Source organism: Methanoculleus sp., from assembly GCF_036677455.1.
Lineage (GTDB): Archaea > Halobacteriota > Methanomicrobia > Methanomicrobiales > Methanoculleaceae > Methanoculleus.
On the sequence record NZ_JAVBWL010000038.1, the window covers coordinates 1 to 48425 of the forward strand.

Sequence of the window (48425 nt, forward strand, 5' to 3'; positions counted from 1 at the left end):
AGGTAGCCGCCGTCGCCGGCGGTCCCGGTCGTCACGGGGTGCGGTCCCCAGGCGAGCGGGAGGGTGGATTCGAACCTCACCGTTGCGTTCGGGACCGGCCGACCGTCGGCGTCCCGCACCGTCCCGAGCACATAGATCCACGGTGGCGGGGGGATCTCGACGTTGACGTAGACGTGCAGCGTCGCCTCTGAGGTCTCCCCCCGGTTGTCGATCAGGGTCACGGTGATCGTCTCGTTTCCTTCAGCGACCGGGACGGTGCAGGAGAAATTGGTCGCGTTCCCGCACGAGACCTTCCCGACGCTACTCTCGACCACGACGTCCCGTATCCCGCTCGAAGCCTCGACCCTGCCGACGACCGTGGCCTCGCGCGGGAGAAGGTCGCTCCACACCGTCTCGTACTGCTTCGGGGAGGTGACGGAGAGGAACGTCGAGGTCTCGACCGGCTCCTCCCCGGCGCTCGCCGGGGCTGCGACTGATATCAGCACGAGGATACAGAGGATCATCCAGAGGTTTCGTCTCATTCTTCGGCTCCTTGAATGAGCGGTTGGGAGGGGCCATTTATATCCTTTCTGTGCCGTCCGTCTCCGCGTACACAACCCTCTCCGCCAGGCCGATCTCCCGGGGAGGAAAGATGACCAGCGCCCGGGGGTCCTCATCGATGGCGGTCGGCGTCCGGTCTTCGTCCGGCGGGTCCCTCGGGTAGATCTCGATGGTGTTCCAGACCTCGGGGGTGGCAAAGGAGATGAACTCCAGCGGGCGGAGGGTGCCGTTCTCGATTGCGTAGATGTTTCTGTAGGTGTCGTTGTAGGTCCGGTTCTGCTCGTGGTAGAAGACCTTCAGGCTCATCCCCTTCTTACCGTAAGAGATCTTGTCGAACGGGGTATCGTCGACGGCGGCGAGGACCCCGAGCGGGTGGGCGTGGGGAGGACGGTGATCGAGCCGCTGGGACGAGAGGTAGGTGCTCCCGTTCTGGAGGACGAAGGCGGAGTGGACCCAGGGCTCCCCCCCCATATCGGCAAAGAACGCGAATTGGATGTAGGTGAACGAACCGTTCGCATCGAAGTCCATGACGAGCATCGGCGACTTCGCTGTCCGGTTATCGAACGGGATCTCGGTCTCCATCGCCTCCCAGATCTCGATGAACGGGGGGTTGTACCGCTCCACCGGGAGGACGGGGACGGTCTCGTAGTGTATCGTCTCGTAGCCGGGCGGGACGTAGAAAGCACGCCAGAAGACGAAGACCAGCACGATGGCGATGCCGAGCGCCAGCCACCGGTCCTTCATGCGGCGACGCTCCCGGCGACGAGGTAGCCGCCGTCCGCCGTACCGATGGACCGGAGCGAGTGGAGGTCAAGCGGCTGCTCCTGCCGCCAGACCTCGCTGTCCGCGGCATCCCTGCCGACGAGCGTGACGCCCTTATCGGCGGCGGTGGCCGAGAGGTAACCGTTCTGCGACGGAACCACGACACCGCTGCTCTCCTCGAGGGTATGGCAATCCGTCACCTCGCCGTCGTCGTCGAGCGTAGCGAGGTAGCCATGGCTGACCCGTTCGACACCGCTCCAGAAGTACTCGGAGAAGGTCATCGACCGATAGAGAACCGCGAACCGTCCCGGCGCCGCCTCCCGGGCACCCAGGAGTTCGTTGAACCCCCCGCTCCCGAAGTCCCGTGTCCAGAGGACGGTGCCGTTCTCGTCCAGGCGGACAGCCTGCGGGTAGGTCTCGACATGGCCGCCGGCCGAGGCGTTCTGCCCCTCTACAAAGACGAGCGCCCCACCCCCGGGGGCCTGATAGACCGGGTGGTAGTTGATGCCGCCTGCAGCCTCGATCGAGGTCTGCCAGAGCCGGGTGCCGTTGTCGTCGAAGCAGGCGACCTTATCCTCCCAGGCCGCGACGTACCGGCCGTCTTGAGCAAGCAGCGAGACGGGCGCCATCCCCTGGCTTTCGGCGACGAAGGACCGCTCCCAGACCACCTCGCCCCCGGCATCGACGCGGACGATCCCGGGCATCCCCGTGGTCGCGAGGAACCCGCCGCCGTCCGCCGGGACGAGCGCGCTCACGCGGGCGAACCCGATCTCGAAGGCAATCCGGTCCCAGGCATTCCCCCGTTCGTCGCAGGTGAGAATGTGCACCGTATTACCCTCCCGGCCGTACTCCGTGACCGCGAGAGCGTAACCGTCCCGGCATTCGACCAGGGCGCCGGGCTGGTCGTAGGCACCGATGTCGGCCCGCATCTCCCACTCGATATCGCCTGTGGCGGAGACCTTGAGGACCAGGATGTCGGTCTCCGGTGCGGGCGGACCGCCGGAGTAGGGCGTGGGGGGAATGACGCCCACGACGATTCCGGCCATCGCAAGGAGCGGCGGGGCGGTGATGAACGCGACCGTGACCACCGCAACCGGGAGAAGGTCCCGGTACGGCCGCTCCGGATCGAGGAACGACCCGACCAGGCCCCCGAGCCCGGCGACCAGCATCGCGCCGCCGACGAGGAGGAGAACCTGCCCGCGGGTCGCGATGAGCGAGTGGATGAGGTAGCCGGTGTCGCCCACGAAGAGGAGCGTCCGGGCGGTGATTCCGGCGACCGCGCCGGCAAGGACGGCGGAGAGGATCTGGGTGCGCCGGGCGGCGGTGCCGTTCGCGTACGCCGCGAAGAACCCCGCAAAAAAGACGACCAGCAGGATCGAGACGAATTCGTGCGTGATCCCGATCCCGGCAAGGCTCCGGGTGTAGCCGAACAGTCCGATCCAGCAGCGCGAGAGCGCCTCCACCACCCCGAGGAAGGCTGCCCCGCCAAGGAGTCCGATACCGACCGCGGCGCCGACGATGCGACCCCGGCCCATTCCAGGCGCCTTTTCCTCTATCATAGTGGGAACTGGGACGCGAGATTATATACGGTTTCTGTGCCGTTCGTCTACCCGTTTCCCTGCAATCGGTCGGGAATGTCCGCCGGCAAAACGCAAAGGTCAAGGTGCTGGAGTCCAACCCCTGTAGCATGCGACGCTGGCTGGCCGTCCTGCTTCTTCTTCTGGTCGCTCTTCCTGCCTGTGCTGCCGCAGGTTATACGGTCAGCCCGGTCGGCGACGACTACATACCCGACCGCCCGCCCCAGGACCTGACACCTCTCGAGTGGTGGCAGGTCCCGCCCCAGATCCTGATCTCCAGTTATCTCATCGGAACCTCTCCCGAACTTCTGGTCGTCGTCAATCTCCTGTTCCTGTTGAACGTCTGGCTCTTCTTCGGCTACCGCCGGATCACAAAACGCGCTGCACTCGAGCACGAGACCCGGACAGCGATCTACGACCACATCTGCGCCCACCCTGGCATCCGCCTCGGTACCCTCATCCAGGACCTCGGGGCGAACCGGGGAACCGTGAGGTACCACCTGGGGAGACTGCAGGAGTTCGGGATGATCGCTACCGCCGTGGTCGAGGGACAGACGGGATACTTTGAGAACCGGCAGAAGTACTCGGCGCTCGAGGCGAAGGTGCTCATCCATCTCCGGAACCCCACCACGCAGGAGATCCTCGCCATCCTGTTGGAGAGCCCGGCGATATCAAGACGGGAACTTGCACAACGTCTCGGGATCACCGCCTCGTCGGTCTCGTGGCATCTCCAGCGGCTGAAGGCCGACGGGATCGTCCTCCAGGAGAAGATGAGGGGAGACGTCCGGTATTCTCTCTCGGAAGAGTCTGCGATGGTCATCAGGGAACGGGCCGCTGGTGGGCTCCAGGGAACGCCGCGACCGGGTGAGCGTGCAGGCATCGAGGGGTAAGGCCCCGGCATAGAACCCGCTCCGCAATCAATAAGAACCGCCGCCGTAGATGATCGTAATATGGCTGTGACTACCATGAAACCCACCCGCATCCGGACCGAGCACCTGGATCTGGTCCCGGCAACGCTTGAGATCCTCGAGGCCGACCGTAACGACCGCGAGAACCTTGGATGCCTCCTCGATGCCGAGATCCCGGGGTCGTGGCCGCCACCGCTCCTCGACGACGAGACGCTCGTGGCGTTCATCCAGATGCTGGGCGAAGGCGGCGACCCGCTCTTCGCTGCCTGGTACTGGGTGCTTGACGACCCGGCAGCGGGCGGACGGGTCCTCATCGGCACCGGGGGGACGGCCACGCCCCCGACGCTCGAGGAGACGGAGGACCGGGTGCTGATCGGCTACTCGGTCCTCGACGAGTTCCAGGGCAAGGGGTATGCAACGGAGGCGGTCCGCCACCTCATCCCCGCACTCTTCGCCATCCCGGGCATCCGGCAGATCGAGGCGGCAATCTACCCGGACCTCGCCGCATCCATCCAGGTGCTGGAGAAGAACGGGTTCGTCCGTGCCGGCGAGGGATTCGAGGAGGGGACGGTCGCCTACGTCTTGAAGAAGCCCGACGCATCGGTCTGACGACCACCCCCTCTTTTTTGACCCGCTCTTTCTCACGCCCCGTAGAGGTACCTCCCGCTGATATCGAGGATGTAGTCCCCCCGGTAGAACGGGTACTTCCCGACCAGGTGCTCTTTCAGGGTCGGGACGTCATTGCTCGCCGCGAGCGCGGTCTCTGCCGTCTCCAGGTACCCGATCATATCCACAAGCGCCTGCATGTTCGCCGGCAGCCCGTGGCCCGGAAGGACGAAGTCGTACTCCTTCTCCAGGTAGCGGCGGAGGTGGGCGAGCCAGGGGCCCATCTCTTTCTGCTGCAGGAAGACGTGGACCCGGTTATAGACCATGTCCTGCGCGAGGAGCACCCGGCTCTCCGGGAGTTCGATGACGAGGTTGACACCGGCCTCAGCCCCCTCGGCCTTCTCGTAGGTGAGCGCGACACCGTCGATCGTCTCGGTTCCCGGCCGGATGATATGCTCCGGCGCCGTCACCGTCTCCGTGATCGCGTCGGAAAAGATCGGGGCATAGCCCTGGATCATCGCCTCCCCGCCGCCCACGATCCCGTCTGCGACCTCCGCAAGGGCGTGGATGGGGACGTCCCGGAAGTATTCGGAGCCGAACCAGTGGTCCGGGTGGCTGTGCGTGATGATGACGCGGTCGATCGGTTTGGCGAGACTCTCGGCGTACCTGCGAAACTCCTCCGCGTGGGGACGGAGGAGCTGCGTGTCGACGACGATCAGGCCATTCTCCGTCTCAAGGATGTGCGAGTTGACATAGACCGCCATCTCCGGGGCCTCGTAGGTGTGGATCCTCAGGTTCTCCCGGGGGATGACGGTCACGACGCCGGCAGCTGGCAGCACGACCGCCGTCTTCCGGGCCGTTTCTTCTGCGGTCAGAGGGGTCATGGCACCCGACTGGAGACTCACCCTATATCAACCCATGGGCGGGGGGCCCGGCCCAACAGATATACCCGTCCCCGATCCACCGGGGGACATGCCCGGAACCGGGGGAGAGACCCGGCTCAAGCGTAGCCTGACCCTATCCGATGCGGTCGCCGTAGGGCTCGGTTCGATGATCGGCGCGAGGATCTTCACCGCCCTTGCGCCCGCTGCAGCCGCCGCGGGGGCCGGGCTCGTCGTCGGCGCGGTCCTGGTCGCAACGGTGCTCCCGGTCGACCTCCGCCCGGCGATCGGCTTCAGCTCGTTCTGCGTGCTCCTCTACTACGCGGTGACGAACCTTGCCGCTTGCAGGCTGAAGCCGGGCGAGCGGCTCTACAGCCGGGTCCTGCCCGCCGTCGGCCTCCCGGGGTGCGTGGTGCTCGCGTTCACGCTGCCTCTCGAGTCGGTCATCGCCGGGAGCCTGGTGATACTCGCGGGTCTCGTCCTCCTCCGCCTACACCGTCGCCCCGCAGAGGAACCTATATAATCCTGTTCATACTCTCTGACCCTGCCTGAATGAGAGGCAGGAGAAGTAGATCATGGCATGGAGAGGGCCACCACGCGGGCTCCGGGCTGAGTTCGACGAGATGCTCGGGGAGATGCAGAAGCAGTTCAGCGATCTGATGGGACGGATATCGGGAGGCTCCTCGATGGGCGCCGCCGGAACGATGCTCGACGTCAGAGAGGACGAGACGGAGGTCATGGTCGTCGCCGACCTCCCCGGGGTGGATACGGAGAAGATATCGGTCCGGCTTCTCGACCCGAGAACGCTGCGGATCACCGCCCGGCGGGAGGAGGCAACCGAGACGGAGCAGGCCGGATACTTCGTGCGGGAGCGGAGAGTCGGCACCATCTCCCGGACGGCCACCCTGCCCGTCGACGTCGAGGGAGAGGGGGCGCGTGCCACCTTCAAGAACGGTGTCCTGGAGGTGCGGCTGAAGAAGGTAGCCCAGGAGATCGGAAGAGAGATCCCGCTCCACAGCGAGGAGGGCCAGTCCCTCGGGGAGGAGCACCGGGAGCAGGTCGAGAGGGAGTACCGGGAGGACCGGGAGAAGATGAGACCGTCCGGGTACCTGAGTTCCCGGGAACTGGAGGAGGCGGCAGAGAAGATCACGATCCCCGAGACGGGGAGTGCCGAAGAGCAGAAGAACGCTGCAGAACTCCGGGAGCAGAAGAAGAGGCTGTACGAGGAGGGAAAGAAGAAACTCGCGGGGTAACGCCCGTCACGAGACCAGGTCCCTGATGGACCTAAACCCCGACTCGATCCGGTCCAGGTAGCGCCGGTTGCGCCAGCCCGGGTAGGGCAGGCAGAGGAGGCGGTTCTCCTCAAAGAGTGCCTCCCCCGGGATCGTCGTGACCGTTTGGGCACCACAAAGAGCGGTCGCGTAGGGCTCGATCTCCCGGAGCCCGGAAAGCGCCGTGTTCCCGAGGGAGACGACGTACTCCGGTCCAAGGGCGGCGATCTCCGGTGCGAGGACCTCCCGGGCGCTCAACCTGACGAGGTCGTTCGGGATGGACGCCTTCCGGTTCTTCCGGAAGACACACTTGACCGTGTCGACGAGGAAGAGGCCCTGGCCGGCGAAGAGGTCGAGGTTCTCCCGGCGTGACGGACCGTCAAGCCCGAGCAGGAAAAAGAGGTTCTCCGCGAGCCCGAGGGAGAGCGGCGAGGTCCCCCGGCGGTATGCCGCCCGGTCGTAGCGGTCGTTCCAGAAGTAGGGGTAGTCGGGACGCAGGCAGTCGGGAGGTCCGGCGACATCGTGCCGTCCGGCGGCCCAGGGCGGGGACTCGGCGACGAAGAGGACCTTCACGCGGCCGGGCCTCCGCTCTGCGGCACCGCAGGCGTCGTGCGGCAGGAGGTCGGGCAGGAGAACCCCCCGGAGGTCGGGACGGCCGGCGGCGTAGGTCCGGTAGACCTCCGCAGTACTCACCGGGAGAGGATCCATACCGGTAGGTGTGCCTCCAGAACGGATATGTGTTGCAGAACAGGTCGGGGATGCGACATATAAAGAGGTATCAGCACCAAGAGATGAACGAATGGAGAACAATATCACCTTCAAGGATTTCAATATCTCAGAGAAGATGCTTCGGGCGATAGAAGATATGGGCTTTGAGGAGCCGACGCCCATTCAGACCCGCACCATACCCGTGCTGCTCGAAGGGCGCGACGTGACCGGCCAGGCCCAGACGGGGACCGGAAAGACGGCAGCGTTCGGTGTCCCGGCGATCGAGCGGGTCGACCCCGACAGCCGGGCGACCCAGGTCCTCGTCCTCTCCCCCACCCGGGAACTCGCCATCCAGATCGCCGAGGAGTTCGCCCGCCTGGCGAAGTACCACCGGGGCATCAACATCCTCCCGATCTACGGCGGCCAGCCGATCGACCGGCAGTTCCGGGGGCTGCAGCGCGGCGTCCAGATCGTCGTCGGGACGCCCGGACGGGTGCTCGACCACCTCGACCGGGGGACCCTCTCGTTTGACGGGGTGCACCTGGTCGTCCTCGATGAAGCGGACCAGATGCTGGATATGGGGTTCCGCGAGGACATCGAGAAGATCCTCGACGAGACCCCGGAGGACCGCCAGACGGTCCTCTTCTCGGCCACCCTCCCAAAACCCATCCTGGAGATCTCAAAGCGGTTCCAGAAGAACCCCGAGTTCATCTCGGTCGCACGCCGGGAAGTGACCGTGCCGCAGATCGAGCAGCTCTACCTGGAGGTGCGGAGCAGGGATAAACTCGAGGTCCTCTCCCGGCTGCTCGACCTCTACGACCCCGAACTGACCCTGATCTTCTCGAACACCAAGAAGGGCGTCGACGAACTGACCACCCACCTCCAGGCCCGGGGCTACTTCGCCGAGGGTCTCCACGGCGACATGAAGCAGGTCCTCCGGGACCGGGTGATGGCGAAGTTCCGCGCCGGGAACATCGATATGCTCGTGGCAACCGATGTCGCCGCACGGGGTATCGACGTCGAGGACGTCGACCTGGTCATCAACTACGACGTTCCCCAGGACATCGAGTACTACATCCACCGGATAGGCCGGACGGCACGGGCCGGGCGGGCCGGGCGGGCCGTCACGTTCGTGGGCCCGAAGGAGTACTTCAAACTCCGGACGATCCAGGACTACACCAAGATCAAGATCGCCCGCATCCCGCTCCCGACGCAGGGCGACGTCGAGGAGAGCCGGACGCGGAAACTGATCGAGCGGGTGCAGCACGTCATCGACGACGGCAACCTCGACCACTACGAGAACCTGGTCGACCGCATCATAACCGAGGACTACACGGCGCTCGAGGTTGCCGCCGCCCTCCTGAAACTGGAACTCGGCGGGGGCGAGAGGGGCCAGGGTCTGCCGCAGGACATCAAGCCGGCCCAGGGGCTCGCCCTCCTCAGGATCCCGGTCGGAAGAGAGCACCAGATCCGGCCGAAGGACATCGTCGGAGCGCTCGCGGGCGAGACCGGGATCCCGGGTAACGTCATCGGCGCGATCAACATCTACGACCGCTACTCCACCGTCGACGTCCCGATCGAACTCGCCGAGCAGGTCATCGAGGGGATGAAAGGAAAGACCATCGCACGGGTCAGGCTGACCCAGCCGATCGAGATCGTCGGAGCGCCGGGCGAGCGATAACGGCCTGCAGGCCGGCTCCGGAGCCGGAAATTTCCCGGCTCCAGAGCCGGACCGCGGAACCATATGCGGCGCTCATCCAGAACCGTTTACCCTGCACGGCGACCTCCATCTTTTTTCCCCGGCACGGGTGCCTCACGGCAACCCGGGAACGCGGGGGGTTCTTCATGAGTGCAGCACCCGGTAGCGGTCCGGCGAAACAACTATATACCCGGGTGCGTATTCTGTCATCGTCGGGGGGTGGTTACGTCAGCCGGTACAGGTATCATTCTTGATCTTCCGGAGTCTCATCGCCATTGATATAAACATCCATAAAAATCTGCCCCGTGACCCAATGACAATATCATAGAAAAAGGTGTGCTGCGAACTCCTGCCCGGGTTTAGCCGGTCATCTGTGCCATCCGCCCTGCATTGGGGGGACGCGAAGGGGAAGTCGGACCCGGCGCGTTCTCCCCCCTCCGGAACAAGCCGGGTGCCCGGACTCATGCGCTCGTCCGGGCACCCCGGGGGGAAGGAGATCTTCCCCGCCTGCAGGGCGACCGAGGTCATCCACTCTTTTTGTCGGTCAGGTGTTGTGGGTGAGCAGTTCCGCGGTCAGCATATCCAGGTAATCCGAGAGGAGGCGGGTGATCAGGAAGTGCTGCCGGACATGCTCCTTCCCGGCCCGGCCGAGCCGCTCCCCGAGTTCGGGATTCTCCAGGACCTGCCGGATCCTCCAGGCGAAGCCGTCCGTGTCGGTCGGTTCGAGGAGGAACCCGGTCTCGCCGTCCTCGATCTGGAGCGGTATCCCGCCGACGCGGGATGCGATGACCGGCCGCCCCTTCCAGAGCCCCTCGGTGACGGTCAGGCCGAAGCCCTCTCTGAGCGACTTCTGGAGGATGACGCATGAGACCTGCTGCAGGGCGTTGACCAGCAGGTGGTCTTCAGCAGTGATCAGGATGACGTCGCCGGCATCGATGTATTTCCGCGCCTTCTCCTCGACCCGCCGGTAGATCTCCCAGCCTTCGGGGTCGTCGGGGGCCATGCTCCCGCAGAGGACCAGCCGGCAGTCGACGTGCTCGCGCACCCGGGCGAAGACGTCGACGACGCCTTCGGGGTCCTTCCACTTGTCGAACCGCGAGATCTGGGTGATCAGCGGTTTGTCGACCGGCACGTTGTACTTCGCAAGGAGGCCCTCGATCTCGGCATCGGAGAGGTCGCGGTTCTTCTCCGAGAGCGGGTCGATCGCCGGCCGGCAGATCCACTGCTCCATCGGCATCCCGCACCGCCGGTACTGGTCGTGGGAGATGACCATCCGGTCGTAGTCGAGGACAAAGCCCCTGAGGAACTCCCAGAGAGCGGGGTCAGGGTTCGAGAGGTCGACGTGGCACCGCCAGACCCAGGGCTGGGTCTTCTCGTAGAACCGGATCAGCGGCAGGGGCTGCGGGTCGTGGATGACGACGAGGTCCTGATCGATCGTCATCTGCCCGGAGAAGGACTCGTTCGTCCGGAGGTAGAGGCCTTTCTCCTCGTCCGAGAACGCGATCGGCTGCCCCTGGAGCGCGTTATGGAAGTTCTTGGTGATCGTGAAGAAGTCGCCTTCGCCGTTCAGGATGTTCCACTGTGTCCTGACCCCGACGTCGTTCATGAGCGGAACCAGCGAGAGGATCATCTCCGCAACGCCGCCGCTCTGGTAGGTCGAGTTCACGTGAAGGACCCGTTTCCCCTGGAGCGCCGCCGCCTTGCGGTAGATCCCGGAGATGACATCGTCGCCGACGATGGGCCGGTGGTCCTCAAGCGTCCGGCCGTTGTCGCAGATACAGGTTATTCCGTCCATGTAGGCCATTGCAGATCTCCCCTTGAAAAGATGGGTGTGGAGGCGTACTACGATACAGTATCGGCGTGCCAGGATTATAAATATATCGATAATAATATATTAATTTTAATCGATTATTAGACCCAGAGAAGGGTTTATATGAGACATAAAGGGAAAAACGTCATGCGCATATCAGAGGGGCAATACAAAAAGAGTTAATAATATGGCATGAATCGGGGCCTCCCGGGTGGCCCCCGCCGGGAGAGCGCGGGGGCTCCGTTGGGGCAGAGGGCGATTGCGGCAGTCGGGAGGAACGCCCATATATCCCGGGGCCCTAACGTTAGAGAGTGTACCAGGACGACGCATCTTCGGTCACCACGCACGACGGCGTGACTTTCAGGAGGATGCCCGACGGGGCCGACGCCGTCTACATCGTCGGCGAGTACCACTTCGACGACATCCGGCCGGACGATGTCGTCCTCGATATCGGGGCGAACATCGGCGCCTTCTGCATCCGTGCCGCCTGGCGGTCACGGCACGTCCTGGCCGTCGAACCCGTCCTCGCGGAGGCGCTCCGGGAGAACGTCCGGGCAAATAATGCCGGCGTCACGGTGGTCGACGGGGCGCTCGGCGACGGAGAGGCGGCGCGGATCACCTGGGGGTGCGAGACCCGCACCGTGGCGACCCATACCCTCGGGGATCTCGCCGCCATGGCGGGAGGATGCGACTTCCTGAAGTGCGACTGCGAAGGGGCGGAATGGTGTATCCGGCCCGGAGATCTCGACGGGGTGCGCCGCATCGAGATGGAACTCCACATGCCCCCGATCGGCGGGCCGATGAACCGGGCGCTCCTCGACTACATCGGAGAACACTACGATTTTGTGATCGACCGGACGCCCGGGTACGATGTCATGGGCGTGATGGGGGTCCTGCACGCCGTCCGGAAGAACGGCAGGTGACGGGCCGATCCGGGAGATCTCTCCCGTGGACCGGTGTTCCAGGCTCGTCCGGCACGCATAAATAGGAGCCCGGGATCACCACCCCGCCGGTGAGAGCATGGCACAGGCAAAAGAAGGCGATACCGTCAGGGTACACTACACCGGAAAACTGGAAGACGGCACGGTATTCGACACCTCAGGCGAGGGAACGCCGATTGAGTTCACCATCGGCGACGGAGAGATCATCCCGGGGTTCGAGAAGGCCGTGGTCGGGATGGAGCCGGGCGAGACAAAGACTGCCCGGCTCTCGCCTGAAGAGGCATACGGCCCACGTCGAGAGGATATGACGCTCACGGTCGACCGGGCGCAGTTCCCCGAGGAGATCGACCCCGAGCCGGGCCAGCAACTCCAGGTCCAGCAGCCGGACGGGAGGGCGGCCGTCGTCGTCGTCAGCGAGGTCTCGGAGTCGACCGTGACGCTGGACGCCAATCACCCGCTGGCCGGGCAACCCCTGACGTTCGAGATCCAGCTCGTCGAGGTCGTCGGGGCTGTGCCGGAGCAGGCAGCCGGGTGACCGGCGACCCTCCCTTACGACCGCAGGGATCGCCGTAACTCCGCAAGCGGGCGGGTGTTGATGATATCGTCGGGAGAGAGCCACCCCCGCCGGGCGGTCGCGACCCCGAACTCCATGGAACGAAGGTTCTCCCGGCTGTGCGCATCCGAGCCGAGCGAGAAGGAGACGCCGTGATCGCGGGCAGACCGGGCGTTGACGTCGGAGAGGTCCAGCCTCCCGGGGAAGGCGTTGATCTCCATCGAGACGCCGAGGGATGCCGCGGCATCGAAGACCGCGGCGAGGTCGATACGGTAGGGCTCCCGGGAGAGGAGGATCCGGCCCGTCGGGTGGCCGATGATGTCAACGTACTCGTTCTGCATCGCCGCGATGACCCGTTCGGTCATCTCTTCCCCGGTCTGTTTGAACCCCGAGTGGACGCTCGCGACGACCACGTCGAGGTCGGCGAGGGTGCGGTCCGAAAGGTCGATCGTCCCGTCCATCCCGATGTTGCACTCGGTCCCGGAGAGGAGGGTGAACCCGTCCTCGGCCGCCCGGTTGATCCGCTCGATCTCGCGGACCTGGTCGGCCAGGCGTTCGGGGGAGAGGCCGCGGGCGATATGGAGGCTCTCGGCATGGTCGCAGATGGCGATGTACTCGTAGCCGAGCGCCCGCGCTGCCTCCGCCATCTCCTCGATGGAATGATGGCCCTCGCTCCAGGTGGTGTGGACGTGGAGGTCGCCCCTGATTGCGTCGTAGCCGACGAGGTCGGGGAGCGTCCCGGCCCGTGCGGCCTCGACCTCGCCGCGGTCCTCGCGGAGTTCCGGCTCGATCCAGGCGAGACCGAGGGCCCGGTAGACTCCCGCCTCGTCCTCGCCCGCGATCGTGCGGCCGCTTGCAAGGTCGAGGAGGCCGTACTCGTTCAGCCGCCAGTTCCTCGCGATGGCAAGTTTGCGCAACGCGATGTTGTGCTCTTTTGAACCCGTGAAGTACTGGAGGGCGGCCCCGAAGTGGTCCTCTTCCACCACCCGGAGGTCGACCTGGATGCCGGTCGAAAGCACCACCGAGGTCTTCGTCGTCCCCCGGGCGAGGACCCGCGAGACCCCGGGGAGCGTGGAGAAGACCTCCATCACCTCTTCGGGGAGGGTGGAGGCCACGAGAATGTCGACATCCCCGATCGTCTCCTTCCTGCGGCGTATCGAGCCGGCGAGGCTGACCTGCCGGACCGAATCGAGCGATGCGAGCCGCCGCTCGATATCCCGGGCGATGGGCAGGATCTCTCCGAGGAGGCGGCGCTCCCGGGCGGTCTTGCTCACCCGGATGCTCACGAGGATGTTCGCTTCGGTCTTCTCCCCGAACCCGGGGAGGTCGCGAAGCCGGCCGGCCGCTGCCGCCGCCTCCAGGTCGTCGACGGTCCGGATACCGAAGTCCCGGGAGAGGGCGATCGCCTTCTTCGGCCCGATCCCCTCGAGTTGGGTCAGGTGCTGGACGCCCTCGGGGAGCTCCTCGCGGAGCGACGTCAGGTGTGCAAGGCTGCTGGTCTCGACGATCTCGTTGATGCTCGCAGCGATGCCCTTCCCGACCCCGGGAATCTCGTTGAGGCGCCCTTCCCGGGCGACGGTGGCGATATCAGCCGGCAGGGTCTCGATCGCCTGTGCCGCCCGCCGGTAGGCCTGCGGTTTGAACCGGACACCCTTGATCTCCAGGAGGTCGGCGACCTCGTAGAAGATCGCCGCGACCTCGAGGTTGGTCGTCCGGGAGAGACGTTCCACGGTCACACCCCCCGCTGGCGACGGAAGATGGCCGCGACCTCGGCGGTCGTCGTCGCCTGCTCGGGGCTCTTCTCGTCCCGCCACCGGACGAACCGCGGGAACCGGAGGGCGAGGCCGCGCCGCCGCGCCGGGTCCCAGTTGCAGGTGTGGACCGGGCTCTCGGTGATCTCGAGGCCCAGCACCTCCACCACCAGGGCCGGCGTGAACCAGAACTCGGGTGCCGCCTGCGGGTTCACCATCGTCCGCGCCGGTTGCCGGTCCACCCTTACCCCGGCGAGCCGGCGGGGAAGGTCCGCGAGATCAGCATCCGAGAACCCCGACCCCATGCCGCAGACCGTCTGGAAGGTATCCTCCTCGTGGTTATAGGCGGCGCAGAGGACCGAGCCGTAGGTCCCGGCCCGCCTCCCCCGCCCTGCGTTGGCGCCGATGACGGCCAGGTCGAGCGTATCGGTGAGCCCGGGGGCGTAGTCGCTCTTCCACTTGATCCACTGCCATTCACGCGCCCCCGCCCGGTAGACCGAGTCCTCTGCGCAGGACTTGCAGACGATCCCTTCGAGCCCGCGCTCGATGCAGGAGGTGTAGAATGTCGTGATCCCGTCGGTATCCCCCGTCACGATCCGGCCTGCCGGGGATATCTCCCGGGCCCCGGGGAGGACCTCCTCGAGCCGCGCCCGCCGCTCGGGGTAACTCCGGCCGAGAGAGGGCTCGCCGTCGACGTAGAGGAGATCGAACGCCCGGTAGGTCGCCGGGACCTCCCTTGCGACCTCCCGGACCCGGTGCTTCCGGCGCCGCCGCATCAGGATCTGGAAGGGGAGGTAGGCCCCGGTCGCATGGTCGAACGCGACCGCCTCGCCGTCGAGGATCGCCGTATCGGCCGCGACGTGCTCCCTGACACTCCCGACGATATCGGGGTACTGGCCGGTGACGTCGGTCAGCCGCCGCGAGAAGAGGGTGACGTCATCGCCGTCTTTGTGCGCCTGAATCCGCTCGCCGTCGTACTTCTCCTCGACAGCGATGACGGACGAGCCGATCCGCTCCAGGATCTCCGATAGCCTCGCAACCCGCTGGGTGAGCATCGGCCGGATCGGCCGGTGGAGGGTGACGGTGATCGCCTGCACCCCTGCGATTCCCTCCGTACGAAGCGTCCGGGCCACGAGCCCGATATCGGAGGAGAGGTTGTAGGCGTGTTCAAGAGCCGGGCGCTCCGCCTTTGACCCGAGAAATGCCTCTGCCAGGGCGTCGAGGAGGGTCATCTCCCCTGCGCCAAGGCGCATCTGGCCGGCGGCAAGCCTGGCGAGGTAACGCCGCTCGCGGTCCGACCCGGCCGTAAAGAGGGCTGTAAGGCCTTCCGTCTTCTGCTCGACCGAGCCCGGCCCGGACGTCCGGGCGATCGCGACAAGAGCACGGTGGACGTCCGCGACCGCGAGAGAACCACCGGCCGGCAGACCGATGAGCCGGGACGCAGCATCCCCGTAATCGCCGAGGTCGCGGGCCGCCGCATCGACCGCGGCAAGATCGGTCCCGGCCGCGAGGGCGATCGCCGCCGCCGTCGTCCGGTCCCCGATCCCGAGGGCGCAATCGCTGTAGCCGGGGCCGATTGTGCCCAGCACGAAGTAACAGACGGTCTCGATCTCGTCAGGCGACGCCGCGGAGAGTAACCGCGCAAGAAGCGCAGTCATCTCGTTCCGGGACATGGTCGCCTCGAGACGCTCAAAGCAGGAGGCGAGGGTTGCGAACTTCACGTTAGAGGATCAGTCGCCGGGGGCTACTTGAACGTTGCGGTATGCGAAGGGCTGGCCGCCATGCGAGGGGTTGATATCCCGGGCCGGGTTACAGGGGTTCCAGAGAGGGTTGTTGGTATGCAGGAGTCAGTCACCTACGTCTCGCTCGAGTCCGACGAGAGTTTTCACGGCGAGTATGAGGCCGCTCTGCTCGCTATCGAGCAGGAGTTCGGGAAGCGCCACCCGATGTACATCGGCTCCCGGGAGGTCACGAGCCGGGAGGAGTTCGAGGCGCGGTCCCCCATAGACCGGTCCATCCTGCTCGGGACGTTTGCTGCGGGGGGAGGAGAGCATGCCCGGGAAGCGGTCGCCGCAGCAGACGAGGCATTTTTGGGGTGGAGCCGGAGGGGCTGGCGCGAACGGGTCGGGATCATCAGGAAGACGGCCGATGCGATCGAGAGCCGGCTCTTTTTGCTCGCGGCGCTGCTGACCTACGAGGCGGGGAAGACCCGCTACGAGGCGCTGGCGGAGGTCGGCGAGGCGGTCGCCATGCTCCGCTACTACTGCGGGGTCTACGAGCAGAAGAACGGCTACATCGTCCCCCTGCACTCCCCGGCACCCGGGGAGGAGTGCCGGAGCGTCATGCGGCCCTACGGCGCCTGGGCGGTCATATCCCCGTTCAACTTCCCGATAGCGCTTGCCGCGGGCATGATCGCCGGGGCGCTCCTCACCGGGAACACGGTCGTCTTCAAACCCACGAGCAAGACGCCGCTCTCGGGGGTGAACCTCTACCGGCTCTTCATCGCGGGCGGGGTCTCTCCCGGCGCACTCAACCTGGTGACCGGTCCCGGGGGCCCCTTCGGCGAGGTCGTGGCGGCGCACCCGGACGTTGCCGGGATCGCGTTCACCGGGTCGCGGGCCGTGGGGACGTGGCTCGAGCGGCAGGCTGCCGCGGCACAGCCCTATCAGAAACCGTTCGTGGCGGAGATGGGGAGCAAGAACCCGGTTATCGTCACGGCGAGCGTCGATATCGAGAAGGCGGTCGAGGGTGTGGTTCGGGCGGCTTTCGGGTTTGCCGGGCAGAAGTGCAGCGCCGCCTCACGGGTCTATGTCCACTCATCAGTTGCAGAACGGTTCTCGACGGCGCTCCGCGACCGGGTGGAGCGGATGGAGGTCGGCGATCCCCGGCGGCGGGAGGTCGCCTGCGGCCCCCTGATCGACGACGATGCCCGGATGACCTTCCAGAGGGCACTCAAGGAGGCGGTCCGCGACGGAGGGAAGATTCTTGCCGGCGGGGAGGGGGTCGGGGACGGGCTCTGCGTCCGACCCACGGTCATCACCGGCCTTCCCCACGACCACCGCCTCTATGCCGAAGAACTCTTCGTCCCGGTCCTCCTCGCCAGCACCTTCGAGACTCTTGATGAGGCGCTCAGGCTTGCAAACGCGACTGACTACGGCCTGACCGCCGGGATATTCTCGGAGGACCCTGAAGAGATCGGGTACTTCTTTGATGCGATCCGGTTCGGGGTCGTCTACGCCAATCGGCGCGGAGGGGCGACGACCGGGGCATGGCCCGGCGCCCAGCCCTTCGGGGGCTGGAAGGCGAGCGGGACGACCGGCCGGGGTGCCGGGGGGCCCTACTACCTCCTCTCGTTCGTCCGCGAACAGGCAGAGACCCGGGTGACGGAGCCGACGGTAACTCCATAAGGGGAGAGCGCCCTTTGATCGCGTATGGGACAAAAGAAGGAGTCGATCGCGGGCATCCTGGTATCACGGATAGGCGGGTTCATCGTCTTCCTGATCCTGCTCGGCATCTTGAACCTCCTTGCCGGCGCCTACGTCCAGGCCCCGGTCTTCGTCCAGATCGTCGCGTTCTTGAACGCCAACCTCGGACCGCTCCTTCTGATCACGGCGCTCTTCCTGATCGGCGACCTCTTCGGCGCCCTCCTCTTCCCCCTGAACCTGCCGGGCCCGGTCTTCGGCGCCGCCGGTGCCGTCTTCCTGGTGATGTTCCTCTTCCGGCTCTTCGTTCTCGTGGGCGAGATCACCGATGTCGAGGCCTTTGCCCTCTTCGAGAGGGCGTTTGCCGTTCCGGTCTACGTGATCGTCTTCATCATCGCGCTCATCGGCGGGTATATCTCGCTCTTCGTCGGCCCCGGGGACTCACGCTGAGCGCGAACCCCGGCTACTCGAACCCCTCCATCTCCTCGAACGTCTTCACCTCGTAGTCCTGCAGCCTGCCGGTCTCGGAATCCATATGGACCATCACGAAGAGCTCGTGCTCGCGGTTCTCCCAGAGGGCAAGGGCGGGTTTGTCCTCCTTCGCCACGAACCCAAGACTCGCGAGACTCTCCCGGATCCTCTCGTAGGTGGTCTCCACGGTGACCATCTCACGGACCCGGGCTTTCAGGGCCTCCTGCTCCTCCCGGTCGATCGATACCTGTCTCTTCATGCGAGGACCATACCCCATACGACCAGATAAACCTGACCCGGGGACTCGGGTTGGGGGAAAAGAGACCTTACCGGGCGTTGTAGCCGGCAGAAGTCCCCTCCCGGCGTTCTATCTCCTCGTAAGCGGCCACCTTATACCCTGCATACCCGCCCCCGAGATTCATCCTGAGCAGGACGAAGATCCTGAGGTCCGGCTGCACCCATATCGCGAAATCGGTCTCATCCTGCTCCGGGATGAATTCCAGCGACTGGAGTGCCTCCCGGATCTCGGCGTAGTCGGGCGTCGACTGGATCATCTCCTCGATCCTCACCATCACCGTCCGTTGCTGCAGGGTCTCGATATCTTCGAGCATGGCCCTCTCTGATCGGTCCTCCCGTATAAACATGATCCGGGGCGGGATCCGGGAAAAACCGTGGATTCTGCGGCGCTGACCCCCGGCGGGGCCCCGGCGATTATGGTCGGTATCCCCATCTCGGTGCGGAGGATTGCCCGGTGAAGTGCACAACCTTCTTCAGAGGTCTCGCGAAACCATACAACAAGGCCGACCGGAGGACCTATGACCAACGACGACGACTCAAGGACGCTGATCTTCGATAGAGATACCGACAACCTGCAGGAGCTCTCCGAATACCTGGACGTGCTGAGCAGCAGCACACGCTTGAAGATCCTGAAGGTCATCGAGCGAAGCCCCAAGGATGTCCGGCAGATCTCGGCCGCGATCGAGACGAGTTACGAGAACACGAAGAAACACCTCGACAAACTCCTGAGCATAGGCGTCGTCAAGAAGGAGGCCGGCCTCTCCCGCCCGACCGCAAAAGGGATTCACCCGGTCTGGAAATACTCGCTCGTGCCCGGGGGGCTCGAGGCGATCACGAGGAGCCTCGGGCTCTTCTCGAACCTGCAACTGACACTCACCGATGCCGTGCTCGCGAAGCGGCTTGCCGGGGTCCGGGAGGCGTTCTCGGGAGAGTTCTCCGGGCAACCCCCGGTCGCCATCCTCCTCGGCGGGCCCGAAGACGGCAGGGCCTTCCCACTCGGGCACGACGCCATCGCCATAGGCCGGGCGGACCCGGACGCACCCGGTCGAGCCGGACAGAATATCGTCCTCGGCGAGGAGTACGCGGCGGTCACCCGCGTCTCACGACCGCACGCCCGGCTCACCCGGAGCCGGGACGGTGCCTGGCTCATCGAGGACTGCGGCAGTACGGGCGGCACCTTCGTGAACGGCACGCCGCTCGACCGGTCCATGCGCCGGGAGCTCCACGACGGGGACCTCGTCGAGCTCGCAAAGGGTGCGGCGGGGGCAACCCTCGTCCTCGTTCTTCCCGGGGGGGCTCCGGTGCGAGATGCTGCCTGAACGGACGGTCGTCCTGCTCCTCCTCGCGGCCCTGCTCCTCTCGGCCGCCTGTCCCGCCGTACTGGGCGCCGGGGGGCCACCGGAGCATTCCAGCGCCGACGCTGCCGCCATCGAGGCCGGTGGAAAGACACCGGGCGATGATACGGGCACCGCCCCCGAAAAGAACGGGGCAGCCCCCGGCCAGAACAAGGATAAGGATGCCAGGGATACACCGGAACCGACACCGACCGCCCTGCCGTCACCCGAAGCGACCCGGGGAACGGAACCGACGGCGACCGGGACAGCCGGCCCGACGATCGCCGACCCGTTCCCCTGGGCCGGGATGGCGCTGGCCCTCATCCTGCTCGGCGGTGCCTCCGTGCTCGGTGCCGGGTACCTGAAGAGGGCACAGGGAGCGGATGCCGGCGGCGATCCGGGCGCGACCATCCTCCCCGGGGCATACCGGACCGCACCCTCCCACCCGGCCGGGTTCCCGCCCGAACTTGCAGAGCGCTACGACCGGGTCGCCTTCGTCGGGAGGGGCGGGCTCGGGCAGGTCTTCTCGGCAGTCAGGCGTGATGACCGTCGAACCGTAGCGGTGAAGATCCCGGTCACCTACGACGAGGCGACGGGAAAGACCTTCATGAAGGAGATGCGGTTCTGGGAAGACCTCGCCCACGAGAACATCGTGGCGGTCCACTCGGTCAACATCCTCCCGGTACCGTTCGTCGAGATGGAGTTCCTGCCCAGGACCCTCGCAGACCTGGAAAAGCCCGTCCCGGTCGAGACCGCCGCCCGCATCGTTGCAGGCATCGCCGCCGGGCTTGCCTACGCCCACGGGAGGGGCGTCGTCCACCGGGACATCAAGCCGGAGAACATCCTTCTCGCGGACGACCTGACGACCCCGAAGATCACCGACTGGGGCACGAGCACGACGCTCTTGGCGATGCGGGAGACCACCATCGCCGCCGGGTTCACCCTCGCGTATGCGGCCCCGGAGCAGATCGCCCCGGAGCGGTTCGGCAGGACCGGTGCATGGACCGACATCTACCAGCTCGGCGTTGTCTTCTACGAACTGGTGACGGGAAGGCCTCCGTTCGCCGGCGAGAGCCTCGCCGGACTTGCCGATGCGATCCTCAAGACGCCGCCGGTCCCCCCGTCGGCGATCGACCCGGGCCTCGCACGGCTCGACCCGGTCATTCTCCGGTGCCTCACAAAGGACCCCGCCGACCGCTACCAATCCGCCGGGGAGGTGCTCGGTGCGATCGAAACCCTGATGAGGGAAGCCGGCAAGGCGGAGGCGTGAAGAGGCTTCTCACCCGCTACCTCGCCCGTGCCAGGGCCATGCAGTGCCACTACCTGCTCGGATCGCTCATCCTCCTGCTCGCCGTCTATCCCTACGCGAGCACGGGGTCGACCGGCCCGGCCGCTCTCACGCTGCTCTCGTCGTTCATCCTGATCACCGGGGTCTATGCCGTGAGCGACCGGCGGCGGCAGGTCGCGATCGCCGCCGCCCTCGCCATCCCCGCCTTCGGCCTGGGCTGGCTCCATATCCTCACCGGCATCCCCGCCCTCAGCACCGCCGGGAGTGTCTTCACACTCCTCTTCTACACCTTCACCGCGCTCATCTCCCTCCACCGGGTCATCAGGACGCGCCTGGTCACCGCCGACACCATCTCCGGGGCAGTCTCCGTCTACCTCCTCATGGGGCTCACCTGGGCGACGGCCTACGACCTCGTCGAGACGATCACTCCGGGATCGTTTGCGAGCAGCCAGCCGGACACCGCCTTCACCTTTTCTCTGTTCATCTACTACAGTTTCGTCACCCTTGCGACGCTGGGCTACGGCGACATCACGCCGCTCACCGACCAGGCCCGGTCGCTCGCCCTGCTCGAGACCGTGAGCGGGACCCTGTATATCGCCGTCCTGATCGCCCGCCTGGTGGCGGCGGCAGGGTGGCAGCCTGAGAGCGGCAAGGAATGAGGGGATCCTGAATTCGAGAAATAAACGCTCCATTCATGGATCTGGGCAATTATCACTACGAAAATTCTCGTAACTAAAGCAAGATATTTATTTTCGCCAAATCAAGAGATGATCGATACCATGCGAGGAAAAACAGCACTTCTGGGGATCGCCCTGATGGTCCTCTGTGCCGCGGTGATAGGGAACGTCACCGCACAGTTGCCGGAGGAATCAAAAGATAAACTGATCCACGTCTCCGGTACGGGCAAAGTGACGACCACTCCCGACCAGGCCATCATCGTCTTCGCCGTCGAGACCGAGAACGCCGACGTCAAGATAGCACAGCAGGAGAACGCCCGAAAAATGGATGCCGTGGTCAAAGCCCTGAAGAACGCCGGCATCCCGGAGAAAGACATCAAGACCGCCGGCTACAACATCATCCCGGTGACCGGGGAGAACAACTGGCCCATAACCCGGAGCAGTGATGTACCGGTGACCCCTGATGCGAGGATCCAGTTCTACCGCGTCATCAACACCCTTGAGGTCACGCTCCACGACGTGAACCGTGCCGGCGAGATCGTCGACCTTGCCGTCGAAAGCGGCGCGAACCGGGTCGACCGGTTCTCGTTCACCCTGAGCGACGAAAAGCAGCAGCAGTTCCGGTCGCAGGCCCTGACCGCCGCGGTAGCGCAGGCACGGGGCGACGCAGACGCTGTTGCCGCAGCCCTCGGCAAGACGATCGTCGACGTCAAAGAGGTCAACGTCGGGAACAGCTATGTGCCCATGGTCTACGACGGTCGCTACTCGGGCATGGAGAAGGCGGCGGGCGCTGCCGTCGCGACCCCGCTCGAGGCCGGCGAGATCGACGTGACCGCGAGCGTCTCCATCTCCTACATCATCAGTTGATCATTTTTTTGTCTGCAGGTCCGGGGTGCTCCGAACCCCCGGGCCGGATACCCACCTTCGCGCCCGCCCCGCCCCATCCCGAAGCATAATCGCCCGTGAAGACGGAACCTCTTCTGATGCCCACCATCATCGAGGTAACAACATCTCCTGCCGCGAAGAGCTCACGGTGGACCGGGGGTTCTCCTGCCTGTTTGCCGAGGCGGGCCTGCTCTTTGACGCCCGGGTGACGTACCTCTCGGCATCGCACTGATAAGATTGCGGAACTCGCAGGGCGGTACCCGAACTCCTTTTGGCCGGGAGGCGCGGGAAGGTGCACCGGGTCTAAAAAAGGGGTTACTCTTCCTTCTCGACGGCAGTTCGGTTCTTCACCTCGAGTCCGTCCGCAAACACGACTGTGCGCTGCGGGAGGGGTATCTCGATGCCGTTCTCTTCAAACGCCTGCTTGATCTTCCAGAGAAGGTCGGTCCTGACATCCCACCAGTTCCGGGCCGGCGCCCAGATGTAGGCGGTCAGGTTGACCCGGTTATCGCCGAAGGTATCGACGAAGACCGAGGGTGCCGGGCTCTTCAACGCAAACGGGTGGGTCGCGATGACCTCCTTTGCGATCCGGATCGCTTCGTTCGCGTCGTCCTGGTAGCGGATACCGATCTGGTACTCGAACCGCCGGGCTGCGTTGTGGACGTAGTTGGTGATGTTCGAGGTGAAGACTGTCTCGTTCGGGATCCGGACATAGATCCCGTCGTAGGTCTTGACGACCGTCGAGAGGACGCGAACATCCTCGACGCTGCCGCTGACGCCCGCGACGTTGACGTTGTCGCCGATCTTAATCGGGTGCTCGAACATGAGGAAGAGGCCGGAGACCAGGTTCGAGACGACGCTCTGGCTGGCGAACGCAATGACGAGACCGGCGACCCCTCCGGCCACCAGGAGGCCGGAGAGGTTGACGTTGAGCTGCGGGAGAGCGACGACGACCGCCCAGAGGATGATGATGTAGTAGATCAGTTTTACGAACAACTCGCGCTCGTTCTTGGCCAGCCGATCCGCGAGGGCTCGCCTGACGTTTATCGCGACAAAACGCGCGACAGCCCAGCCAATCAGGATAATAAGGGCAAAATACACGAGGTTCTCGACGGTGATCGACCCGATGCCGGTGGGGATCTCGAGGATCTCGGTCACGTTGAACGTCATGAGAGGCCCCACTCCATGAGATATCCCCGGTTGAGTCCCGGGATCTTGCGTGCCGCGTGCAGCTCGACGGACTTGACCATGTCGGGCTGGAGCGGGGCGTCGATAAAGTCCGTCTCCGCCAGGATCGGGCTGAGAATCTTCATCGTAGCGGCGGTCGCCACGAAGTCGCCGTAATAGATCTTCATATCGGTGCTGTCAAACACGACGCGCGAGATCTCGACCCACTCATGAGATAGGTTATTGATGGAGAGTTCCATCACGCCCTCACGGAAACACTCAACCGTGGGGATCTCCGTGGAGACTGCACTCCGGTACCACCGGGCAATAAGTCCGCTGGTCGGTGGTCCATAGAGCGTATACTTCTGGGTGCCAAGACCAAAGACATCGAGCACCTCAATGTCTTTAGGAGCCTCTAGAAAGACCCCGATCTCGACCGGAAACGTCAGGTAGACCGTCTGGCTGCCACCGGGCTCGATGACCATCGGTGAAAACTCAACCAGGAGGAAGTTCGTGATCGCACTCGGGAGATTGATTGGTTCTACCGGATTGATGACGAACTCACCCGTCTTCGAGACAAGCAGCCGCTCGAACGTCTCTCCTTCGCACCTCCTCCGGTAGGTCAGAAGACCTCCATTTTGCTCGGTTTCGACCAGGATATCACCTTCTTCACGGTGAAAAGTGCAATTATAGCGTCCGAACATCGTTTTATGATCTGCAAATACTCAAATATTAAGTTACTTCACCGGCACGGATTCCCGTGTTTTGCGTCCCCACGTCAAATCCGGAAACGCCGACTATAACGACCCAAAGCCCATTTATCTCCACCAGATCCGTTTATTATGACAACTCTGGAAACTCCGTCCGGCGGGTGTCTGCGAAGATATAAATAGCATATCCGCCGGCACGTATATTCCGAGGGGAATAAATAGACACGCTTTTTAAGCGACGATCTCAGAAACTTTTTCCTGCGTGGTTATCCTGATCTCCGGTGATATCACCCTCGCCTTCATCGCGCTTGCGTGTGGCACAGGGGGTATCGCCAGGACCGGAAGCAGTAATAACGAAGGGAGACCGTACCTGCCAGCGCGGAAATTTCGTCCGGAGATCCGGAGGAAAACGTCTGCCGGCGGTTTTATGGGGGGCGAGCGCCGTCCCCGGGTGATGCGTGTGAAGGTCAACTACCGCCCCCTGAAGGGGACGGCTTGCAACGGTAAGGAGGTTAAATGTCCCTAGATCGTTCCAATTTAATTCATGCGAAGGTTGCCGAAAACGGCCTTATTCGCACGGGCCGGTTGACACGGCCCCTACCGATTATCCGTGGAACCACGGAATCACCGGCTACTTGTCTCACTCCCCCGCGGCACACATCATACGCAAATTGTGGTGTGATTGAAACCTCCTCTTCAGGAGTCGGCATCAGTGGGCCAGTATCCGAAGTATCGACCTCAGACAACAAAACACTTACGGAGGGGGTAATTCCTCCCCACCCTGAAGAGTGGGGTCTCCTTGCCCAATTGAGATGAACCGGGAAGAAGTCAGCGAATACATGAACCATAGTCAGGTACCTGTGAGTATCTTCAACCACCTCCAGCAACCGGCACTCGTCCTCGACTGTGAGGGGCGGGTGGTCGCCTGGAACAAGAGCATGGAGCGATATACCGGCGTACCGGCAGAAGAGATTTTAGGAAAGGGAGGGTTCTTGCACGGGAAAGCCCTGTTCGGCGAGGTATGCCCCACCCTGGCGAACTGGATCCTGACTCCCGATGACGCCGAAAACAACCACTACCGCCTGCTGTCCCGCGAAGGCGAAGACCTGCTCGCCGGGTCGCGTATCACTCCTGTCTCCGGCAGGGAGATCGTCTGTATGGCCGCCCCCCTCTACGACGATGCCGGCAGGCAGATCGGTGCGGTCGAGACCATCCGGGATGCACCCGACGAGTCGCCCGGGAAGGCAGAGGAACAGGTGCAGATCCTGGCAGGCGTTCTATCCGATATGATCTTCACGCTCAACCGGGACGGCGCCTTCACCCAGTTCTTCTGGACCGGCGCCCGGGAGATGGGCGTGGACCAGAAGACCATCGCGGGCGGGAGACCCGGTGCCCTCTTCCCGGCAGAAGAGGCGGAGTTTCTGGCAGGGGCTGCACGCCGGGCCATCGATGCGGGGGAGGTCATATCGGAGACCCGGTCGTTTGACTGGCACGGCAGCCAGAGGTCGTTCCAGGCGACCATTCACCCTCTGCACGACTCCGCGGGGAGGATCACGGCTGCCACCGGGGTCTACCGGGAGATCACCCGGGACCTCCTCCGTGAGCGGGCGCTCCAGGAGACCGAACGGCTCTCCAGCCTCTACCTGGACCTGCTCGGCACCGACATCTACAACACCAACATAGTCGCGGCAACGATCATCGAGATGCTCCGGGAACGGCTCTCCGGCGAAGAGGCGGAACTCGCCCAGAGGGTCAAGAACACGGTCGAACAGGGGATCACCGTCATCAAGAACGTCGAACTCCTGAACACCCTCAACACGCACAACGTCCGCCTGGAGCCGGTTGACCTGGACAGAACCATTCGCGGCCAGGTTCGGCGGTATGCAGGCATCGATATCAGGTACGAGGGGAAGAGCCAGATGGTCTGGGCAAACCCTCTCCTCGAACATATCATATCCAACCTGATCAGCAACAGCATCAAGTTCGGCGGCATGAGGGTGCGGATCGATATATCCGTCATGGAGACCGGAGATATTGTAACCCTGACCGTCGCCGATACCGGCGTCGGGATACCGGACCACTTGAAGCCCAACATCTTCGATCGCTTCAGTAAGGGGAGCAAAACCACATCGGGGAGCAGGGGCCTCGGGCTTCATATCGTCAAGACCCTCACGAACCGCTACGGCGGACGGGTCTGGGCGGCGGACCGGGTGCCCGGCAAACCCGGGGAAGGAGCGGCAATCAAGGTGAGCCTGCAGAAGTGCTAGGCCAGTACCCCCGAAGGCCCGGGGGCTCACTATATATTCTCTCAACGACTATATCCTACCGCATCATTCCCATCGGGGACTGCTTCAATGATACGAACTATATGCTTTAAAGAGCGGAGATACATCGAAGAGTTGAGAATCCTCACCCGGGCGACCGCGCTGGACTGCATCATCGACGAGCGCTTCGACCGCATAGTATACCTCATAAAAGAAGGCGATATGGGCCTCGCTATCGGTCGAAAGGGAGGCAACATCCGGAAGATGCAGCGGGTCCTCGGGAAACGTATAGAAATGGTCGAATATTCTCCCGAGATCGAAAATTTCGCAAAGAACGTGTTTAAACCGGCCGAAGTCGTTGGCGTCAGGAGAGAGGACGACGGAAGACTCACGGTCTACATCAATAAGAGTGATCTCGGTATCGCCATCGGGAAAGGAGGGTGCACCATCGAAAAAGCACGGCTCCTCCTCTCCCGGTACTTCGATACCACCCTCGGTGAGGTACTCGCAGGAGGAGAGACTCATGCGTGACTGGACGATCCTCGACGAGGTCTGGACGGTCATCGAGGACCGGGCCGAGCACCCGTCGGCCGAGAGTTACGTCACCTCCGTCCTGACCCACAGAAAAGGGATCGACAAATCCCTCGAGAAGGTCGGTGAAGAAGCGGTCGAGTTCATCCTGGCCGCCAAGAACCAGGTGCCGGAGAGGACGATCTCTGAAGCGGCAGACCTGCTCTTTCATTTCCTGGTGGCGCTCAAGGCATCAGGCACCGATGTAGCGGACGTGCTCGACGAGCTTGCCGCACGCCGGAGATAACACGGTTTTTCTGGACCGACCCCGGGGGGGAGGATCCGACCCCCGGGGGAGGGACCCATCCCCCCGGCGGACGGTTCAGAGGTACTCCTTCAGGTCCACCATCCTCGGGAGGTCGTCCTTCTTCACTGCTGCGGACTCTACGACCGTATCCTCGATCATGATGGGAGCACGATACCGCAGAGCGATGGCTATCCCGTCGCTCGGCCGGCAGTCCATGATCTCGGTGCGCGAACCCTGCTTGAGCAGGAGCTTGGCGTAAAAGACCCCCTCCTCAAGGGAGTCGATGTGCAGGGCGTCAAGCTCTATCGCAAAGTTCCGAAAGACCTCAACGATCAGGTCATGGGTGATGGGGCGGGGAAGCATCTCGCTATTCAATGCGTTGCTGATCGAGATCGCTTCCCAGAGCCCGACATATATGGGTATGGTGCTGTCTCCCCCGGCATCCAGGACGACAGTCGGCGCCGCTCCCATCTCGCTCACCGACATGAAGACACCCTGGACCCTGCAACGTTGAGCCGTCATGTGATCACGCCACATCAGCCTTATCGGGTTTAAACCTTGGGGTAGGTCACTGCTCCTCTTTTTGGGCGCGGGTAAGGATCTCGCGCCGCACGATGATGAGGCTGGATAGCATACCAAGGAGGATATTGAGGTAGTAGAGGATCAGCCGCCAGAGGAGCACAAAGATGCCCACGATCGACGACGGGACGAAGAGGCTGTAGAGCGACGTGGCGCCGAGTTCCGCAATCCCTGAGCTCCCCGGCGTGAGCGGGATCATCATGATGACGGCGAGGATCAGCTGGACGACGAACGACTCGACGAGGAACGCCGGCTGTCCAAGCCCCACGAGGAGGAGCGACGCGATGGCGAACTCCGAGAGCCAGAAGAGCAGGGTGAAGAGCATCCCCCACACGAGGCCGCTTCTGCCGTGGTTCACGAACTTGCTGAGGCCCGCATTGAAGTTGTCCACCTCCCGGTCGATCGAGTCAAGCAGGCTCTCAAGCCGCCTCAGGTGCCAGCGCCGGTCGATCCACCGCGACATCCATTTGAGGGCCCGTTTGAGGTGGTCCGGGTTCTTCACCGAGTAGACGAAGACCAGCACGATGAGGATGACGAAGATCCAGGTGGCATACATGATCAGGCTCAGGCCGCTGAACCCCGAGGAGATACTGCTCCAGTACCTGCCGAGGAAGAGCATGGCGAAGGCTCCGAGCGCCCCGAGGGCAACCCCGTCCAGGATCCGTTCCATGACGACGACGGCGGTCGCGTCCCCGAGCGGGACGTTCGCCCGGTAGAGTTCATGGATACGGACCGGCTCGCCACCCGCCTGCGACGGGGTGAGCGCCGCAACGAGCATATTTGCGAGGACCAGGTTCAGGCAGTGCAAGAACCTCACCGGATACCCGAGCGACCCCGACATTAACTGGATGCGGGCCGCCCAGAAGATGAGCGAGAGGAAGTGGAAGAGGACCGCAAGGACCAGGTAGAGCGGGTTGACGCGGCTGAGATACTCGACCGTCATCTCGTCGACGGTGAAGTACAGGACACCGGCCAGAACGAGCGTGCTAAAACTGATCGAGACGAGCAGCCACTTCCACTGAGACTTCTTCATCCTCTGCGCTCCCGGGGCAATGAGGTGCGGCTACCGGGGACCAACCCTCAAACCCGATTGACAACTACGAATCTCCGGGCAATTTCAGAAAAATACCCGAATTGAACTAATAAGGTATCGTGCGGCTACTATTTAACGATGGGTTTATCGGGTCTGGTGAGATCCACGACCCGCACCGGGCACGGGCACCTGCACGCAAAGACTCCTCATACCGTGAAGAGACCCCGGTCGCCGGTTATCCCGAGCAGCCCCGCACGGACGCCGGCATCGAGCCAGGCGTAACCGTAGCTGAGGCGGGCGAGGGCTCCGGCCAGGTCGCCCGCATCGAGGCGCTCTACGCCGTCCGTATACCAGGAGCGCGCCACGGAACAGAGTGCTTCTGCCCCGGGATACAGCGGGCTTGCCTCGTCCGGCACCGCACGAACCGCCGCAAGGGCACCCTGAAGCATCCGTCGGTAACGGTGCGTCTTCTCGTCCAGGTGGGCGCTCTGCGACGTTGGGATGCGTGCGTCCACCGCATCGGGGGGATGGACGGCGAGCGGCTCGAGCAGCCCGATCCGCGAGCCTGCGTCAAGCCATCCGAGCCCGTAGGCGAAGGCGGCAAGCGCGTTCACGGGGTCGTCCGTCCGGAGAAAGACCGTGCCGTCGCTCTGGTAGGCCGCCGCCATCTCGATCACCTCCTCCGCCGCCCGGAAAAGGAGAGTCTCTGCCGGGACGGCGCTCCGGGTCAGGCGGAGAGCCGCGAGAAAGAGGACCCCGTACTCCTCGAGGGTCATAATCCGGCAAAGATCTCCAGGTACTCGCGCTCCATGGGGTGGAGTTCCGCCGGCACGACGAGGATGTGGAGCGGGGGTCCGAAGTCGGTCGCTTTCAGTCGCGCACCGGACCCGGCGGCGACCACGGGGTCCTCCGATCCCGCCCGGGCGATGCCCACGTAGAGGGCGGGCGCCCCGATCCCGCGCTTCTCCGCCATCTCCTCGATGAGCGCGACCGCCTCCGGGATGCGCATGTAGCGGTCCTTCTGGATATCGAGGTAGACGAGCGTGTGCAGGTTGAGCGCGAGGTTTGCTGCAACCGTCTCGACGGGGGCCGTCGGGAACCAGCCTTTTGCCGGGAACGGCACCGAACAGGACTTCCCGAACCGGTAGTTCTGGAGACCCGAGAGGCCGCAGACGGCGCTCGATATCGACGAGGCGTGGATGATGGAGGTAGCAACGCCGGCAGCGGCCGCCCGCATCCGCAGGTCGGCGTGCGTCGTCGAGACCATCGGGTCTCCCCCGGTCAGGAACGCCACCCGGCCTTGTGCGGCACGGTCGATGATCTCGCGGGGGTCCTGCTCGACGTCCTCCCGCGCGAGCACCCGGATCTCCTTGCCGAAGAACGCCTCCATCTGAGAGATGTCCGTCCCCATCAATCGCGACGTATACGATTCCAGGTAGACGGCATCGGCGTTCCGGACATATTCAAGGCCTTTTACCGATATATCCCCGAGGTCGTAGAGACCGAGGCCCACGAACGTCAGCATGGCCGATCCGCTCCGGGAGAAGGTGTCGTCATCATCCCTCAATCGTGAGTGCTCCGTCATCGTAGAAGTAACGGATCCAGGGAGTCGTCCTGCCGCGGATGCCGACGACGCGGAAGTCCCGCTCCACCGGCTGCCTCCCGTCATCCACCCTCACCTCGACGACCATGTTCATCAGCTGCTTGATCGTGGCGATGGTCCTCTCGTCAAAAGACTCCCGATTGAGGACGTAGACCCCGATCCCTTCGAGTTTCTTCACCCGGTTCGTGATGACGTGGAGGAACTTGAAGGTCACCTCAAGCCGCGAGTACATGAGGAGCGTCGAGACCGAGTTGACGCAGAGCCGGACCGGCGGGGGCATCGGCCCCGGCGGATCGGCCATCACCCCCTCTTTCCACATATCCTCCACCATCCGCGAGAACTTGATCCCGATGCTGGTCAGGTCGAGGGGGCTCGTGACGAACTTCGCCTTCGTCGTGTCACGCAGGGTCGGCACCGACATCTTCGTGACCGCATCGATGAACCCGACGTGGTTCATGGTCGCTCCCTGCCGCCGGAACGCACCGGCGACATCGGCAGCACGCTCGTCGGTCGTGATCGTGACCGTCCATTCCCCGGAGAGGGGGCAGGCTATCCGGTACGCAAGGTGTTCCGCGTAGGCCAGGGGGGGAGCCAGGATGAGGATGTTCGTGGCAGCCCGCAGACCCCCGAACTCTGCGTCGATCGGGGGGATACCGGTTTTGTAGAGATACATCGAGAAAACACCACCTATGAGAGAAGACGGAAGAGAATAGCCCCGACAATGAGGCCGAGGGCGACCGTGTAGAGCGTGATGGCAAGCGTGATCCGCGAGCCGACCTCACGCAGGAGGACCGTGATCGTCGCAAGGCAGGGGACGAAGAGGACAGTCACGACCGCGAATACGTAGAGTTGCAACGACGAGAGGACCACCCCGAGGTCCGCGGTCCCCGCGAGGATGGCAAGGGTCTCAAACGCCATCTCCTTCCGGAGAATCCCGAAGATGAGTGCCGTCGCCGCGTAGCCCGGAAGGCCGAGGAGGGCCATGGTGATGGGTTCCACGAGCCCCTCGAAGATCGCCATGATCCCGAAGAACTGGAGCAGCCCGAGGACGACGCTTCCGGCAAGGAGGAGGGGCATGGCGATGAAGAGGAACTCGGAGAGGCGGGTCCAGGCCTTCTTCACCACCAGTCTCGGGTCCGGCCGGCGGAGCGGCACCATCTCCATGATCATGCCAAACCGCTCGCCGGGCATCACGCGGGAGAGGACGAGTCCCGTTGCCAGGATCAGGAGGAGGACGATACCGTAGACGCTGAATGCCGCCGCGATCCCGACAAAACTCGCCACGATCCCGGCGATGATGACGGTCCGAGCCGAGCAGGGGACCATCGTGACCAGGAACGAGGCGATGATCCGCTCACGCCGGGAGTGGAGGAGCCGTATGCTCATGATCGCGGGCACGTTGCACCCGAACGCCAGGGTGAAGGGGATGACCGCGCCGCCGTGCATCCCGACCCGGTGCATGGCGTTGTCGGCGAGGAAGGCCGCCCGGGTCATGTAGCCGGAATCCTCGAGGATGGAGATGATGATGTAGAAGAGGAGGACGTAGGGGAACGCTATCCCGAACCCCGCCTGGAGGGCGAGCAGGATGGACGTCCCGAGCGCCTCCGCGAGCGGCGGCAGCCCGAGCGCGAGGAACGGTCCTAATGCGAAGAGGTCGAAGAAGTCCACGATCAGTTCTTCGAGGAACGATCCCGCGATGAAGACGACGAGGAGCATCCCCACCAGGATGCCGATGAGGATGGGGATGCCCGGGAACGCCCGGGTCAGGATACGGTCGAGATCGGACCGGGGGAGGACCACCTCCTCCTTGAGCGTGAGGTCGGCGATCTGGTGGGCGAAGTTGTGCCGGTTGGCCGCGATGATCTGGGCGGCCGTCATCCGGTGCCGGGACTCGATCTCGTCGGCGATCGTCCGTGCCGCCTCGAGCAGTTCCGGGTTCTCGCCGAACCCGAGGAGCGCCCGGAGGCTCTCGGTCCGGTCCGCCTCAAACATCTTCCCCAGGCTCCGGATGGCGGCCTCCACGTGGTGATCGTAGGGGATCTCCACCTTCGACGGCCGGGAGGCAGCAAGAGCCGCCGGGATGATCCGGTCGATGTTCTTCCCCTGCGATGCAGCCGTCAGGATCACCTCGACACCGAGGAGGTCGCGGATCGGGCCGGGGTCGATCTCGAGCCCCTGCTCGGCGGCTTCGTCGGCCATGTTCAGCACGACGACCATCGGGAGGCCGTACTCGGCCACCTGGAGGAGGAGGTAGAGGTTACGCTCCAGGCGCGTGACGTTCGCCACCACGATGACCGCATCGGTCTCCCCCTCCTCAAGGAACCCGCGGACCAGGCTCTCTTCTTCGGAGTTCCCGTCGAGCGAATAGATGCCGGGAAGGTCCACGAGCTCGACGATCTCGCGCTTGAAACAGGTGTTGCCCCGGTGCAACTCGATGGTGGTCCCGGGGTAGTTGCTCACCTCCACCCCGAGGCCGGTGAGCTGGTTGAAGATCAGGGATTTGCCCACGCTGGGGTTCCCGACCAGCGCAAACCTCATGGTGGACACGACTCCACGAGGATCGATGCCGCGATCTCGGGGCTGATAGCGATGTCGCACCCCTTCACCCTGACGACGACCGATTGGTTGGGGAGTTTGCGCCGGATCTGCACCACCTCACCGGGGAAGATGCCGAGATCGAGCAGCCGCCGGTTCCGCCGGGGGCCCCGCATCATCGCCACCCGAACGGTATCGCCTTCCTTGCAGTCGAGGAGCGTGCAGGCCTCCTCGCCCCGGCAGCGCCCGGGACGTCCCGGCGGGGGGTGAGCATCGCCCATGTAGGAGGAGAGCCGATCGATCGTCTCGTCGGAGATGCCGTGTTCGAGCGTGCAGGCCTCTTTATTCGCGGCTTCTACATCGACACCGAGCATCTCCGTGAGGAAACACTGCAGAACACGGTGTTTCCGCGCCACCCGTGACGCCACCGAGCGGCCCTTCCCGGTCAGCCTGACGGCGGCGCCGGTTGGACGTTCCAGGTATCCTTCCTTGATCAGGGAGGCGATGACGGCCTCAGCGGCAGCATCCGGGACCTGGAGAGCCGCGGCTATCTCCTGCGGCGTCACCGACTGCCTGCCGTTCTCCGTGATCTCGAGGACTGCTTCGAGGTAATCCTCGATCGTGGAAGGAAGCATGTTACAGATTCTTTCTCTTCCGGGAGTTTATTGATTTGGGTGAGAAGCGTTAACTCTCATGGCGGAGCAAACGATCGGTGATGAGGACCGCTGATGCGCAGGTCACAAACGCCGATGTTGCCGAACGGCTCGCGCTCATGGGACGCCTCCTCGATATCACGGGGGCTGACCGGTACCGGATCGGGGCCTATGAGCGGGCGGCACGGCAGGTCGAGCGGCTCTCCCTCCGGGTTGCCGACCTCGATGAGGAGGAACTCACCCGTATCCCGGGGATAGGGGCCCGGATAGCCGGGCAGATCCGGGAGACCGTCGCTACGGGATCGTTTGCGGAACTCGAAGAGCTGCAAGCCGCCATCCCGGAATCGCTCATCGAACTGCTCAAGATCAGCGGGGTGGGGCCCCGGACCCTGCACACCCTCTGGAAGCAGCTCGGCATCCTGACGCTCGACGACCTGGAGCAGGCGGTGAAGGGGCGGAGGCTCCAAAACCTCCCCGGGTTCGGGGCAAAGAAGGAGGAGACGATTGCACGCGGGATCCGGCAGTACCGGAGCCGGCCCGACCGGATGACCCGGCCCGCGGCCGAAGCGGTGCTCACGCGGCTCGAGGCGGTCCTCCCGGACGGGCAGTATACCGCTGCCGGGAGTTACCGCCGGGGCGCCGCCACGGTCGGCAGGGTCACGGTGGTCACGACCGCCGACCGGGCGGCCTTCACGGACCGCGTCGCCGCCGTGGACGAAAGGCGCCTCGAGGTCCGGTTCACCGAGCCTGCCCGATGCGGCACGGCGCTCCTCTGCGCCACGGGGTCGGCCGGGTTCCTCGGACGGCTTAGCGAGGCGGCGCTCACGAGCGGCTACGGGCTCACGCCCGGCGGCCTCTTGGAGAACGCAAACGGCCGGGTGCATACGTTCGGGAGCGAGGAGGAGGTCTTCTCGTTCCTCGGCATGACCCCCATCCCCCCGGAACTCCGCGAGGACCGGGGCGAGGTCGAACTCGCCCTCCGGCACGCCCTCCCGGACCTGGTCGAGACCCGGGACGTGCGGGGGGACTTCCATTCCCACACGACCCGGAGCGACGGGAGGCAGACGCTTGAGGATGTGGCGGAGGCCGGGGATGCCCGGGGCTATGACTACATCGCGATCACCGACCACTCTTCACGGGTGAGCCCGGAGGCCCTCAGAGAGCAACGGGCCGCGATCGAGCGGGTCAACCGGCGGCATGACTGCGAGCTCCTCGCCGGGAGCGAGGTGGAGATCAGGAGCGACGGGAGCCTTGGCTACGAGAACCGGGTGCTTGCCGACCTAGACCTGGTCATCGCAAGCGTCCACTCGGGGCATAACCAGGACCAGGACGTCCTGACCCGGCGCATCCTCACCGCGATGGAGAACGAGCACGTCGACATCATCGGCCACCCCACCGGCCGGCTCCTCGACCGGCGGCCTCCCTACGCGGTCGACCTCTCCCGGGTTATGGCGCACGCGGCGGAGACGGGGACGGCCCTCGAGATCAATGCGTCGCCGCACCGGCTCGATCTTGAGGATATTTATATCCTGCACGCCAAGAAGAGAGGAGTGAAACTGGCTGCAGGGACCGATGCCCATTGCACCGGCGAGTTTGCGAATATGAAGAACGGCGTCATGCTGGCGCGCCGGGGCTGGTGCGCCCCGGGCGATCTCCTCAACACCCTCCCCCTGTCAGGGCTGCTGGAGTGGCTCTCGTGATCTACCGGTTCTACGAGAGGGTCCTGCTTCGCGACCTCCATACGCTCCCTGAACATATCTGCTTCATGATCACGGAGCAGGACATGCTCGACGCCCCGGACAACCTCTACCGTGCCGCGGAGTGGTGCCGCGACCTCGGGATCGGGAGCGCCATGTTCCATATCAGCACCGGCAACCCGGCGGGGCTGGAACGCTGCCTCCCGCGGATCCGGGCGGTCGCCTCGATCGCACGCCTGACGCTGCACTATCGCGATACACAAGAGGTCAGCGGGGAGGGCATGGATGTGACGGTCGCGATCGGGAAGAGCGGGCGGGAGGAGATCGCCGGCTGTGTCCGGCGGATGGCCGAGGACGGCGTCGACCCCAAATCGGTCGACGAGGACGTGCTCGAGTCCTACCTCACCTTCAACTACGAGCCGGACCTGGTCATCAAGACGGGCGGGGACCACCTGACCGACTTTTTGATCTGGCAGTCGGTCTACTCCGAACTCTTCTTCCTGGACGTCAACTGGGCGCTGCTCCGGAAGGTGGATTTTCTGCGGGCGCTCAGGGACTTCCAGTCGCGGGCGCGCCGGTTCGGGCGATAACCGTCAGGCCGCGCGCTCTTTCAAGCGCATGCGCTGGTCATAGACCCGCATCGCCCGCAGGAGATCGATCTTCCTGAACGCCGGCCAGTAGGGAGCGCAGAAGTAGACGGCCGACTCGTGGCCGTTTGCGAGCCAGGGGAGGAAGTTCGAGGTCCGGCAATCGTTGCCGGTCCGGATGATCAGGTCGACGGGGGGTATGGGCGCTGCCCCCCGGTGGAGGTGGTTCTCGACGGTGTCGGGGTCGATGGCTGCGGGATCGATCTCGCCCCGCCTGACCTCGTCGAGGATCGATTGGGCGGCGTGGACGATCTCGTTTCTGCCGCCGTAGGCGAGCGCGACGTTGATGTAGTAGTCGGTGTAGCCCCTTGTAGCCTCCTCCGCGGCGTCGATCGTCGAGAGGAGGTCGTCGGAGAGGAGGGAGCGGTCGCCGATCATCTGGACCCGGATATGGTTCCGGTGGACCCGCTCGTCCCGGATGATGGCGAGGAACTTCTCCCGGAAGAGCGTGAAGAGCGAGGCGAGCTCATCTTTATCCCTCCGGAAGTTCTCGGTGGAGAAGGTATAGAGCGTGATGTGCCGGACGCCGAGGTCGCACGCCCAGTCGAGGAACTCCTCGGTGGTGTCCGCCCCGAGCCGGTGCCCGACCGCCGTGTTGAGCCCCTGGTCCCGGGCATACCGGCGGTTGCCGTCCTGGATCACCGCAACGTGCCGGGGGATGTGCTTCACCTGCCAGCGCAGGTAGCGCTCGTAGAGGGCATCGATCCCGGATCTGAGCGTCAGAGTGGCGTCACCTCGACTACCATGCCGCCGTTCGGGTAGCGCTCGACGACGTATTTCCTGCCCGGCAGCCCGGCACCCTCTTCGGCAAGCACCCACCACGCCATCTCGATCGTTTTGTCGCAGACCATGTAGTCATCCCCATCGAGGCTCGCGAGGAACTCGTCGACGGGACCTGCCGGCTCGAGCACGCCGTAGACGACGGTCCCGTCGTCGGTCACCTCTTCAAACGGTCGCGCAGTGTTGGCGGCGATCCGCTTTAACCGTTCCCGTAGCTGGACGGAGTCCTTGAAGACCGACGAACAGAAGTGGACTTTCGGATCGCGGGGGAGTTCCGCCGCCCACTCCCGGGCGCCCAGCACGGCGTTGTGCACGCCGTCCTCGGGTTCGAGCCCGCGCTCGCGCATGGCGTCGGCGCAGGTCTCGCCCCACTCGAGTTCGTTGATGTTGAGGAAGTCGAGGAGCGGGAGGGCGGCGGCAAGGGCCCCGATGCCGGGGAGCGCCGGGACCTCGATCCCGACGAGGAAGCCCAGCTCCCGGGCGAGGACGGCGGAGCGGGCGTAGTCGGTATCGAGGATATCCGGCCAGCACTCGTGCGGGGGATGGAGCCGGATCTCGTCGACCAGCCCCTGCAGGCGCCGGAGCGCGGCCTCATCGGGTGCGAGGCCGGTGTAGAGGTGGATCTGGTGCTCCGGGCCAAAGTGCTCCTTGAGAGCCCGGGAGTACTCCACCACCCGGTCAAGGACGATCAGCGGTTCGCCGCCGGTGACGCCGGTCCCGAGGGCGCTCATGCTCTCGGCCTCCTCGATGGCCTCGGCCGGCGACGAGACCTGCCGTGAGTTGGCAAAGACCACATCCCGGCCTTTTCGCTCGCGGGAGAGCGGGCAGTACCAGCAGGTGCGACGGCACCGGCCGGTCACGAAGAGGACCATTTTTGCACCCTGGTGGCAGAGGACGCATCCCGGTGAGAGGGATACTCCGTCCGGGGATACTCCCGACTCCTGTTGCATACTGGAGTAGCTATGGGCGGGCCGAGGTGAAAAGGTTTGATGGTGAACCGGGAGACGGCCGGGAAGGGTGACGGAGGGCGGGATGTCGCCGGATATCTCCCCGATCCGTTTTTGCCAGCAAAAGCAGGGATGACGGGGAACAATAGGTAAATATAGGTCTCACGCAGAGAATTACGTTGAGTATGCTGCCTCATGCGCGTGATGACGGCCTCTCGGAGGTCGTCGGGTTTGTCCTCCTCCTCGGCGTGATCGTCGTCGCGCTCGCGCTCTACCAGCTCTACGGGGTCCCGGCGGCGGGAAGGGAGGACGAGATCGCGCACATGAACCAGGTGAAGGACCGATTCGTGGATTATAAGATTGCTCTGGATTCGCTGTGGGTGAACAACAGGTCCGGGGTGCTCCTCTCGACGGCCTTCGACCTCGGGACGGGGGCGACGACGACCGGGGGCGGGGCGTTCACGATCCCGATCCTCACCCCCGTGGGATCGGGGGGGACGGTCTCGGCGAAGAGCGGCGGGGCGAACCTGACGATTGAGCCTGCAGGGAAGCCTACGGTGACTATCCCCCTCGGCAGCCTCTCCTACAAATCCTCGAACAACTACTGGGTGGACCAGACCTGGACCTACCAGGGGGGCGCGGTCTTCCTCTCCCAGGAGGGGGGGACGGTGGTGCGGGTCGGGCCGCCCATATCGGTCTACAACACCAACGGCAGCGCCACCGTCGCCATCACACCGGTGAACATCACAGGGTCGGCCTCCCTCGCCGGCTCCGGGCCGGTGCGGATGGAGACGCGGTTGCGTGATATGCCGGCCTACGGTAATCTCACGGGAAACTATCCCTGGGTGAACATCTCAATCGATGCAGGCGATGAGGGATACGCTCAGGCATGGGAGAGAGCGTTCAGGGAGGCGACACGACGCGAGGGCATCCCTCCTTCGTGGTACAAAATCGGCAGAGCCTCAGGAACGGCATACGTGAAGATCGAGGGACCGTATACCAACACCACACGAGATGTCAATCTCATGACCACGCGTGCGGACTACCTGGTGAGCATCACGTCCGCAGCGTCGTTGATTGAGTGAGGTAGAAATGGCGAATATTACGGATGATAGGGCAGTCTCCGAGGTGGTCGGGATCATCCTCCTGCTCTCGGTGACGGTGCTCGGGGTGGCGATCGTGGCGGTGACGTTCTTCTCCCAGCCGGCGCCCTCCGAGATCCCGCACATGAGTGTGGTGGCGGGAGGGAATGACACCACCTTCGTTCTCTCCCACGAGGGCGGCGACGCCCTGACAAAAGGGAGTTACCGCATCTACGTGGACACCGGGAGCGGGCTTGAGGACCGGACCGATGAGTTCGTCCTCACCGGTGACGGCATCTGGTCGATAGGCGAGAAACTTACGTACAAGGGTACGCCCGAAAGGGTTGTCATCTCGGTCGTGGATTCGGGTGGCGCAGAGATGATGATCGCCGAACCGGCATATGTGGCCGGGGTGGTGGACGCTAGCGGGTATGTGGATGCAGGGGGCTCGGCAATTGTGCCAATGGTGACGGTGACACCAACCCCAACACTTGAAGAGATTATTGTGTCACCGGATATAATGTCAGATATCGATGAAAAAGAATACTTTGACTTTGCTGCAAGGATTGAGAGAGACGATATTGACCGCGTTGACCTTGCCATCTACAATTATGACACCCCCCCAAATCCCTCAGATAATAAGATTACCAATGCTCATGCGTACCAGATGACCAAAAGCGCAGCATTGGATTACTATTATAATAGGACGCTCCATATTGTTGGATCTATTGGAAAGGAAGGCGAACGTCTCTCCATAACAGTAATCGCATATAACACAACGGATATTGTCGCAAGCCAGTCAATTCTTGCAACAATTCACGGCAAAAAAGAAGGGTAAATACAGCCATGCCCAACGACACCGCAGCCTCCGAACTCATCGGCGTCATGGCCCTCATCGCCATCTTCGTGACGGCGGCAGCGATAGTCGGGGTGGCGCTCCTCTCCAGCCCGCCCGGCGATGCGGCGCCCGCGATGATCGCCCGGATGGCAAACGAGGGAGGGAATATTACCCTCTACCACGACGGCGGCGACCCGCTCGAGTCGGGGCATTTCACTATCTTCATCAATGGAGTTGACCGGACGGCCGACTTCAACCTCATCGACATCGCGGGGATGGAGCACGATACCTGGACGTCGTGGAAGACCGGGGAGGCCCTCGTGCTCGATGATGGCATGTTTGATGCTGAGAGTCCCTGGATCCAGATCACCGGAGAGGACGTGGGCCGCACCGGGAGCGACTGGCTCCTCCATGAGATCGGGGCCGTGACACCCACACCAACGGTGACGGTGACACCAACACCTGTGGTGCATGATATTCAATTCAACTCGCAGAAAACGAGTTACTTCGAGAGCGGCGGATACTATCAATTCACGGTAGCGAATTCCGGCATTAGATTGTTGACCCTTAATGGTAACCCTGTCAGCCTGAATCCAGGAGATTCTGTCAGGCTAACGCTCGGTTCGGATACGACGGGAACTATCAATGCCGGAGCAACAGGGATCCAGGGTTTTCCTTCATCGAATATCACCGTCACCATTAATGGGGCCGTGGTTGGTAGCGGAACCTTGAGCTCAATCAACGTCGATAATATTTTCACCCGCTCGACAATCACTGTCAACATCCCAGCCGTAATGCGTTACACAGGATTTACCGTTGATGGGAGTACAATCATTTCTGGGCAGGATGAACGGCAGATACGCCTTTATAACATTCAGCCCTCAACAGAAGGTACACTCTGGCTACAGACAGGCAGCAATGTAGCGAACATCGGCCCATGCGGTGCAGAATCCTACCAACTCATCACGCCGCCGTAGCATACGTCCACGTTGCACATAAGCGCCGAGAAGCCGAACGGAGATCCGCTGAATGTAAATATAGATTACTGGGACGACATGAGCGGTTCGGGAACGGCTCCGTTTGATATTTCAAGGACACAGGGCAACTCGGCATTCACCATCACAATTCAAGCTGCTTCTGGATATACTGACGATAAAGGACAAGTGGAAGACCTTCAAACACTGGGTAATCGACGGCGTCAACCAAAACAACGATCAAACAAATCTGGCGGTATCCGTCGGAGACAACTCCAAACGGACGGCAGTTGCAACCTACAACTAATTTTCCAACAAATCTTTGCTACGTGCTCATTCGTCAAAGCCGCATCCGCATCCCTCAGTACTGCCATCCTCATTGGCAGCACAGCCCCGTCCCTCTCCGATGCCTGACGCCTGCGCCTCTTCCTTACTCAGCCTAACTTCACTTTGATCAGAGGTATCGCCTTGCACCCCAAAAGCCAAGCACCCTTTAAATCCGCCCGAGCCACCCGGAAAGATCACCCCCACAGACGCCCGCAGACGGCAGATCTCGAGGCGAGGCATAGGAGAGAACACCCCCGAAAATTACTGATGCTCATATCTCCAATATGGCCCTGCGATCCTGCCGTATTCCGGAAATCGAGGCAATCTTCTTCGCTTAATTTCAAAGCCAAAACTCGCCATCCAAAATCTTCGTTAAAATCGAAAAACGCTAATTTGGCCTTCTTTCTAAGCATTGAGAGGGTGACTCTACCCGGCACGCCGTTCAGCATCTAGGTGACTGCGACGGCTCCCTCACCTCTCAGTTTCCTTCAATTTCCAATATCCGGAATACCTCCCACAGAACACTTTCGGCAATTATGTATATTCAAAGTGAATTCCCCTATCGTATGGGGATCAACGAAGCAAAGATAGAATCGTACGTGAACCAGCTCTTCACAGGGGAGAAGAAGCGTGTTGACGCAGGCGAGAGAAAGAAGAAAGAGCGAATAAGTCCTGAAGACAGTCAAGGCAAAGAGATCGTTCGCAGGTGCAACGCGAAATGCGATGGGTGTGATTTACCGTATACAGATCCCCATAAATTCAATATTCATCATATCGATGGAGATCCGAGCAACCCGCTAACGCCGAACCTGACTCTTTTATGCAGCAATTGCCATAATACCATTCATGGAAGGGTAAATAACCAAATCAAAAACTATAGACTTACTCAAAAGCAAACCGGTGCCGGAAAGACAAATGTCCGAAAGGCGCCAGCGAAGCCGAAAACCATCAAAGTTAAGTGTGGATTTTGTAAAGGCAGCGGTAAGGGACTGACCGGGCTCTATGAATGTCCGATATGCCATGGAGAAAAAGAGATCAATGTGTACGACCCTCCTGAAAAGTGTAAACCCTGCAACGGAACCGGAAAGGATCTTCCTCTTTCGACAATGTGTCCGAAGTGCCACGGCACGGGTTACAGGAACACAGTTCCAGCAAAGTCGATCCGCAGTAGGAAGTATTGAGCACGGAATTGTACACAACCAGGTCGGGAGGGTTTCCTGCTGAACCGAAACATTCCCAGGGACTCCCGCCTCCGGCCCCGTCAGGCATGCTCCCGGCTGCCGTTTCGGTTAAGCAACGCATATATATCTGGAATCCGGCGGAAATCCTGCCGAATTCCAACCCCCACAGAAGTCCTCATACGGCCGATCTCGGAACCGGCCGAAACATCCCCAGAAAATTACTGGCGCTCATATCGCTGATATGGCCTCGCGATCCGGCCGTATTTCAAGATTCGGAGCGATATGCTCCGTTTAATTCCAGGATTGGGATCCGCCATCTGAAGAAGGCCGTAAAATCGAAAAATAACGCGGATTTGGGCTTATTTGGGAGCGTCCGAGGGTGAATCCCCCTCACCCACCGCCCAATTCGACATCTCATAGGAAAATCGCCGATTTACTCGATAACCATCGTGTCGTAATAATTCCGGAGACTCTGCACCGTTCCCTCCAATGAGTCGCTATCATAGACATTGTTGAGGCGCTTCCATCCGGGATAGGGGGATGCAGCACTGGGGAGTCTGCTAGGTACGTAGGTATAGGCCTGACCCAGCCTCGCCATCTTTACAATCACAAACGGCGTCTTGTTCCTGTTGAAGACCGCCAGATTTTTCCGATTTTCATCAAGGGGTAGATCAGATCTGTCGCTTCGGTCGATCATCAGCGTAAACGACATGTCATCTCCCAGGTTCGGGACGGCTTCGAGCAGTTCAAGAGCGGCTTCTGCGTACTCGGCATTTTCCGGCAGCGCCGCGTACTTCCGAAGGTCGTCGATAGATTTCGACGGCGAGAAGTCGTAGTAATCCAATAGTCAGTTAATGACATCATCGAAGCTGTCTTTCATCGACCCCAGAGCAGAAAGACGAGTATAGGTGTCTTCCTTAATTCAGTTGTTCTTCCACTCGGACGAGCTCTTTCCAGTCTCTTCGGCACCGGTTTCCATATCTTTCACCATAACACACGTGCATTATATGCATACATTGTGTATTGTGCATACGCGCGTACATAACTTTCTATTTCCATCAAACCAAAGCATTTTCCCAAACACATCGTTTCCAATCGAGCATGCGACCCATAGGTTTATTGTAGAGTTCCGGCAAGGAGTCACTATAGACTCGAGGGAGTATATGAAGGAGTTGCAAGCTCGCGGTTATGTCTTTGAGAAGGTAATCTGGGATTTACTCGAAGAAGCCGGATACGTCAGTGTGAATACAGGACTGCTGGAAGGAAGAGGCGCATGTCACCAGATCGATGCGTATGGCACGCTGGAAATTCCCACGGCGTTCACGTATCCAATCCGGTTACTGGCCGAAGCCAAGTGTTACAACGGAACCGCCGGACTCGAAACGATAAGGAATTTTTTCGGTGTTGTACAGGATATCTCCGAAAACTACGTCGTCGGCAAGGATAAGGAACGGAACACTCCTCACAGGTATTTAGATGCCGGATGCATATTTAGTGCCGGCTCGTATTCTCCTGAAGCACAGGATTACGCATGGGCGCATAATATATTCCTAGTCTCGTTCTCTGGCATTGAAAAAATGACCCACATCGTTACAGGAATAAAACAATTCGTTTCCGGGATTGACAGCGATGCACTGAAGAATCTTAAAAAAGTGGATCTGGTGGAAAAATTCAAATGTTTCCAGACTACGGCTGAGTATTTCAATGACACCCCGACGCTGGTTGTGGGTATCATCGATAATGCTTATCCTGTAATACTGGTTGGTGACAAGGGATGGATAGAAGAGATTAGAATCCCTTCAGATACGGATCAGATCTCCGGCGTAAAGATCAGTCGGAGTGCGCGGAATGGTGCAACTGTTTTCAATCTGGATTTGAATGGTCAAAGGGTTTGTTTCAACCTGCCCAATGGAATCGCTCAAAAGTTAATAGAGCGCATTGACAGAACGAGCGACGGCGATAAAATTTTTGAACTGGACATTCCGCTTAAACGAGCAATACACGAAGCTACTGTCAGAAGAATAATGAAAATCGATATCAGTCTCCCGGACAAGTTGGATTATTGTAGAATCATTTCTCCGCCTGAAGAAAAAGATGTTAGCGAAATGGTCACCGAGGTATATCGCCCCGAAAACGTCCTGATGTCTCTGCCTAAAGAAAAAGATGTTCGTAAAAGGAGGAGTAGATTCCAGAACATCGAGTTCTAAGACCTGCTGCCAAAAAATCGTCGATGTGATAACCGGAATCGCTGACGTCTCCGGCGATTTCCGGTCAACCGTTTCAACCAGAGGGTTAACTTAGCCAATGAGCAAGTGTTGGCAATAGGGCGAGCCCACTCTAGCGAAAGTCCCCACGATGAGGTAATCGCGTCCCTCGAACACCTGAAAGGTGTGCTCCTCTCCCCTCATCCACCAGAGGCGCCCAGATCTTGGTATAGGCGCCTTCACCCAGATAAACCAGGTCTAACATGCTCGCAAACCCAGCACGGCTTCACAACGTACCCGGCTGCTTCCCGCGCTCGGTCCACCTCACTTCTTCGTCCGGTATGCCTGCAATGGATGCCGGGGATTTTCGGGAACCGTGTACTCGAGAATCCCGGCGCGAAGTAGAGGGGAGAGATAACTCCGGAACACCCACTTTTTGTTTCTCCGGAGGAGCACCGCGAGTTCGTCGGCCGTATACGCCCGGATGCTGCAGAGTTCGGTGATGACCTGCTGCACCTGCCCCGGCGGGCTTCTCTGTCCGAGGTTTCGGATAGCTTCCGCAAGCTTGGTAGGTAGGCAGGTAGGTAAGCCCTCAGGCATGGTAGGTAAGCCCTCAGGCATGGTAGGTAAGCCCTCAGGCACAGGGTGACCTCCTCCAATGACTCCCCCTCCTTCAACAGTCTTCTTCTCCTCTTTCCCCGGATGGAGCAGCCGCCGGGTAGGAGTATAATACGTCGCCGATGCGTGGGAGTGCTGCACGAGCAACCCCAGATCTCGGAGCCGTCGTAGCATTCCACTTGCCGCCAGCGTGTCGATACCCGTATAATCCCGGCAGATGGCATTGCTAACGGAACCGATCTCCCGAGCATGAATCAGTATCCGCGCCTCATCAGCGCTGAGGTTTGCATCTTTGAAATGCTCAAGCCACTGGAGATCCCGCTGATCGAGGAAATGATGCAGGAGGAAGGTTGCCGCGAAGAGATCCTGCTCGCGCTCAGATTCGAAGGTCGGTGGCGAGAGGCGTGCGCTCTTCATAATCTGACGCATGACCCGGATTCCACTCCCCTTGCTCTCCGCAAACTTCGTTTCGTGCAGGACACCAGCGATCGTCGGGTTGCGCGGTCTTGAGCCAGGCTCACCAAGCGATTCGACTGGTTTGAGTGAGTGCCCGGGATTGCGTATCTCAAGCCGGTTTGCATATCGGATAACCTGCACCGGACTATGGATGAGGTAACTTCGGTGCATCAGAGCATTGACCAGTGCCTCACGGATGACTCGCGGTGGGATGCGAGGTTCCTCCTGCCGCATGAGACCATCGGATGTAAAAGTGAATGCACGAGGAATATCATCCATGATCGCCGCCAATCCTCGCGATAGAAGGTGAAAAAGCGGTTCACGCATCTCAATTGCTTCAAAAGGATGATCGGGATCTTCAACCCAGTTGCGCCCGGGAACGCGGAGGTAATCCAGGCGCATCATCGGGAAAAACTTACGGAGCGCTTTTTTCGATCCGAACAGAATGAGGCCGGCAACAGTCGGCCGAAGTGTGTTTTCACTCATCTTGACACAGTGGAGCGACTCAAGAAGCTCGGCGTCGCTCCAGCGGAGCTCCTCCGCATCAGGATCAACGCCGGTGCGGGCACGACGATACTCAGCAATGGCGTCGCCATCCAGGTCATCAAGCGTCGCATCGGCAACAATGGTTTCATCATATGGATGCACTTGCCTCTCCTGATAGAGCACCTGAAGATCATCGTCGGTACACTGCTGATTCGTCGAACCGATCCGACGGAAAGCACCTTTTGGCAACCCTACTTTCTTGAAGAAAATCGGCTTATCCCCTGCTTGTGCCTCAGGAACGAAAATGCCGACAACTGCTTTACCTTCAACGATTTCGACGAAACACTCCGGACGGACCACTCGGTTGAAACGGGAAGCACATTGTTCGACAATGTCACGCTGAATCTTATCGGGATTGTCGATGCCTACGACGCAGTACTTTCGATCCCGGGGCTCCTCGCATTCACGGATGCCCAGCAGGAGAAAGCCTCCTGAAAGCCCTGGTTCGTTAGCATAAGCGCATATCGTCTCCATGAGCGATACACTGACTTCACGTGCAGTTTTTGCTTCAATACGGGGGTGTTCATCAAGCTCATTCAACTGGTCGAAGAGTTCGGAACACCTCATCAAATTACCTCCTCAAGTAGCACTGCAATTTCCAGTTTGACTTCGTCGGATTCCGTCTCAATCCCCTCAATGCCAGAAGCAGGAATTAGATGAAATGGTTGAATTTAGTCCCATAATCAGCCCCCCCTCATGCACGGAGCACATTTCTACTCTCTAATAGAGATAGCGAGAGCAAGGAAACCCACCAACTGACTTAGAGCGCAGTATCACTTTGTTCTCATCAGAGCCTTGGTTTCTCCCACTGAATGATAACTACTCCTGTCTAGGCCTAGAATATGAAGAACATTTTCATTTTTTCCGGGCACTGCAGACACCCATTCAGAACGCACCCTCTTTGTCTTCGATAATGCCATTTCGGCGGTTTTCTGTACGTTCGTCCTGAAACATCCTGCCCATCTTTGAGAGACTATATTGATCCTCGGCTCATACATATTAGCCGTCCATCCACCTAGGACGTGACAATAGCCACTGTTTCGCAGGCGTATAGCAGACAATATATGTGTAACGGCTCTCTCGATGTAACCCCTGCTCCCACCATCCGCCATTGGACTATGGCAGATGCAATGCACATCGGGCGGCTAAGTAACCCACTACCCCAATCAACGAACAAAGACCCCATAGATGCACAAAATGACCTTCGAGTACATCACCGCGGCACCCGAACACGCCCAATACGAGATCATCGAGGACGCCGAACCGCACTACGGGGAAGTCCCGGAACTTCCCGGGGTCTCTGCACCCGGGAGGACACTTGAGGAGTGCAGGCGAAACCCTGCCGGCGTCATCGGTGAGCGCCTGATCTACGGCTCCGGCGCGGGCACCCGATCCCCTGGCTGCCGGCCGCACCGTGGGAGAGGTCACCGGGGCGGATACCGGTGCCGGCCGCATAGGATCGGACCTCTCCTGTGGGACACCAGGCTTCGTGCCGATGGGCCGCTCAACACCCACCCGGCTCTGGATGTATGAGTCCGGCCCCGTGGTCAACACCGGCACAACCCGTATATAGTGTCGTGGACAACTTTCCACTACTGGAGGGATCGCGTGTCAGATACTCGTCTCCGCTATACAGTCCTTATGGAACAGAATGAGGATGGAGGGTATACCGTAACGGTACCGTCCCTTCCGGGATGCGTCAGCGAAGGATCTACCTGGGAAGAGGCGCTGGCGCAGATCGAAGAGGCGATCGCGGGGTATATCGAAGTCGCGAGAAAACTCGGAAAACCGATCCCGGTTGAGGTCTCCGTACCCGTAAATGCAGGCAACGCAGGGACATGAAACTCCCGAGAACCACCGGTGAGAAAGCGGTCAGTGCTCTCAAGAAAGCCGGCTTTGAGGGAGTTGGCATCCGGGGGAGTCACCATTATCTCTATCATCCTCAGCGCGGCGTTATCGTCACCGTCCCTGTACATTCCGGGAAAACTCTTGCACCCAAAACGCCCCAGACAATTCTTTTCCAGGCCGGGATCACCGTCGATGAATTCCGGGCGCTCCTTTAGCGGGATTGATAACCCCCAATACACCGTTGGAGAAAGAGGCAGGAATTATGACCCCCAGAGGAAGTTCTCCCCGGAGCTCAACCCCCCCTTCACCCCAGCATGCATCCCGCATCCGGCGACGACGACAGGTCCGGGGCATCCTGCACCGTCTCCTCCGGCCCCCAGACCCTTCCTTCGTCCACCAGGTCCGTGTAGTCGTCGAACCAGTAGGCCTCCGGGTTGCTCCTATAGACCATGAACCGGCCCAGGTCCTCCGGGCTTGCCGCCTGGTTGTACTTGAAGAACGTGAACTCCTCCGTCCGGCCCGCGACCTCGATCTTCCC

At 62.1% G+C, this 48425-nt stretch carries 49 protein-coding genes and 1 pseudogene; 26 read left to right on the forward strand and 24 right to left on the reverse strand.

Annotation, left to right across the window (positions count from 1 at the left end):
• The 3 genes from V6K60_RS08330 to V6K60_RS08340 form a co-directional block, all read right to left on the reverse strand.
• The coding region (locus V6K60_RS08330) for a hypothetical protein (RefSeq protein WP_332450059.1) at positions 1-521 on the reverse strand (521 nt) is incomplete at its 3' end.
• Positions 522-558: 37 nt separating this feature from the next.
• Positions 559-1284, reverse strand: coding sequence for a hypothetical protein (locus V6K60_RS08335; RefSeq protein WP_332450060.1), 726 nt, complete (start codon positions 1282-1284; stop codon positions 559-561).
• On the reverse strand, positions 1281-2861 hold the full coding sequence (locus V6K60_RS08340; protein WP_332450061.1) for a hypothetical protein: 1581 nt from the start codon (positions 2859-2861) through the stop codon (positions 1281-1283). Before V6K60_RS08340 ends, V6K60_RS08335 begins: the two co-directional genes overlap by 4 nt.
• Before the next feature lie 128 nt (positions 2862-2989).
• Here V6K60_RS08340 and V6K60_RS08345 point away from each other — a divergent pair, with 128 nt between their 5' ends.
• Both V6K60_RS08345 and V6K60_RS08350 read left to right on the forward strand, forming a co-directional pair.
• Positions 2990-3769, forward strand: a complete 780-nt coding sequence (locus V6K60_RS08345) for a winged helix-turn-helix transcriptional regulator (protein WP_332450062.1) — start codon at positions 2990-2992, stop codon at positions 3767-3769.
• Positions 3770-3829: 60 nt separating this feature from the next.
• On the forward strand, positions 3830-4396 hold the full coding sequence (locus V6K60_RS08350) for a GNAT family N-acetyltransferase (protein WP_332450063.1): 567 nt from the start codon (positions 3830-3832) through the stop codon (positions 4394-4396).
• A 32-nt stretch (positions 4397-4428) separates the two neighbouring features.
• On the opposite strand, the gene V6K60_RS08355 is transcribed toward V6K60_RS08350, so the two are convergent.
• A complete protein-coding gene (locus tag V6K60_RS08355) occupies positions 4429-5277 on the reverse strand; it encodes an MBL fold metallo-hydrolase (RefSeq protein ID WP_332450064.1) in 849 nt (282 codons plus the stop codon).
• 88 nt (positions 5278-5365) lie between these two features.
• Between V6K60_RS08355 and V6K60_RS08360 the strand changes: the two genes are divergently transcribed.
• Positions 5366-5797 carry a hypothetical protein gene (locus tag V6K60_RS08360; protein ID WP_332450065.1) on the forward strand — a complete coding sequence of 144 codons (432 nt, stop codon included), beginning with the start codon at positions 5366-5368 and terminating at the stop codon, positions 5795-5797.
• Positions 5798-5849: 52 nt separating this feature from the next.
• Positions 5850-6527, forward strand: a complete 678-nt coding sequence (locus tag V6K60_RS08365; RefSeq protein ID WP_332450066.1) for an Hsp20/alpha crystallin family protein — start codon at positions 5850-5852, stop codon at positions 6525-6527.
• A gap of 6 nt (positions 6528-6533) precedes the next feature.
• Here the strand turns inward: V6K60_RS08365 and V6K60_RS08370 are convergent, their stop codons facing one another.
• A complete protein-coding gene (locus tag V6K60_RS08370) occupies positions 6534-7253 on the reverse strand; it encodes a uracil-DNA glycosylase family protein (protein WP_332450067.1) in 720 nt (239 codons plus the stop codon).
• Between the two features lie 91 nt (positions 7254-7344).
• Here V6K60_RS08370 and V6K60_RS08375 point away from each other — a divergent pair, with 91 nt between their 5' ends.
• Positions 7345-8934, forward strand: coding sequence for a DEAD/DEAH box helicase (locus V6K60_RS08375; protein ID WP_332450068.1), 1590 nt, complete (start codon positions 7345-7347; stop codon positions 8932-8934).
• Positions 8935-9496: 562 nt separating this feature from the next.
• On the opposite strand, the gene V6K60_RS08380 is transcribed toward V6K60_RS08375, so the two are convergent.
• On the reverse strand, positions 9497-10756 hold the full coding sequence (locus tag V6K60_RS08380) for a glycosyltransferase (RefSeq protein WP_332450069.1): 1260 nt from the start codon (positions 10754-10756) through the stop codon (positions 9497-9499).
• 317 nt (positions 10757-11073) lie between these two features.
• Between V6K60_RS08380 and V6K60_RS08385 the strand changes: the two genes are divergently transcribed.
• Complete coding sequence (locus V6K60_RS08385; protein ID WP_332450070.1) at positions 11074-11685, forward strand: FkbM family methyltransferase; 612 nt, start codon at positions 11074-11076, stop codon at positions 11683-11685.
• A gap of 97 nt (positions 11686-11782) precedes the next feature.
• Positions 11783-12238: an FKBP-type peptidyl-prolyl cis-trans isomerase gene (locus V6K60_RS08390; protein ID WP_332450071.1), complete on the forward strand. Its 456-nt coding sequence runs from the start codon at positions 11783-11785 to the stop codon at positions 12236-12238.
• Between the two features lie 14 nt (positions 12239-12252).
• Here V6K60_RS08390 and polX read toward each other — a convergent pair whose 3' ends face one another.
• Together polX and V6K60_RS08400 are read right to left on the reverse strand one after the other, a co-directional pair.
• Entirely contained in the window at positions 12253-13986 is a 1734-nt protein-coding gene (polX, locus tag V6K60_RS08395) for a DNA polymerase/3'-5' exonuclease PolX (RefSeq protein WP_332450072.1), read from the reverse strand.
• A gap of 2 nt (positions 13987-13988) precedes the next feature.
• A complete protein-coding gene (locus tag V6K60_RS08400; RefSeq protein ID WP_332450073.1) occupies positions 13989-15728 on the reverse strand; it encodes an ATP-dependent DNA ligase in 1740 nt (579 codons plus the stop codon).
• Positions 15729-15845: 117 nt separating this feature from the next.
• Between V6K60_RS08400 and V6K60_RS08405 the strand changes: the two genes are divergently transcribed.
• Positions 15846-17414 carry an aldehyde dehydrogenase family protein gene (locus tag V6K60_RS08405; protein ID WP_332450074.1) on the forward strand — a complete coding sequence of 523 codons (1569 nt, stop codon included), beginning with the start codon at positions 15846-15848 and terminating at the stop codon, positions 17412-17414.
• 24 nt (positions 17415-17438) lie between these two features.
• Positions 17439-17879, forward strand: a complete 441-nt coding sequence (locus V6K60_RS08410) for a hypothetical protein (protein ID WP_332450075.1) — start codon at positions 17439-17441, stop codon at positions 17877-17879.
• Positions 17880-17892: 13 nt separating this feature from the next.
• On the opposite strand, the gene V6K60_RS08415 is transcribed toward V6K60_RS08410, so the two are convergent.
• Complete coding sequence (locus tag V6K60_RS08415) at positions 17893-18159, reverse strand: YcdB/YcdC domain-containing protein (protein ID WP_332450076.1); 267 nt, start codon at positions 18157-18159, stop codon at positions 17893-17895.
• A 67-nt stretch (positions 18160-18226) separates the two neighbouring features.
• Positions 18227-18511 (reverse strand): hypothetical protein, encoded by a 285-nt coding sequence (locus V6K60_RS08420; protein ID WP_332450077.1) that lies wholly within the window; start codon positions 18509-18511, stop codon positions 18227-18229.
• A 204-nt stretch (positions 18512-18715) separates the two neighbouring features.
• Between V6K60_RS08420 and V6K60_RS08425 the strand changes: the two genes are divergently transcribed.
• The 4 genes from V6K60_RS08425 to V6K60_RS08440 all read left to right on the forward strand — a co-directional run bounded on the left by V6K60_RS08425 (position 18716) and on the right by V6K60_RS08440 (position 22363).
• A complete protein-coding gene (locus V6K60_RS08425) occupies positions 18716-19516 on the forward strand; it encodes an FHA domain-containing protein (RefSeq protein ID WP_332450078.1) in 801 nt (266 codons plus the stop codon).
• Positions 19506-20801, forward strand: a complete 1296-nt coding sequence (locus tag V6K60_RS08430; protein WP_332450079.1) for a serine/threonine-protein kinase — start codon at positions 19506-19508, stop codon at positions 20799-20801. The genes V6K60_RS08425 and V6K60_RS08430 overlap by 11 nt, the downstream gene beginning before the upstream one ends.
• Positions 20798-21478, forward strand: coding sequence for a potassium channel family protein (locus V6K60_RS08435; protein WP_332450080.1), 681 nt, complete (start codon positions 20798-20800; stop codon positions 21476-21478). Before V6K60_RS08430 ends, V6K60_RS08435 begins: the two co-directional genes overlap by 4 nt.
• A 120-nt stretch (positions 21479-21598) precedes the next feature.
• Positions 21599-22363, forward strand: coding sequence for an SIMPL domain-containing protein (locus tag V6K60_RS08440; RefSeq protein ID WP_332450081.1), 765 nt, complete (start codon positions 21599-21601; stop codon positions 22361-22363).
• A 333-nt stretch (positions 22364-22696) separates the two neighbouring features.
• Here the strand turns inward: V6K60_RS08440 and V6K60_RS08445 are convergent, their stop codons facing one another.
• Together V6K60_RS08445 and V6K60_RS08450 are read right to left on the reverse strand one after the other, a co-directional pair.
• The gene (locus tag V6K60_RS08445) at positions 22697-23551 is read right to left on the reverse strand and encodes a mechanosensitive ion channel family protein (RefSeq protein ID WP_332450082.1); all 855 of its coding nucleotides are present in this window, start codon (positions 23549-23551) and stop codon (positions 22697-22699) included.
• The gene (locus V6K60_RS08450; RefSeq protein ID WP_332450083.1) at positions 23548-24252 is read right to left on the reverse strand and encodes a DUF432 domain-containing protein; all 705 of its coding nucleotides are present in this window, start codon (positions 24250-24252) and stop codon (positions 23548-23550) included. Before V6K60_RS08450 ends, V6K60_RS08445 begins: the two co-directional genes overlap by 4 nt.
• Positions 24253-25070: 818 nt before the next feature.
• Between V6K60_RS08450 and V6K60_RS08455 the strand changes: the two genes are divergently transcribed.
• The 3 genes from V6K60_RS08455 (at position 25071) to hisE (ending at position 27339) form a co-directional block, all read left to right on the forward strand.
• Complete coding sequence (locus V6K60_RS08455) at positions 25071-26525, forward strand: sensor histidine kinase (protein WP_332450084.1); 1455 nt, start codon at positions 25071-25073, stop codon at positions 26523-26525.
• 87 nt (positions 26526-26612) lie between these two features.
• Positions 26613-27053 carry a NusA-like transcription termination signal-binding factor gene (locus tag V6K60_RS08460; RefSeq protein ID WP_332450085.1) on the forward strand — a complete coding sequence of 147 codons (441 nt, stop codon included), beginning with the start codon at positions 26613-26615 and terminating at the stop codon, positions 27051-27053.
• Positions 27046-27339 carry a phosphoribosyl-ATP diphosphatase gene (gene hisE, locus V6K60_RS08465; protein WP_332450086.1) on the forward strand — a complete coding sequence of 98 codons (294 nt, stop codon included), beginning with the start codon at positions 27046-27048 and terminating at the stop codon, positions 27337-27339. Before V6K60_RS08460 ends, hisE begins: the two co-directional genes overlap by 8 nt.
• 75 nt (positions 27340-27414) lie before the next feature.
• Here hisE and V6K60_RS08470 read toward each other — a convergent pair whose 3' ends face one another.
• The 7 genes from V6K60_RS08470 to V6K60_RS08500 form a co-directional block, all read right to left on the reverse strand.
• Entirely contained in the window at positions 27415-27861 is a 447-nt protein-coding gene (locus V6K60_RS08470) for a bifunctional nuclease family protein (RefSeq protein WP_332450087.1), read from the reverse strand.
• 46 nt (positions 27862-27907) lie between these two features.
• On the reverse strand, positions 27908-28951 hold the full coding sequence (locus V6K60_RS08475; protein ID WP_332450088.1) for a lysylphosphatidylglycerol synthase transmembrane domain-containing protein: 1044 nt from the start codon (positions 28949-28951) through the stop codon (positions 27908-27910).
• A gap of 206 nt (positions 28952-29157) precedes the next feature.
• Positions 29158-29727, reverse strand: coding sequence for a DUF357 domain-containing protein (locus tag V6K60_RS08480; protein ID WP_332450089.1), 570 nt, complete (start codon positions 29725-29727; stop codon positions 29158-29160).
• On the reverse strand, positions 29724-30476 hold the full coding sequence (gene dph5 / locus V6K60_RS08485) for a diphthine synthase (RefSeq protein WP_332450105.1): 753 nt from the start codon (positions 30474-30476) through the stop codon (positions 29724-29726). The genes V6K60_RS08480 and dph5 overlap by 4 nt, the downstream gene beginning before the upstream one ends.
• Before the next feature lie 31 nt (positions 30477-30507).
• A complete protein-coding gene (locus V6K60_RS08490) occupies positions 30508-31227 on the reverse strand; it encodes an RAD55 family ATPase (protein ID WP_332450090.1) in 720 nt (239 codons plus the stop codon).
• Positions 31228-31241: 14 nt separating this feature from the next.
• Entirely contained in the window at positions 31242-33092 is a 1851-nt protein-coding gene (feoB, locus tag V6K60_RS08495; protein WP_332450091.1) for a ferrous iron transport protein B, read from the reverse strand.
• Positions 33089-33724, reverse strand: a complete 636-nt coding sequence (locus V6K60_RS08500; protein WP_332450092.1) for a metal-dependent transcriptional regulator — start codon at positions 33722-33724, stop codon at positions 33089-33091. The genes feoB and V6K60_RS08500 overlap by 4 nt, the downstream gene beginning before the upstream one ends.
• 80 nt (positions 33725-33804) lie before the next feature.
• On the opposite strand from V6K60_RS08500, the gene V6K60_RS08505 reads away from it, so the two are divergent.
• Both V6K60_RS08505 and V6K60_RS08510 read left to right on the forward strand, forming a co-directional pair.
• Entirely contained in the window at positions 33805-35442 is a 1638-nt protein-coding gene (locus tag V6K60_RS08505) for a helix-hairpin-helix domain-containing protein (RefSeq protein ID WP_332450093.1), read from the forward strand.
• Positions 35439-36029, forward strand: coding sequence for an undecaprenyl diphosphate synthase family protein (locus V6K60_RS08510; RefSeq protein ID WP_332450106.1), 591 nt, complete (start codon positions 35439-35441; stop codon positions 36027-36029). The genes V6K60_RS08505 and V6K60_RS08510 overlap by 4 nt, the downstream gene beginning before the upstream one ends.
• A 3-nt stretch (positions 36030-36032) precedes the next feature.
• On the opposite strand, the gene uppS is transcribed toward V6K60_RS08510, so the two are convergent.
• Positions 36033-36809, reverse strand: coding sequence for a polyprenyl diphosphate synthase (gene uppS / locus V6K60_RS08515; protein WP_332450107.1), 777 nt, complete (start codon positions 36807-36809; stop codon positions 36033-36035).
• Positions 36806-37816, reverse strand: a complete 1011-nt coding sequence (locus tag V6K60_RS08520) for a radical SAM protein (RefSeq protein ID WP_332450094.1) — start codon at positions 37814-37816, stop codon at positions 36806-36808. Before V6K60_RS08520 ends, uppS begins: the two co-directional genes overlap by 4 nt.
• Positions 37817-37998: 182 nt before the next feature.
• On the opposite strand from V6K60_RS08520, the gene V6K60_RS08525 reads away from it, so the two are divergent.
• The 4 genes from V6K60_RS08525 to V6K60_RS08540 all read left to right on the forward strand — a co-directional run bounded on the left by V6K60_RS08525 (position 37999) and on the right by V6K60_RS08540 (position 42215).
• Entirely contained in the window at positions 37999-38898 is a 900-nt protein-coding gene (locus tag V6K60_RS08525; RefSeq protein ID WP_332450095.1) for a DUF7289 family protein, read from the forward strand.
• 7 nt (positions 38899-38905) lie between these two features.
• Complete coding sequence (locus tag V6K60_RS08530) at positions 38906-39733, forward strand: type IV pilin N-terminal domain-containing protein (RefSeq protein WP_332450096.1); 828 nt, start codon at positions 38906-38908, stop codon at positions 39731-39733.
• An 8-nt stretch (positions 39734-39741) separates the two neighbouring features.
• Positions 39742-40710, forward strand: coding sequence for a type IV pilin N-terminal domain-containing protein (locus V6K60_RS08535; RefSeq protein WP_332450097.1), 969 nt, complete (start codon positions 39742-39744; stop codon positions 40708-40710).
• A gap of 890 nt (positions 40711-41600) precedes the next feature.
• Positions 41601-42215 carry an HNH endonuclease signature motif containing protein gene (locus tag V6K60_RS08540; RefSeq protein WP_332450098.1) on the forward strand — a complete coding sequence of 205 codons (615 nt, stop codon included), beginning with the start codon at positions 41601-41603 and terminating at the stop codon, positions 42213-42215.
• A 433-nt stretch (positions 42216-42648) separates the two neighbouring features.
• Here the strand turns inward: V6K60_RS08540 and V6K60_RS08545 are convergent, their stop codons facing one another.
• Positions 42649-43059 (reverse strand): hypothetical protein, encoded by a 411-nt coding sequence (locus V6K60_RS08545; RefSeq protein WP_332450099.1) that lies wholly within the window; start codon positions 43057-43059, stop codon positions 42649-42651.
• 319 nt (positions 43060-43378) lie between these two features.
• On the opposite strand from V6K60_RS08545, the gene V6K60_RS08550 reads away from it, so the two are divergent.
• Entirely contained in the window at positions 43379-44422 is a 1044-nt protein-coding gene (locus tag V6K60_RS08550) for a restriction endonuclease (protein WP_332450100.1), read from the forward strand.
• A gap of 321 nt (positions 44423-44743) precedes the next feature.
• On the opposite strand, the gene V6K60_RS08555 is transcribed toward V6K60_RS08550, so the two are convergent.
• Positions 44744-46606 carry an ATP-binding protein gene (locus tag V6K60_RS08555; protein ID WP_332450101.1) on the reverse strand — a complete coding sequence of 621 codons (1863 nt, stop codon included), beginning with the start codon at positions 46604-46606 and terminating at the stop codon, positions 44744-44746.
• Between the two features lie 621 nt (positions 46607-47227).
• Between V6K60_RS08555 and V6K60_RS08560 the strand changes: the two genes are divergently transcribed.
• The 3 genes from V6K60_RS08560 to V6K60_RS08570 all read left to right on the forward strand — a co-directional run bounded on the left by V6K60_RS08560 (position 47228) and on the right by V6K60_RS08570 (position 48102).
• Positions 47228-47572 (forward strand): type II toxin-antitoxin system HicB family antitoxin, encoded by a 345-nt coding sequence (locus V6K60_RS08560; RefSeq protein ID WP_332450102.1) that lies wholly within the window; start codon positions 47228-47230, stop codon positions 47570-47572.
• A 108-nt stretch (positions 47573-47680) separates the two neighbouring features.
• Positions 47681-47881 (forward strand): type II toxin-antitoxin system HicB family antitoxin, encoded by a 201-nt coding sequence (locus V6K60_RS08565; RefSeq protein WP_442919560.1) that lies wholly within the window; start codon positions 47681-47683, stop codon positions 47879-47881.
• Positions 47878-48102, forward strand: coding sequence for a type II toxin-antitoxin system HicA family toxin (locus tag V6K60_RS08570; RefSeq protein WP_332450104.1), 225 nt, complete (start codon positions 47878-47880; stop codon positions 48100-48102). Before V6K60_RS08565 ends, V6K60_RS08570 begins: the two co-directional genes overlap by 4 nt.
• A gap of 89 nt (positions 48103-48191) precedes the next feature.
• Here the strand turns inward: V6K60_RS08570 and V6K60_RS08575 are convergent.
• Positions 48192-48425, reverse strand: a pseudogene (locus V6K60_RS08575) (hypothetical protein); the annotation flags it as partial.

Excerpts from the sequence above, each read along its gene's own strand:
- V6K60_RS08335 (WP_332450060.1), bottom strand. The coding sequence starts at position 1,284 with ATGAAGGACCGGTGGCTGGCGCTCGGCATCGCCATCGTGCTGGTCTTC.
- V6K60_RS08340 (WP_332450061.1), bottom strand. The coding sequence starts at position 2,861 with ATGATAGAGGAAAAGGCGCCTGGAATGGGCCGGGGTCGCATCGTCGGC.
- V6K60_RS08345 (WP_332450062.1), top strand. The coding sequence starts at position 2,990 with ATGCGACGCTGGCTGGCCGTCCTGCTTCTTCTTCTGGTCGCTCTTCCT.
- V6K60_RS08350 (WP_332450063.1), top strand. The coding sequence starts at position 3,830 with ATGGCTGTGACTACCATGAAACCCACCCGCATCCGGACCGAGCACCTG.
- V6K60_RS08355 (WP_332450064.1), bottom strand. The coding sequence starts at position 5,277 with ATGACCCCTCTGACCGCAGAAGAAACGGCCCGGAAGACGGCGGTCGTG.
- V6K60_RS08360 (WP_332450065.1), top strand. The coding sequence starts at position 5,366 with ATGCCCGGAACCGGGGGAGAGACCCGGCTCAAGCGTAGCCTGACCCTA.
- V6K60_RS08365 (WP_332450066.1), top strand. The coding sequence starts at position 5,850 with ATGGCATGGAGAGGGCCACCACGCGGGCTCCGGGCTGAGTTCGACGAG.
- V6K60_RS08370 (WP_332450067.1), bottom strand. The coding sequence starts at position 7,253 with ATGGATCCTCTCCCGGTGAGTACTGCGGAGGTCTACCGGACCTACGCC.
- V6K60_RS08375 (WP_332450068.1), top strand. The coding sequence starts at position 7,345 with ATGGAGAACAATATCACCTTCAAGGATTTCAATATCTCAGAGAAGATG.
- V6K60_RS08380 (WP_332450069.1), bottom strand. The coding sequence starts at position 10,756 with ATGGCCTACATGGACGGAATAACCTGTATCTGCGACAACGGCCGGACG.
- V6K60_RS08390 (WP_332450071.1), top strand. The coding sequence starts at position 11,783 with ATGGCACAGGCAAAAGAAGGCGATACCGTCAGGGTACACTACACCGGA.
- V6K60_RS08405 (WP_332450074.1), top strand. The coding sequence starts at position 15,846 with ATGCAGGAGTCAGTCACCTACGTCTCGCTCGAGTCCGACGAGAGTTTT.
- V6K60_RS08410 (WP_332450075.1), top strand. The coding sequence starts at position 17,439 with ATGGGACAAAAGAAGGAGTCGATCGCGGGCATCCTGGTATCACGGATA.
- V6K60_RS08415 (WP_332450076.1), bottom strand. The coding sequence starts at position 18,159 with ATGAAGAGACAGGTATCGATCGACCGGGAGGAGCAGGAGGCCCTGAAA.
- V6K60_RS08420 (WP_332450077.1), bottom strand. The coding sequence starts at position 18,511 with ATGCTCGAAGATATCGAGACCCTGCAGCAACGGACGGTGATGGTGAGG.
- V6K60_RS08425 (WP_332450078.1), top strand. The coding sequence starts at position 18,716 with ATGACCAACGACGACGACTCAAGGACGCTGATCTTCGATAGAGATACC.
- V6K60_RS08430 (WP_332450079.1), top strand. The coding sequence starts at position 19,506 with ATGCTGCCTGAACGGACGGTCGTCCTGCTCCTCCTCGCGGCCCTGCTC.
- V6K60_RS08440 (WP_332450081.1), top strand. The coding sequence starts at position 21,599 with ATGCGAGGAAAAACAGCACTTCTGGGGATCGCCCTGATGGTCCTCTGT.
- V6K60_RS08445 (WP_332450082.1), bottom strand. The coding sequence starts at position 23,551 with ATGACGTTCAACGTGACCGAGATCCTCGAGATCCCCACCGGCATCGGG.
- V6K60_RS08450 (WP_332450083.1), bottom strand. The coding sequence starts at position 24,252 with ATGTTCGGACGCTATAATTGCACTTTTCACCGTGAAGAAGGTGATATC.
- V6K60_RS08455 (WP_332450084.1), top strand. The coding sequence starts at position 25,071 with ATGAACCGGGAAGAAGTCAGCGAATACATGAACCATAGTCAGGTACCT.
- V6K60_RS08460 (WP_332450085.1), top strand. The coding sequence starts at position 26,613 with ATGATACGAACTATATGCTTTAAAGAGCGGAGATACATCGAAGAGTTG.
- hisE (WP_332450086.1), top strand. The coding sequence starts at position 27,046 with ATGCGTGACTGGACGATCCTCGACGAGGTCTGGACGGTCATCGAGGAC.
- V6K60_RS08470 (WP_332450087.1), bottom strand. The coding sequence starts at position 27,861 with ATGACGGCTCAACGTTGCAGGGTCCAGGGTGTCTTCATGTCGGTGAGC.
- V6K60_RS08475 (WP_332450088.1), bottom strand. The coding sequence starts at position 28,951 with ATGAAGAAGTCTCAGTGGAAGTGGCTGCTCGTCTCGATCAGTTTTAGC.
- V6K60_RS08480 (WP_332450089.1), bottom strand. The coding sequence starts at position 29,727 with ATGACCCTCGAGGAGTACGGGGTCCTCTTTCTCGCGGCTCTCCGCCTG.
- dph5 (WP_332450105.1), bottom strand. The coding sequence starts at position 30,476 with ATGCTGACGTTCGTGGGCCTCGGTCTCTACGACCTCGGGGATATATCG.
- V6K60_RS08490 (WP_332450090.1), bottom strand. The coding sequence starts at position 31,227 with ATGTATCTCTACAAAACCGGTATCCCCCCGATCGACGCAGAGTTCGGG.
- feoB (WP_332450091.1), bottom strand. The coding sequence starts at position 33,092 with ATGAGGTTTGCGCTGGTCGGGAACCCCAGCGTGGGCAAATCCCTGATC.
- V6K60_RS08500 (WP_332450092.1), bottom strand. The coding sequence starts at position 33,724 with ATGCTTCCTTCCACGATCGAGGATTACCTCGAAGCAGTCCTCGAGATC.
- V6K60_RS08505 (WP_332450093.1), top strand. The coding sequence starts at position 33,805 with ATGAGGACCGCTGATGCGCAGGTCACAAACGCCGATGTTGCCGAACGG.
- V6K60_RS08520 (WP_332450094.1), bottom strand. The coding sequence starts at position 37,816 with ATGCAACAGGAGTCGGGAGTATCCCCGGACGGAGTATCCCTCTCACCG.
- V6K60_RS08525 (WP_332450095.1), top strand. The coding sequence starts at position 37,999 with ATGCTGCCTCATGCGCGTGATGACGGCCTCTCGGAGGTCGTCGGGTTT.
- V6K60_RS08530 (WP_332450096.1), top strand. The coding sequence starts at position 38,906 with ATGGCGAATATTACGGATGATAGGGCAGTCTCCGAGGTGGTCGGGATC.
- V6K60_RS08535 (WP_332450097.1), top strand. The coding sequence starts at position 39,742 with ATGCCCAACGACACCGCAGCCTCCGAACTCATCGGCGTCATGGCCCTC.
- V6K60_RS08540 (WP_332450098.1), top strand. The coding sequence starts at position 41,601 with ATGGGGATCAACGAAGCAAAGATAGAATCGTACGTGAACCAGCTCTTC.
- V6K60_RS08550 (WP_332450100.1), top strand. The coding sequence starts at position 43,379 with ATGAAGGAGTTGCAAGCTCGCGGTTATGTCTTTGAGAAGGTAATCTGG.
- V6K60_RS08555 (WP_332450101.1), bottom strand. The coding sequence starts at position 46,606 with ATGAGGTGTTCCGAACTCTTCGACCAGTTGAATGAGCTTGATGAACAC.
- V6K60_RS08560 (WP_332450102.1), top strand. The coding sequence starts at position 47,228 with ATGCACAAAATGACCTTCGAGTACATCACCGCGGCACCCGAACACGCC.
- V6K60_RS08565 (WP_442919560.1), top strand. The coding sequence starts at position 47,681 with ATGGAACAGAATGAGGATGGAGGGTATACCGTAACGGTACCGTCCCTT.
- V6K60_RS08570 (WP_332450104.1), top strand. The coding sequence starts at position 47,878 with ATGAAACTCCCGAGAACCACCGGTGAGAAAGCGGTCAGTGCTCTCAAG.